Raw genomic sequence first — 57,671 nt, forward strand, 5'->3', positions numbered from 1 at the left:
ATATCATTTAATTAATCATGTAATATCAGCCTAGGCGCAGTTGAAGACGAATTAAAGTTTAGTTTTCATTAGCATTTCGACTGCGCTCAATGCGACAATAAAACTTAATGACAAAAGGCAAATAATTTAACTTTTGTTTGCTAATTGTCCGCAAGCAGCATCAATATCTTTTCCTCGACTTCGTCTAACAGTAACCGTTATATTATTTTTTTCTAAAACATCTACATACATATCTAATGCTTTAGATTGGGCTTGCTGAAACTCGCCATCATCAATAGGATTATACTCAATAAGATTCACTTTACTTGGTGCAAATTTGCAGAATTCCACTAAGGCGTCTACATCTTTTCTTTGGTCGTTAATACCATCCCAAACAACATACTCGTAAGTAATTCTATTCTTAGTTTTTGCATACCAATATTGCAAGGCTTCTCTTAAATCGTTTAATGGAAACGTGGCATTAAAAGGCATTATAGACGTTCTAACCTCATCAATAGCCGAGTGTAATGAGACTGCTAATTTAAACTTGACATCATCATCTGCCATTTTTTTTATCATCTTAGGAACGCCTGAGGTTGATACAACAATACGCTTAGGCGACATCCCTAAACCTTCTGGTGAAGTTATCTTATCGATGGCCTTTATAACATTATTATAATTCATCAGCGGTTCTCCCATTCCCATAAAAACGATATTACTTAGCGGGCGATTATGATACAACTTACTTTCCTTATCAATGGTTACTACTTGGTCGTAAATTTCATCGGGATTTAAATTACGCATACGTTTTAAACGCGCCGTAGCACAAAAACGACAATCTAAACTACATCCTACTTGACTAGACACACAGGCAGTAGTTCTCGTTTTTGTTGGTATTAAAACCGATTCTACTATTAAACCATCATGTAACCTTACTGCATTTTTAACCGTACCATCGCTACTACGCTGCATATTATCGACTTTGATATGATTGATGACAAAGTTATCTTCTAACATCTGTCGTGTTTCTTTAGACAGATTGGTCATGTCCTCGAAGCTATGTGCTGCTTTTTGCCACAACCATTCATAAACCTGATTGCCACGAAAAGCTTTATCATTTTGTTTTACAAAGAAGTCTCGAAGTTGTTCTTTGGTTAATGCTCGTATGTCTTTTTTCTTGATGTCCATTGAAATGCAAAAATAGGAAAAAAAGCCTCCTTAATCTTCCAAAGGAGGAAACTCTTATCTTAATAGATTTACTTCTAAATTCTTTATTTATGAATTTTAAATTGAAGCTATGATTTGTATTAGCGATTGAGGTATTGTTGAAGCTCTTTTTGTGTTGTTGCACCTATGCAACACAAAAAAGCGACTATCTAAAGCGCAACCCTTTTTGGTAATACCCTAAAATAGTAGCAATAAAAAAAGCCTTGAATTAACAAGGCTTATTAAATTTATATAATTAACATGGCATCACCGTAACTGTAAAATTTGTAACCTTCTTTTACAGCTTCATCATAAGCTCGTTTTATAAAATCGTGACCAGCAAATGCCGAAACCATCATTAGCAATGTAGATTTTGGTGTGTGAAAATTTGTAATCATGCAGTTAGCAATACTAAAATCGTACGGAGGAAAAATAAATTTATTAGTCCATCCATCAATTTCATTTAATTTACCGTTAGATGATACAGCACTTTCTATAGCTCGCATTGCAGTTGTACCTACAGCACAAACCCGTCTTTTTTCTGCAAGACCTTTATTTACAATTTCTACAGCTTTTCCATCAATTTTCAGCTCTTCGCTATCCATTTTATGTTTAGATAAATCTTCAACCTCAACAGGATTAAAAGTACCTAAACCTACGTGTAAAGTTACCTCTGCAAAATGAACACCTTTAATCTCTAAACGTTTTAACAGGTGTCTTGAAAAGTGAAGTCCAGCAGTTGGAGCTGCTACAGCACCTTCGTTTTTAGCGAAAATAGTTTGGTAACGCTCTTCATCTTCTGGCTCTACTTCTCTTTTTATATATTTTGGAAGTGGTGTTTCTCCTAGTTCGTTTAGTTTTTTACGAAACTCTGTATAAGAGCCATCATATAAAAAACGTAATGTACGTCCTCTTGAAGTTGTATTATCAATAACCTCTGCTACTAAGGTATCATCATCTCCAAAATATAGTTTATTACCTATTCTTATTTTTCGAGCAGGATCGACCAAAACATCCCAAAGACGTTGTTCTTCATTTAATTCACGTAATAAAAACACCTCTATTCTAGCTCCTGTTTTTTCTTTATTACCATATAATCTAGCAGGAAATACTTTGGTATTATTAAGTATTAAAACATCATCTTCATTAAAATATTCAATAATATCTTTAAACATTTTATGCTCTATGGTTTGCTCTTTTCTGTTTAAAACCATTAAGCGAGACTCATCTCTGTTTTCAGCTGGATGTTCTGCTAATAATTCATCTGGTAAATTAAAGCCAAAGTGTGATAATTTCATTTATGAGTATTTAGTTATTTTTAGAAAAGTACAAATATACAATCTGCAGATAGGGGTTGTCAAGTAAAAGGGGGATTATTATTCTATATACCTAATAAATCACAAAATAATCAATTAAATTCGTTTCTATTTCCTTTATATATCAATATAAAATAGAGCCGTAACTAAGGCTATGCTTATATTTTCTATCTTATTTAAAGAAAATATAATTTAAATTTATTATCAATCATTTTAAGACTGATTAGGTATGATTTGAAAACCAATAGATTTTAGGTCGTCCCAAAATGTTGGATACGACTTAGAAACAACAGCCGCATCTTCAATAATAATTGGTGTTTTAAGTGCTAAAGGCGCAAATGCCATTGCCATTCTATGGTCGTTATAAGTTGCTATAGAAACTAATTCTTTGATGTTTTCTGAGGCAGAGAGATGCAATGATTTATCTGTAATAGCAACTGTTCCTCCAAGTTTTTCAATCTCTGTTTTTAATGCAACGAGTCTATCAGTTTCTTTAATTTTTAAGGTATGCAAACCTATTAAATCGCAAGAAATACCCAATGCAAAACAAGTAACAGCAATAGTTTGCGCTATATCTGGAGCATTTTTTAAGTCTAGTTTTAAAGGAGATAATATAGAAGCTTCTTTTTTAAGAATTACAGAATTATCATTAAAAACAGTTGTAACCCCAAAATGTTTATAGATGTCTACCAAAACAGAATCGCCTTGTAAAGAGTTTTCTTTATAAGAACTTAAAGTGATTTCTGTCCCTACTTCACTTAATGCTGCAATACTAAAATAGTAAGATGCCGAGGACCAATCTGATTCGACAGTAAGCGTTTTAGATTTTAATTGCTTAGTATTAGGTTTTACTGTAATAACATTACCTATAAATGAAGACTCTACACCTATTTCATCTAATAAACTCAAAGTCATATTTATATATGGCACCGATGTAATCTCACCTTCTAAAGTTAATTCTAAACCATTTTCTAGTTTTGAAGCTATTAATAACAAAGCAGAAATATACTGACTACTTACATTCGCTTTTAAAGTAACCTGATGCTTAGTTAACTTTTTGCCTTTAATTTTTATAGGTGGAAAACCTTCATTTTCAACATAACTAATATCTGCTCCTAAATCTTGAAGTGCTTCTGCTAAAATTTTAATAGGGCGCTCTTTCATTCGTTTAGACCCTGTAAGAACAGTATCTCTCCCTTCTTGAATAGAAAAATAAGCAGTTAAAAAACGCATAGCGGTTCCTGCGTGATGAATATCGACTACCTCAGACGACGATGCCAAAGCATCTGTCATTAAACAACTATCATCTGAATTTGAAACGTTTGCAAGTTCAAACTCTGGATAAAGCGCTTGTAATAATAATAATCTATTAGATTCGCTTTTAGAACCTGTAATTTCGACTGAAGATTGCTTTGCAATTTTAGATTTTTGAAGTGTAATATGCATCTAGTTTGTAAATCTATATTTAAACAAGCTGCAAATTTACTTTAATTTTTCGTTATTATGATGTCTATCGTGATCGCGCTTGGATTTTAAATCCAATTTTTTATCAAATGAAGCCTGTAAATCTATTCCTGTTTGATTGGCTAAACACAATACAACAAACATAACATCTGCAAGTTCTTCTCCTAAGTCTTTATTTTTATCGCTTTCTTTTTCGCTTTGCTCTCCATAACGACGCGCTATAATGCGAGCCACTTCACCAACCTCTTCGGTAAGTTGCGCCATGTTAGTAAGCTCGTTAAAATAACGAACACCATGTTCTTTAATCCAATCGTCTACTTCTTTTTGTGCGTTTTGAATGTTCATTCTACTTTAGTTAAAACAATTTGTTCTGATTCTTTTTTTAATAAGCTACTAAAATAAGCTTTTAAAGCTTCATAATAAATAGGTGATATTCTAGATTGGTTTATTTCTGTATCAATGGACAACTGAATCGTGTTTTGTTTAATTGATATATTATATTTATAAGAGCCTAAATTATCTGGAAGTACTAACTGAACTGGCTCTGGAGTCGATTCTACTTTATATCCTGATGGTATATTAATAGTTAGATATATGATGTTGATGAAGGATATCCAAAATCGACTGGAAACTCGCGTTTTTCTAGTTTAAAAGGGTTTTCTTTTGTTTTCAGGAAAAATAATGGTGAAAAATATATTTTATCATCAATAACATCGGCTTGATTTTCTATTGAAAATTTATAAGATTCAGAAATAGGTTTAGATTTTACATTTGGATACAAACTTATTGTTGAAGACGTTTTATCTTTTCTTACGATTCTTCTTTTGATACTTTTCAAAATTTGTAATCTTGTGCAAATGCCGAAATGCAAAAGCATAAGCTTAATAAAATTGTAGTGGTTTTCATTTATAGTTGGTTTTATACTTAATTCTTTATTAAGGCTACTTTTGCATTATCCATTTTTGAAACTTCTTTGTAAAAATTCCTAAAACCGGTATAATCTTCTTTAGGAAATTCACCATCGTTAATAACAAATTTTCTTTTATAAATTAGTGTGTTTTCGTCTTTAACTTCAACATCTGCTTTATAGCTTCCAAATTTATTTTCGACCAACATGCCTTTAGGCATAGATTCCACTTTATAGTTGGTTGGCAACTTAATTTCAACTTCATCAATATCTATAAAGCCTCTTTTTATTTTTAATGGCTGCTTTCTAGTTCTATATCTATCAGGAACATGAGTGTTTCTGTTTAATGCATTTAATGTAAGAAGCATTCTATTTCCAACAATTTTAGAATAATTAGATGCACTAAAAACAACATCTTCTTTAAACTCAACATCATTTTTATTATTTTCAATATTCATATGGCTAACAGAAATACTATTAATATATTTCCATCGTGTTTTATAATGAATATCTAAATCTCTTTCTGTTTCGGTTTCTAACCAATATTTATCATCGTACTGAATACCTTTAGAATTCACATTTACTTTAGCGTCAATAGCTCCACCATTTGAAATACTATATTCTCCTTTTATTTTTTGGATATTTTCTTCAACACTATACTTTTTGGTGTGTGCTATTTTACCTCCTTCGGGGGTAATAACCAATACATCTCTATCATCGGTAAAATCGCCAATAAAACCAAATGGAAGTTTTTGACTGGTGCATTCTAGCCATATATTTTCTTCATTTTCTTGTGGAATATTTAAAATAACATGGTTTCCTTGCATTGCAGCAAAATCACCTTCAATACTTCTTTGAGATTTCCCTGCGTAAACAACACTATAATTAGAATCTACACCTACAGCTTGTAAAAGTGATCGTGTATAATTTGTTAAGGCTTTACAATCACCATACCCCAATTTATCAACTTCTGATGCGTTAAAAGGTTCCCACCCTCCAATCCCTACTTGCACACTAATGTATCTCACTTTATCCTGAACATATTGATATATTTTTCTTGCTTTATCAATATCATTCTGTTCATCTTTTACAAGATTTTGAATCATTCTTATGGTACTTTCTGGTAAATCATAAGTATCCTTTATTAAATCATGGTACATCCAATTTCCAAAACTATTCCAATCATCTACTTCGGCGTAAACACCTTCAAGTGTAAACTGTTTTAAAGTTAACAATACTTTAGGTGCGATATCAAAAAACGCAGGACTATAAGTTTCTGGTTTAATAGCTTCTATACTTTTTACTTTATATTTAATACTATATGATAACGTTTCTTTATTTAATTCAAAACTTTCAAAATTCTTTTCCTTAGTTCTAACAGTAATTGTTTCAGGATAATTAATCGTGTATTTGCTAGTTTCTAATCCAACAAAATAATCATCAACTGGAATAAACGAAGGAATAAACGCCGTATTACTTGTAACAGTTTCACAAATAAACTCAATAGTATACGGATAAGTAATTGGTGTATATTCTAAATATTTAACTCTCGAATCTGAATACAATGTTCCGCCATCAACAGCACTAACATCTTTAAAATCTTTCTTTCTAACTTTTTTTATAAGTGCCCCATATTGATTATAAACTAAAACTTGTAGTTCATTAATTTTAACATTATTATCATAATGTACATAAGCATCAATATTATCGTTTCCTTCTTTATTCAATACGGTAACAATTCTCTTTTTTGCGATATACATTTCATTAGCAGATTTTATTGAAATATTCATATCATTAAACCTAATAACAGCATTAGCATTTTGCCTAAGATTATCTGGAATTGTTAAACTTGTATATAAATTTTCTTGAGAAAAAATAGTTAATGCTGTGAGTAATATTAACGTATTAAGAATGTTCTTAAAAAACATAAAAAAGGAATAAGTTTTAAATATATTATTTTAAAACTCATTATAACATGAGAAAAATCATATTTTGTTATAATGCGTATCTTTTAGCTTATAAACTAAAAATCTTACAGCCAATATAAGAAAACAAGGGGTAACTACATACTTAAATTCACTAAAAATTACTTTTAAGCCCCAATTAGAAAAAAACTTTTGGATTCCTATAGGCGATACTTTTATGCCTCTAAATGGAAAGAAAAAACGATTATTATTAAAGGGAATTAAAAATCCAACACCTTTTCCTCCAGATGTCATAGCATCTAACAAACCATGAGAAAGGGTAGATAAAAAAATAACAACAAACCAAATAAGTTTGTTTTTTCTACCTAGAGTAAGCATTAAAACAAGTGCCCATAATAAGGCAAAAAGGATAGAATGTGAAAACCCACGATGCCCTAGAGGATGTCCATAATCAATCCCAAAATTAAAAGTAATAACATCAAAATCTGGAAGAATGGTTGAAAAAATAGCTACGATTAATAACCACTTAGCATTTTTATAATCACATACTTTTGCTAATGTATAACCAACCATGCTATGTCCAAAAATGGACGCCATTATTCTTTGTTTTTAGAATCTATAATTATAGTTACCGGACCATTATTAAGCAGCTCTACATTCATATCGGCACCAAATTGTCCAGTCTGTACAGATTTTCCAAAATCAAGTTCTATTTGTTTCACAAAACCTTCATAAAGCGGAATTGCAATATTTGGTTTAGCTGCTTTTATATAACTTGGGCGGTTCCCTTTTTTTGTTGAAGCATGTAAGGTAAACTGGCTAACAACAATAACATCACCATCTACATCTATAAGCGACTTGTTCATAACGTCATTTTCGTCTCCAAAAATACGCAGATTTATAATTTTATTTGAAAGCCATTTAATATCTTCTTCTGCATCTTCATTTACAATTCCTAAAAGAATTAAAAGACCGTTAGAAATAGAGGCTACTTTTTCTCCTTCAATAGTGACACTTGCTTTTGAAACTCTTTGTATTACAGCTTTCATTCTTTTTCCCAAGTATCGGTTCTATAATGCTCACCTTCACCTTCAATAATTTGCAAATAACTACGGTATCTTGAAAATTCTATATCGCCATTATCTAAAGCTTCTTTTACAGCACACTTTGGTTCTTTTATATGCAAACAGTTATTAAACTTACAGTTTTGTTTTAAAGCAAAAAACTCTGGGAAATAATCTCCCACTTCCTCTTTTTCCATATCTACAACACCAAAACCCTTAATTCCTGGTGTATCAATAATGGTGGCATCAAAACTTAAATCGAACATTTCTGCAAAGGTTGTTGTATGTTGCCCTTGCATATGTTGCGTAGAAATTTCTTTTGTTTTTATATTTAGTGTTGGTTCTATAGCATTTACAAGTGTAGACTTCCCAACGCCAGAATGCCCGGAAAACATACTCACTTTACCATGCATTAAAGCCTTTACCTTATCTACATTTTTACCAGTTTTTGCTGAAACCCCAATGCATTCGTAACCTATTTTGCGATACACATGTGCTAAATATTTTACTTCATTAAGTGTATCTTCATCATAAGTATCTATCTTATTAAACAACAAAACGGTTTTAATAGAATAGGCATTAGCCGTTACCAAAAACCGATCGATAAAACTAGTTAAGGTTGGCGGGTTATTAATGGTAATCATTAAAAAAACCAGATCGATATTTGCAGATATAATATGGGTTTGCTTGGATAGATTTACCGACTTTCGTACAATATAATTTGTTCTATCATGGATATTATGAATGATACCAGAAACTTGATTATTATCGGTTTCTAACTCGAAGTCTACAATGTCTCCAACCGCAATAGGATTTGTACTTTTAATACCTTTAATACGAAATTTACCTTTTATACGGCACTCGTAAGTCTCACCCAATTGAGTTTTTACGGTGTACCAACTTCCTGTAGATTTATAAACGCGTCCTGTCATTACAACAAAGATGAAAATAAATATCATAGCATACAAAAAAGGCCTGCATATTAATGCAGACCTTTTTTATAATGATAACAATTCCTTATTATAAATTCAATTTCTCTAAATGCAAGTCTAAAGTTTTTTCTTTTTTATTATATTCAAGAAGCATGATATGACCTAATTTTGCTGGTAAAACTCTAAACTTTATTTTACCACTATCTTTTTGAAGATAAATTTTATCCTCAGATAATTTTCCTTCGTCATACATTATAGTTTTAAAGGCCAATTTATTTGACTCTCCTTTTAATCTTTCATAGTCAATAAAGTTTGCATAAAAACGATCTCTATCTGTATCTATTTGAGTAAATTGATAATCAAATGCTCCAAAAGCCTTAAGCGCATGTGCATTTAATTGTGGACTTCCTACATCTATTAAACTAGGAGCTCTAGACTTTCCTTTTTTAAAGACTTTAATGTCTTTTAAATCAAAACCATTATCAAATTCAAACATTACAGCATCAGTAATTGTTAATTGAGTTACTGATCCTCCTCCCCCTAAAGCTGCAGCTGCTATCCCTAAACCACTAGCTGTTTTTCTGTATTTTTCACCGATACAAAAATAAGATCCATTTTGATTACGTATTATATCGTGAAAATAAACATACCCTCTTTTCGGATTTTTTCCATCAGATTCAACTGGCATCATTTTGTTTATTTTATTCTCCCAACTCACTTTATTATCAGACAATACAGTTCCTGTGAAATCATTTATTTGTGCGAACAAACCCAAACTCTTAGATTTAATTACATTATCTCCTTTTTCGAAATACTCTCCTAAAAGCACTACTTTTTTGTCATCTGTTAAAAATGAATTAGTTATTAATCTCGGGTTGTTATCTCTATCAAACTCTTTTTCAAATAATAATTTACCCGTTTTTATATCAATAACAATAACTTTAAATTTGATTGTCTGACTCATTATTGATTTTTTAGATGATTGAAGTGCCACTATCACATCTTCATTTACTTCTATCGGATTTATAGACATAATCTCTTTAATATCTTCAGGTGAGTTATAATCCCAAGACGTGCCTCCATCAGTTGCTATATACTTCAAACCATAACCTAACTTCTTATTATCTCTTATATAATTAAATACAAAACCCTTATTATCAACTGGAAAAAGCATATTAAAGTTTCCAGCTTTTAACATATAACCTAGCCATTTCATTTCTTTTTTATTAACAGGAATTATAACATCATCTCCCTGATTTCCTTGTCTATCAAAAGTCACAAGTTTATATTGCTCTTCCTTAGTATTAATCATAGCAAACATTAAAGCCTGATTGTTAAACTTACTGTCTGCTAAAACTATATTCTTATTATCTATATAAGATTTTGTTGCAATATCATTCAAGTTATTATCTAGTATTTTAATGGCATACTCTCTCATGCCTTTTTTAAGCTTATCAATTTGATAATAAAAATAATAACCATCGACATCATTATTTTTATCCATCATAGATCCAGAGTTCCTTAGCCTAAAAGAAGTGATTTCATTTAAAGATTTTTCTTGAGCGTTTAAGGCTATACAAAACAAAAGTAGGCAAGCCAAGGTTAAAAGTTTTTTCATTTTTTTTTTGTTGAAGATTATTTATTGATTGGTTTAAAAAATTCTATTATTTTATTCAAATTGTCACTTTCTATATTCTTGCCTTCGATTGATTTATAAAAAGCTGACCACATCTTAGCTATTTCGTTAAGTTCTAAATTGTGTATAAAAAGTCTAATTATATTTAATTGCTTTTCATCTGAAAAGCTATTCTTTTGAGGCACATACTTACCCAACTCATGAGACTTTTTTGCTTTATACACTAGATATAGCACTTCAGCTATTTTAGAATAATAATAATCTGCTGTTATTTCTTTATTATCGTACTTTTCTATCAATTGATACAATACCAAGTCTAAAAATTTTAAATCGAAAGCAAACTGAATGCTTTTCATATTAGAGATTTCTCTTAAGTTTTTATAATGGTATTCTGCCGCTTTTAAGTCATTTACATCCTTTACTATGTTAAAATCTGAAATTAACTTATTCACTCTAAATTCAATTTCAGGATGCGTTTTCAATGTATCTGAAACTAAACTAAAATCATTTATTTTTTCACTTGTATCAAAAAGTGATGTTGTTTCCTTTAGCCAGTAATCTTTAAATGGGTAACTTTTAAAATTAAATACACTATCTATTTTAACATCATGATACAAGACCATTTCATCTACTCTTCTTAATTTTTCTAATGCTTTAAGTGCTAAAGGTTTTGAATACTTGGTTTTAGAAAACAAAACAAAACCTAAAGAATCTGCTTCTGCTTCTACTTCCTTAGAATAATCTAAAATATCAATACTTAATTCATCTATTAAAGAAAGTGCAGCTCTAGTCTGACCGTATTTATTTCTCTTAATTTGTTTTACCTTTTCTTTTGTTTCTTCTGAATTAATGGAACGAATTCTTTTAGTAATTCCTTTTATTGAATGATTTAATAATTTATGTGCTATTTCATGACAGATAATAAAAGCTAATTCATCATTTGATTCTAATTTAGTTAGTAATCCTAAATTAATCTCAAACATACCATCTCCATAACAAGCAGCGTTTGGAATTATTGAGTTTTTAATAAAAAAATTAAAATCTGTCGTATTAATTTCTGGATTGGATTTGTATATATGTTGAAGTATCTGATCTAAATCCTCCTTTATTTTAGAATTAAAAACATAAGTACTATCTTCAATAGCTTCTCTAATTTTTTCATCTCTATCCTTAAATACTTTTTTTATTTTAGATGAAAACTCTCCGCTAATTTTATTTATCTGATTCTGATTAATCCGCTTAAGAAAAGACTCTATAGCATCAATATTAGGTGGAATATATTCATTATTAATTGCTTGAGAAAACAAAAAATTAGAAAATAAGAAAATACAAATACAAAATATACGCATTGACTGACTTTAATAACAGTTTTTAATGCTAGTAAATATATGTATATTTTTCAGGTAAACTATTGTCTCAAAGAAAAAACATAAAAAAAAGGCTCGCAATTGCGAGCCTTTTTTGTTTCTAAAATAATAACTATTAACTATTAACTATTAATAATCTTTTCTTGATGATTAATAGACTCTTGGTGAATAGCTTTAAACATTTTTAAAATAAACTCTTCACTTAATCCGTGATCTTGTCCTTCTAAAACCATTTTTCCTAAAATCTCATTCCAACGTTTAGATTGTAAAACCGCTACGTTTTTTTGCTTTTTAAGGGCTCCAATACCATCAGCAGCTTTCATTCGTTTTCCTAACAAATCGATAATTTGATTATCAACAACATCAATTTGTGCTCTTAAATTATCTAGTGATTTATTATACTCAGCTTCAGAATCTGACTCTTTTCTAATTTTTAAATCTTTCATAATTTGAACCAAGGTAGACGGTGTTACTTGTTGTGCAGCATCACTCCAAGCATTTTCTGGATCGTAATGAGTTTCAATCATTAATCCATCAAAATTTAAATCTAAAGCCGCTTGAGACACATCAAAAATCATATCACGTTTTCCAGTAATATGCGACGGATCGTTAATTAAAGGAATATCTGGATATTTATTTTGAAACTCGATAGCTAATTGCCATTCTGGAGTGTTACGGTACTTTGTTTTTTCATACGTTGAAAACCCTCTATGTATGGCACCTATATTTTTAACACCTGCTTTGTAAATTCTTTCTATACCACCTAACCATAAAGCTAAATCTGGATTTACAGGGTTTTTAATTAATACAGGTTTATCAGTACCTTCTAAAGCATCTGCAATTTCTTGCATAATAAATGGGCTTACTGTAGAACGTGCTCCAATCCATAATAAATCAACATCATGCTCTAAGGCTAATTTTACGTGTGCTGCATTGGCAACTTCGGTACAAATTTTCATACCTGTTTCTGCTTTTACTTTTTGTAACCATTTTAAACCTAAAGCACCAACACCTTCAAACATACCTGGACGTGTTCTTGGTTTCCAAATACCAGCTCTAAAATAACTAACATCAGTATCTTTTAACTCATGCGCAATTTTTAAAACTTGTTCTTCTGTTTCAGCACTGCAAGGTCCTGCAATTACCAATGGATGATCTAAATTTAAATCATCTAACCAGGTTCTCATTTCTCTTTTGTTTTCCATAATTTCACTACTTAACTAATTCCGTTTAAAATATCTTTTATATGATTGGTGTTTTTCATCTCATTAAAAATAGCATCAAAATCATCTGATTTCATAAGCTCTTTAAAATGAGTGAGATTACTAATATACTCTTCTAGAGTTTCTATTACGTTTGTTTTGTTCTGTTTAAAAATAGGCGTCCACATTTCTGGTGAGCTCTTTGCCAACCTAACAGTTGAGGCAAACCCACTGCCTGCCATATCAAAAATATCGCGTTCATTTCGCTCTTTATCTATAACTGTTTTACCCAACATAAATGCACTTATATGAGACAAATGTGACACATAAGCAATATGTTTATCATGAGCTTCAGGGTTCATATAACGTATACGCATACCTATATCTGAAAACAATTTCAATGCTTTTTCTTGAAGTTTAAAGGTTGTTTTTTCAACTTCACAAACAATATTTGTTTTCCCTTGGAACAAGCCACTAATAGCCGCACTAGGTCCTGAATGTTCTGTACCTGCAATAGGATGCATCGCTAAAAAATTTCTGCGTTTAGGATGATTTTCTACTGCTTTACAAATATCTAATTTAGTTGATCCTGCATCTACAACTAATCCATTATCTGATATCTTATCTAAAATAGTAGGTAATAATTTAACAGTAGCATCAACAGGAATAGACACAATTACTAAATCGGCATTACCAAGATCATCTAAAGTTGCTTTTTTATCAATTAAATTAAGAGATAATGCTTCGTCAAGGGTAGATTGTTTTCTACTAATACCATGAATAATTACATCTGGATTATTCTTTTTAATATCAATAGCAAGACTACCACCAATTAAACCAATACCTATTGCGTATATATTTTTCATTTTACTCTTGCTATTGCTTCTTCTAAATCTTCTGTTTGTGCACATAAAGAAAAACGAATATATCCTTCTCCTTGACTACCAAAAATAGTTCCTGGTGTTATAAATATATGGTTCTCTTTAAGTATTAAATCTATATACGCTTCTGCTTTTATGTGTGGCGGTAATTTAGCCCAAACAAAAAGTCCTGTCGCATTTTTATCATAAGTACAATTTAGTGCTTCGGCTAATTTCCAAACTAAATCACGACGCTTCTTATAAACACTATTTAAAGTAACAAACCACATTTCTGAACACTTCAATGCTTCGATGGCTCCTTTTTGTATGCCGTAAAACATCCCAGAATCCATATTACTTTTCACCTTTAAAATATTATTAATAAGTGTATTGTTTCCAACTACCATTCCTACTCTCCAGCCCGACATATTAAAGGTTTTACTTAAAGAATTTAATTCTAAACAAACATCTTTCGCGCCTTCTACACTTAAAATACTGGTTGGGTTTTCATTTAAAACAAAACTATACGGATTATCGTTTACTATTAAAATATTATGCTTTTTGCCAAAAGCTACTAACTCTTCAAATAAATATTGGCTTGGTTGTGCTCCTGTAGGCATGTGTGGATAGTTTACCCACATAAGCTTCACTTTACTTAAGTCTAATTTTTCTAAAGCTTTAAAATCTGGCAACCAATTATTAGCTTCATCAAGATTATAAAAAACAGGCGTTGCTTCCAATAATTTTGTAACCGACTGATAAGTTGGATACCCCGGATTTGGTATTAAAACTTCATCACCCTTATTTAAAAACGCCATAGAAATGTGCATAATACCTTCTTTACTTCCCATTAAAGGCAGCACTTCTGTATTCGGACTTAAATTCACATTATAATGCGCTTTATAAAATCCTGCTATGGCTTGCCTTAATTCTGGCAACCCTTGGTAACTTTGATACTTATGCGCATTTGGGTTTAGCAAACCTTCAGTCAAAGCATCTATAACTTTTTGTGGTGGTTGCATATCTGGACTACCTATTCCTAAATTAATAACAGACTTTCCGCTAGCTATTAACAAATTAACTTCTCTCAATTTCTTTGAGAAGTAGTATTCTTCAACTGTATTTAATCTATCTGCTACTTCAATCATAACTTTGCATTTTTATATTCGCCCAATATTTTAAAATTAATAGCCATAATGTCTATAATAGACTTTGCCTTTTTAAAATCGGCGTATGTTTCAAAAGTAACATCCACAAAAAAAGCATATTTCCAAGGTGTTTCAATAATAGGCATCGATTGAATTTTTGTTAAATTCAATTTACAATCGCTCATAACATTTAAAATTGTTGCTAAGCTTCCGCGTTTATGGTCTGCTTCAAATTTTATTGATGCTTTCGTAATATCTTCTTCTGGCACTTCAGAATTTTTACGCTTTACAATTACAAAGCGCGTTTCGTTGTGTTTAATTGTTTGAATACTTTTTGCTAAAATATCTAATTCAAATATTTCGGCTGCCATAACACTTGCTATTGCTGCAATGCCTTTTAACTGTTGTTCTTGTATACGCTGTGCTACTTCAGCAGTATCCTTATCTTCCACTAATTTAATATGAGGATATCCTCTAAAAAATTCTTTACATTGTAACAATGCCATAGGATGCGAGTACACTTCTTGAATATCTTTTATATCCTGATCTGGCAATGCCATTAAATTATGCTGAATATCTAAATAATGCTCTCCAACAATATGCAAATTGTGCTTATCTATTAAAGCATAATTAGGAATAATTGAACCCGCAATAGAGTTTTCTAAAGCCATAATAGCTGCATCACTTTCTTTAGTAATTACAGAATCAACAGTCCTATCGAATGTTAAACATTCAATAACATCAACAGATTTTTCAAAAAATTGTTTGGACACAATATGATGAAAAGACCCTTTTACTCCTTGTATGGCTACTGTTTTAATCAAAATTTGATATTATTTAAAATATTTAATTCTTATATTACTTTTATCAATTCTTAAACAAAAAAAAGTCTCGATTTTCATCGAGACTCATATTTTAATTTATATTTATAAATTATACATACAACGCCTCGTTTCTTTTGCTAAAAAAGAAATAGTTGTTAAAATATGTATAATATACTGTTGTTGTCATAATTACGGCGCTAAAGTAATTCTTTTTTTAAGAAATAAAAATACAATAAAACCTTTTTTATATTTTTATTAAAAATTTTAAAGATTTTACAGCAAAACTATCATTACAATAGATAATCATTATTTTTGAACAAAAAATTTACAAATATGTCTATCGAGGTTACAGGTATCACAAAACTTTACGGAAACCAAAAAGCTTTAAATAATGTTTCTTTTAAAGTAAACAAACCAGAAATAGTTGGATTTTTAGGACCAAATGGTGCTGGAAAATCTACTATGATGAAAATTTTAACCACTTATATTAATGCTAGTGAAGGTAAAGCCAAAGTAAACGGATACGATATTAATGATGCTTCCCAAAATGTGCAACAGAGTGTAGGGTACTTACCAGAGCACAATCCGTTATATTTAGATATGTACGTTAAAGAATATTTAAGTTTTAATTCTAAAATCTACAAGGTTTCTAATAAACGCATTGACGATGTTATTAAACTTACTGGATTAGCTCCTGAATCTCATAAAAAAATAGGGCAATTATCTAAAGGCTATCGTCAACGTGTTGGTTTAGCCAATGCCTTATTGCATGACCCCGACGTATTAATCTTAGACGAACCTACCACTGGATTAGATCCTAATCAATTAGTAGATATAAGAAACCTAATAAGAACTATTGGCGAAACTAAAACCGTATTTCTTTCAACCCATATTATGCAGGAAGTTGAAGCCATGTGCGATCGCGTGATTATTATTAATAAAGGTGAAATTGTTGCCGATAAAAAACTAAAAGACATACAAGAAGGTAAAGAACAAACCGTTATTGTAGAATTTGATTATCGAGTTGAAGATGCTTTTTTATTAAAACTACCTAAAGTTAAAAGCGTTGTAAACACCTATGATTTTGTTTATGAAATCACTTTTAAAACATCAGAAGATATGAGATCTTATGTTTTTGATTTTGCACATGATAACCAATTAAAAATCCTTCAACTAAATCAAAAAAACACAAGTTTAGAAACACTATTTAGAGATTTAACATCTAATTAATTATTTTTATTCTTAAATCTCAATTAAAATCAGGTATTTAGAAAACGTTTTCCTAGGATATGACAAATATCATCTTTACCAATGTATGAAGATGCTAATTTTGCCCCATCAGATGCAATTTCAATTACTAAAAAACCTAAATTAATTGTTTTTTTTTAATGAAATGCAATCGATTAACTTTGTTACACTACAAAAAAAAATAAAATGAGTAAAGGAATTTACGTTGCTACAATAGAACCTAACAGTGGTAAATCTATTGTTGTACTAGGATTAATGCGTATGCTTTTAGGTAAAATAGCTAAAGTTGGATATTTTAGACCTATTATAGAAGATACCGAAACTGGTGAAATGGATAACCATATAAACACGGTTATTTCGCATTTCGAAATAGATATTAATTACAAAAAAACCTTTGCTTATACCAGAAGTGAAGTTCTTGATTTATATAATAAAGGAAAATCTGGAGAGGTTATTGACGAAATCATCAAAAAATACAAATATCTCGAAGAACGCTTTGATTTTGTTTTAGTTGAAGGCACCGATTTTTCACATGAAAACTCTAGTTTAGAATTGGATATTAATATTTTAATATCTAAAAATTTAGGATTACCTGTTATTATTGTTTCTCAAGGAGATGGTAAAAAACTACCAGACATTATTGAAAGTGTGCAGTTAGCTCATGACACCTTTAAAGAAGAAGTAGATGTTTTATCTATTATGACCAACAAAATTAAAGAGGAAGATGTTTCAACCATAAAATCTCTTTTAAAAGAACGTGTAAATACTGATACAGATATTACTGTTATTCCGAAAATTAGAAGTTTAACAAGTCCAACCATCAAAGAAATTGTAAAAACATTAGATGGTAACATCCTTTTTGGGAAAGATTTAATTAATAACCTATCTGAAAACTTTAGTGTTGGCGCCATGCAATTGCGCAACTATTTAACGCATTTAAAAGAAAACTCATTAGTTATTACGCCAGGAGATAGAGCAGACATTATTTTAGGGGCACTACAAGCTAATATTTCTAAAAATTATCCGAAAGTTGCTGGTATTATTTTAACTGGCGGATTAATTCCTGAAGATTCTATTTTAAAACTAATAGAAGGACTCTCTAGTGTTGTTCCAATCATTAGCGTAAAAGGAGGTACCTTTTCAATTACCAATTCTATAGGTAAAATAAAATCAAGAATATATGCTGAAAATACTGAAAAAATTCAAACTTCTATTTCAACATTTGAAAAGCATGCTGATACTGAAAAATTATCCAATAAATTAATCACATTTGAGTCTGAAATATTCACTCCAAGAATGTTTCAATACAACTTATTACAACGTGCTTTAAAAAACAAAAAACATATTGTGCTTCCAGAAGGTTATGATGAACGCGTTTTGCGAGCAGCAGCTAAACTAATTGATGCACGTGTGGTTGAATTAACATTAATTGGTGAAGAAGCAAAAATAAAAGAACGTATTGAAAAATACGATATTGCTTTAGATATTAAGGCTATAAACATAGTATCACCTGTTAAATCGCCTCATTTCGAAGATTATACAAATACATTTTTCGAATTGAGAAAACATAAAAATATTACTCTTGAAATGGCAAGAGACACCATGATGGATGTTTCATATTTTGCTACCATGATGATTTATAAAGGTCATGCAGATGGTATGGTTTCAGGTGCTGTACATACTACACAACACACATTACGCCCTGCTTTACAATTTATAAAAACCAAACCAGGTGTTAATATTGTATCCTCGGTATTCTTTATGTGCTTAGAAGATAGAGTTTCTATTTTTGGAGACTGCGCTATAAATCCAAACCCAAATGCAGAGCAATTAGCAGAAATTGCTATTTCATCAGCAAAAACAGCTCAAGATTTTGGAATAGATCCTAAAGTTGCCATGTTATCATATTCATCTGGAGCGTCTGGTAAAGGTGCTGATGTTGATAAAGTAAGAGAAGCTACAAATCTAGTTAAAGCACAAGTACCTACTTTAAAAATAGAAGGTCCAATTCAATATGATGCTGCTGTAGATATGCGTATTGGCAAAAGTAAATTGCCAGATTCTGAAGTTGCTGGACAAGCAAGTGTTTTAATTTTCCCAGATTTAAATACAGGAAACAATACTTACAAAGCTGTGCAACGTGAAACTGGTGCCCTAGCAATTGGTCCTATGTTACAAGGATTAAACAAACCCGTAAACGATTTAAGTAGAGGCTGTACTGCAGATGATATATACAGTACCGTTATTATAACAGCTATTCAAGCCCAAGAATTATAAATTATGCAAGTATTAGTTTTAAACTCAGGAAGTTCTTCTTTAAAATTTCAATTATTTTCAATGCCAAATGAAACCATACTTTGTTCTGGTTTAATTGAACGCATTGGTTTTAAAGACTCAATATTTAAATTTAAAACCGAAAAACTAACGGTTGAATTTGAATCTGAAATATTAAACCATAAAGCTGGATTAAAATTATTAGCTAAACAGCTTTTAGATAAAAATTCAGGTATTATAAAATCTGCCGATGATATTACTATTGTTGGACATAGGGTGGTTCACGGTGGAAAACATTTTAGTGAAACTACACAAATCACAAAAGCCGTAAAAGAAAAAATAAAAGCTTTATCATCTTTGGCACCTCTTCATAATCCAGCAAATTTAGAAGGTATTGAAGTCGCTGAAGACATTTTTCCAAAAGCAAAACAAGTTGCTGTTTTTGATACGGCATTTCATCAATCAATACCTAAACATGCTTATAAATACGCTATTCCTAGTGAATTTTTAGACAAACACCATATCCGTTTGTATGGATTTCATGGCACTAGTCATAAATATGTTTCAGAAAAAGCTATTCAATTTTTAGAAAAACCAGCATCTAAAATTATTACAATTCACTTAGGAAATGGTTGTAGTATGACTGCCATAAAAGATGGAAAAAGTATAGATCATAGTTTAGGTTTCTCACCAGTTAGCGGATTAATTATGGGAACACGTTCTGGTGACATAGACCCATCTATTATTTTTCATTTAGCAGAAAAATTAGGATATAGCTTAAAAGATATAAACACCATACTTCAGAAAAAAAGCGGCATGTTAGGTCTTACGGGATATAGCGATTTACGAGACATTCAAAGTGAAGCATCAAAAGGCAATAAAGAATGTCAATTAGCTTTGCAGATGAATACTTATAGAATTAAAAAATATATTGGTAGCTATGCAGCTATTTTAAACGGACTAGATGCCATTGTATTTACTGCTGGTATTGGAGAAAACTCTCAATACATGAGAGAACATATTTGTGAAGATTTAGATTTTTTAGGTATAGAATTAGACGCTAAAAAGAACGAAATAAAATCTAATAACATTAGAGCTATTAATAAAGAGGATTCTAAAGTTAAAATCTTAGTAATCCCTACAAATGAAGAACTAGAAATAGCAAAACAAGCAATAGATTTATTTAAAAATTAATCGCCCTTTATAAACTTCTTCAACGTGAATAATATCTGGTTTGGTTAAAGAAATAACATTACCAACACCAGATATTTTTCCTTTTATTGATAATTGAGGGTTTACAACAATATCGTTAGAACTTCTATTCCATAATTGAACGTTTTGGGCAATTAAATCTTGCCCTTCAAACCTAGATGTTCCAGATGCTAATGTAATATTTAGATTATTAGTTTCGCCTGATATGTAACAGTTTGATAAATTATTAAAAACCAAGCTAAAAGAGTTGTTATCAATCTCTAAAACAAAATTACCACTTGTAATACTTTTAGGGAGACTATAATCTTCTGCTAAAATTGTAAGTGTAGGATAGGTTAAAACACCATCCGACTGAACATCATATTGAGTAGAGCTTCTTATTTCTTTTATATTTGGCGATGTTATATATACTTTGGTTACACCGTAACTACGTAGATAATTACACGTATTATTATCGGTGAGTGTTAATTTCCCATCAACAACCACAGCTTCAACGTCATTTAATAAATTCTCTCCCGTTTCAATTACCACTTTTTGTTCAGCCCCTTCTTTAATAATTAATTTAATATCACGATTAACAAGTATTTTATCAAAAGTAGAAAGACTCACTTCTTCTTTAATAATACTGCCTGTTTTTTGAAAACAATCTCCAGCATTTTCATTATCGCAAGCAAATACTATAATTAAGATTAATATGTAAATTAATTTCTTCATGTTTTATAATCGAACTCCAATACCAAATTCAACGGCTTCAGCTTTTGCTCCATGTGTTTTAAGTGTTAAAGCCCCAAACCATTTATTTGTAAAATAACGTTTTAAACCAACTCTAAAATAAGTACGTCCCTCAAAATCAAACGGATAATACACATAATACCCTAATTGGGTAATTAAAGAAGTTTTATTAATAAATAACTCATGACCTGCAAAAACTCCAATACGTTTATAATCTTCTTCTCCTGTCACATTTTCTTCTGGAAAAGCGACACTTTTATAATAAATAAGTTCCTTTAAAAAGTTTGAAAAGAACACATCTGTTCCAAACTGAAATGCACTCTTAATATTTATACGTTTATCAGCATAAGCTGATATAATATAAAACGGAAACTGCCCACTACCAACTACATCACTTTCATTAATACCACCTCTAAAAACAAGATTGTACTTTAAGGGTTGGGTAAATTTTTCTTTTACGCCTTGTAAAGTAGTAATATACTCTGGTATTTCATCATCTAAGCTATAGGTCACTCCAACATTAAAGGCGAGCGTATTTGTACTCGCATTGGGTGATTTCATATTTGCATTAGAATAATGAATGAGTGAAAATCCAGCTTGCAGACCAAACCTATCAATAATTCGCTCTTTTTTATAATTAAGCATTATAAGTGTAGTACTTAAAAAACTAGAACCAAAAGCATAATTCCTATAATTTTCAACTTTATCATAAGGATGCGTTGCATAAGCAAGTCCTTGCGCAATACGAAACATTAAATTTCGCTTTAAAAAATAGAAATTGTAATGAGCATATAATGAATAACTGTTCCCTAAGATATCGTTCTTAAAATTCTGAGAAGTAAATGTCACACCATAATCGGGATAATTATAACGCTGTTCCCAATCATTTAAACCATACGTTTTTGTATTCCAACTTAAAATAACACCTTCTGGATGTCCTATTATTAAATGAAGAATATCTGTATTATGTACTGCAATATTACCTCTATAATAATTAACATCTATATACGATGTAAGCTGTTTTTCTTGAGAAAAAACAAAAAAGGATATTAATAGTAAAACGCAGGTTAAAGATACCTTCATTAACAAATCTTCATATTTATCAAATGTATTAGAATCTTAAAACAATTCTGACGCAATCGCCTTAATATTATCACTTTTCCCCATTGAGTAATAATGCAAAAACGGAACTCCCGCAGCCTTTAACTCTTTAGATTGTTGAATAGCAAATTCAATTCCCACCTGTCTTACAGCCTTGTTGTCTTTACAACTTTCTACGGCATTTATAAGATCTTCTGGTAAGTCAATTTTAAAAACTTGCGGCAGTATTTGTAAATGGCGTTTTACAGCAATCGGTTTTATCCCTGGGATAATTGGCACATTAATCCCAGCCTCTTTTGCTTTTTTAACAAATTCAAAATACTTATTATTATCAAAAAACATTTGTGTTACCACATAATCGGCTCCAGCATCTACTTTTTCTTTTAAACGTCTCAAATCAGTCATCAAAGAAGGTGCTTCCATATGTTTTTCAGGATAACCAGCCACACCAATACAAAAATCTGATTTATGCTCTACTAAAACATCGTCATGCAAGTATTTCCCTTGGTTTAAGTTTGATATTTGTTGCACCAATTCACTTGCATAAGCATTCCCTCCTTCAACAGGTTTAAAATAGGGTTCATCTTTCATAGAATCACCGCGTAAGGCCATCACATTATCTAAACCCAGATAATGACAATCTACCAAAACATATTCAGTTTCTTCTTTTGTAAAACCACCACAAAGAATATGTGGAATGGCATCAATACCATATTTATGCATAATAGACGCGCAAATACCAACCGTGCCAGGGCGCATACGCGTAATACGCTTATCTAAAAGCCCGTTACCTTTATCAATATATACATACTCTTCCCTAGACGTTGTAACGTCAATAAATGGTGGATTAAACTCCATTAACGGATCTATATTATTATATAAATCTTGAATGTTTTTTCCCTTTTGAGGTGGTATCACTTCAAAAGAAAATAATGTTTTTCCGTTAGCTTTTTTTATGTGATCTGTTACTTTCATTACTTATTTTTTGTCATTCTCGCGAAGGCGGGAATCTCATCAATATTATTATATTTTTGGACGTTACCACAAGGGTCGCGCTTTACGTTACAAGTCCTCGCTTGTACCTCGCTGTGGGCTTTACTCTGCAATCGCTAACGCAAACTAAACCAACATATTTTTAACAGTCTCGTAATCTTCATTATATTCCCAATATATCCATCGCCCATCAACATAATCAGTTAAAATGTATTTTTCACTAACCGACTTAATTCTAGAAATAGGCACAATTTTCTTAGAAAATTTATCAGAAGGAACATGCTCCATCATTTCCTTATTCTTACTATTGTAACCATGAGAAATAATATAACTACCTAATGTTAATTCTATAAATTTATCTTTCATTTTTTCCTCCCCTAACCCCTCCAAAGGAGGGGGATTTTTAAATTAAAATTCTATATCCGCAACAGTTCCTCCCCTTTGGGGAGGCTAGGTGGGGCTTATTATTCATCTGCAATCGCGGGATGCAACCATTTTCTAGCTTTATCCTTTGCTATGCCCTTCCTAACAGCATAATCGGTTACTTGGTCGTCTGTAATTTTACCTAAACCAAAATATTTAGCTTCTGGATTTCCAAAATAATATCCAGAAACAGCTGCCGCTGGCCACATAGCTAAACTTTCGGTTAAAGTAACACCTATTATTTTTTCGACCTCTAACAAGTCCCAAATAGTTTCCTTTTCTAAATGATCTGGACAAGCAGGATATCCTGGTGCTGGACGAATACCTTTATAACTTTCTTTTATTAAATCGGCATTACTTAAAGTTTCATCTGCTGCATATCCCCAATGTTTTGTACGCACTTGTTTATGCAAGTATTCGGCTAACGCTTCTGCAAATCTATCGGCAATAGCTTGCGCCATGATTGCATTATAATCGTCTTCTTTTGCTTTATAACTATCGGCTAATTCTTGTGCTCCAAAAATAGCCACACAAAACGCTCCCATATAATCTGTTTTTCCAGTTTCTTTTGGTGCAATAAAATCGGACAAAGCTATATTAGGGATTCCAGCTCTTTTACTTAATTGCTGGCGTAAGGTTCTAAATACAGCAATTTCTTTACCTTTTTTCTGAACAGAAATATCGTCTTCATTAATAGTATTAGCTTCAAATAGACCAAAAACAGCTCGCGGTTTTAATAATTGCTTCGCTATAATTTCTTTTATCATGGCTTGCGCTTCATTATACATAATGGTAGCTTGCTCGCCAACAACTTTATCAGTTAAAATATCAGGAAACTTCCCATGTAAATCCCAACTTCTAAAAAACGGACTCCAGTCTATAAAAGGCTCTAATTCTTTTAAACTTAATTGCTTCAACATTTGGACACCTAACTCTTTAGGTTTAACAATCTCAGACGTTTCCCAATCTATTTTAAACTTTTTTCGTCTTGCTTCTGCTATTGAAATATATGATTTCTCTTTACCTCGTTTTAAAAACTTAATACGAAATTCGTCGTAATCTTTTTTCATTTTAGCAACATACTCATGCGAAGTCTTTTTATTCAACAAATCGCCTACAACAGTTACAGCTCTTGATGCATCATTAACATGAACTACAGCGTTTTTATATTGTGTATCAATTTTAACAGCTGTATGCGCTTTTGATGTAGTGGCACCTCCAATAAGCAAAGGCACTTCAAAATTCTGGCGCTGCATTTCTTTTGCTAAATACACCATCTCATCAAGTGACGGTGTAATTAAGCCCGATAAACCAATAGCATCCACACGTTCTTTAATAGCTGTTTCAATAATCTTTTCTGGTGGTACCATAACCCCTAAATCAACTATTTCATAATTGTTACAAGCTAATACGACGCTTACAATATTTTTACCAATATCATGTACATCACCTTTTACAGTTGCCATTAAAACCTTACCTACTGGTTCTTGTTTATCTCCTTTTTCAGCTTCAATAAACGGATTTAAATAACCCACAGCCTTTTTCATCACACGTGCTGATTTTACCACTTGTGGCAAAAACATTTTTCCTGCACCAAACAAATCGCCTACAACATTCATTCCTATCATTAAATGACCTTCAATAACATCAATAGGTTTTTCAGCTTCTATTCGAGCTTGCTCAACATCTTCAATGATAAAAGCATCAATACCTTTTACTAAAGCATGTGTTATACGCTCTTGAATAGGATTTTCTCTCCAAGATAAATCTAAACCTTTTTCAACTTTTGAGCCTTTGACAGTTTCAGCAAAATCAAGTAATCTCTCGGTTGCATCATCACGTCTATCTAAAATAACATCTTCAACATGTTCTAATAAATCTTTTGGAATATCATCATAAACTTCTAAAAGTGCTGGGTTTACAATACCCATATTCATACCTGCTTGAATCGCATAATATAAGAACACGGAATGCATTGCTTCTCGAACACCATCATTCCCTCTAAATGAAAATGACACATTACTTACACCGCCACTAACACTAACATTCGGTAAATTTTCACGAACCCAACGCGTTGCTTCAATAAAATCGATCGCATTTCTTCTGTGCTCTTCCATTCCTGTTGCAACAGGAAAGATGTTTAAGTCGAAAATAATATCTTCCGATGGAAAACCTACTTTATCTACTAAAACACGGTACGAACGCTCTGCTATTTCAATACGTCTTTCGTAATTATCGGCTTGCCCAACCTCATCAAAAGCCATCACAATTACAGCTGCACCGTAACGCTTAATTTGCTTAGCTTCCCAAATAAATTTTTCTTCACCTTCTTTTAAGGAAATAGAGTTTACCACACTTTTTCCTTGTACCACTTGTAATCCTGCCTCAATAATTTCCCATTTAGAACTATCAATCATGATAGGCACTCTAGAAATATCTGGTTCGGCAGCTATTAAATTTAGAAAACGCACCATCGACTCTTTTCCGTCTATAAGGCCGTCGTCCATATTAATATCGATAATCTGAGCTCCACCATCAACCTGATGACGTGCTACATCTAAAGCTTCATCAAATCGCTCTTCTTTAATGAGTCTTAAAAACTTTCTTGACCCTGCTACATTAGTACGTTCACCTATATTTATGAAATTACTATTTTCATTAAGGACTAGTGGTTCTAGTCCAGATAAATGCATGTACTTTGTTTGTTTAATTTTCATTGATTAAAGTGCTGCTGTTTCAACTACTTTTCTTGGCTTGTATTTTGCTGCTAATTTTGCAATAACTTCAATATGCTCTGGAGTAGTTCCACAGCATCCACCAATTATATTTATTAAATTCTTCTTTAAATATTCTTCTATCTGTTCGCCCATTTCTTCTGGAGTTTCGTCATATTCTCCAAAAGCATTTGGCAGTCCTGCATTAGGATGCGCTGAAATAGCAAACTCTGTTTTATTTGCAATCGCCTCTAAATGCGGTTGTAATAAATTAGCACCTAAGGCACAGTTAAATCCAATTGACAACAATGGAATATGAGATACCGATATTAAAAATGCTTCAGCAGTTTGTCCAGAAAGTGTACGTCCACTAGCATCTGTAATCGTACCACTTAGCATTACTGGAATATCTATATTACGTTCTTCTTTAACTTCTTCAATCGCAAATAATGCTGCTTTAGCATTTAGGGTATCAAAAACAGTCTCGACTAATAATAAATCGGCACCACCATCCATTAAAGCTTCAACCTGCTGCTTGTAAGCAATACGTAATTCATCAAAAGTTACCGCTCTATATCCTGGATCATTTACATCTGGCGACATACTAGCAGTACGGTTTGTTGGCCCTATAGAACCAGCTACAAAACGTGGCTTATTTGGTTCTTTTTTTGTGAATTCATCAGCTACTTCTTTTGCTATTTTAGCCGATTGAAAATTAAGTTCGTACACCAAATCTTCCATCTGATAATCTGCCATTGCAATAGTCGTTCCCGAAAAGGTATTGGTTTCAACAATATCTGCTCCAGCTTCAAAATATTTGGCGTGAACTTCTTTTATTGCTTTAGGCTGAGTAATAGATAGTAAATCATTATTACCTTGTAAGGGTGTTGGGTAATCTTTAAAACGCTCTCCTCTAAAATCTTCTTCTGTAAATTTATAACGCTGTAACATGGTACCCATAGCACCATCTAGCACTAAAATACGATCCTGTAAAGCTTGTTGTATGTTTGACATTTTGATAATTTATATTTTAGAATTCGTTTAAACGAATTCTGTATGTCATCAAGAAAAGTAAAAGTAGTACTCTTCGTTATCTTTCTAATATTCCTTAAAAATACTAGTAGAACGTAGCACCTTCTTTACAAGATAAAGGGTTGCCAAGGTTTCAACGGGTCTAGTCCCTCTACCTTTCTTGATAACATTATTAATACGTTTATGAACTAGCGAACAAAAATACTAACTATATTTTTGTTTTCCTTATGCTTCAAGGTCTTTTTTTAAATTGCACCTTATTCGTTTAATACCAAAAGGTTTTTGAAACCTTGTAGGACATTTGTCTATTCTATTAAAATCTATTCAAATAAAGTTGAAGACAAATACCTATCGCCTCTATCACAAATAACAGCAACTATAATACCTTTATCTATTGACTTTGCTATTTGTAATGCACAAAACACTGAACCACCGCTACTCATACCAGCAAAAACACCTTCTTCTTTTGCTAAACGTTGTGTTGTAATTCTAGCATCTTCTTCACTTACATCAACTACAATATCTACTCTAGAACGATCAAAAAACTTAGGCACGTAATCTGGCGACCATTTTCTAATACCTGGAATTCTAGCTCCATCAGCAGGTTGCGCTCCAACAATAGTGATATCTTTATTTTTTTCTTTTAAAAACTTTGACGTTCCCATAATAGTTCCTGTTGTTCCCATAGCAGAAACAAAATGCGTTACTTCGCCTTCAGTATCTCTCCAAATTTCCGGACCAGTAGTTTTGTAATGTGCTTTCCAGTTATCATCATTTTCAAACTGATTTAAAAGCATATAGCCTTTTTCATCTCGCAATTTAAAAGCAACATCCCTAGATCCCTCAATACCAATATCGGCAGGCGTTAAAATAACCTCAGCACCATAAGCTCTCATGGTTTTTACACGTTCTTCAGTAGAATTCTCTGGCATTATAAGCACCATATTCAACCCTAATAATTGCGCTATAAAAGCCAAAGCAATACCCGTATTCCCACTGGTAGCCTCAACCAAAGTGCCTCCTTTTTTAATTTCACCACGCTTTAAAGCTTCATTAATCATATTAAAAGCAGCACGGTCTTTTACACTACCTCCAGGGTTGTCTCCTTCGAGTTTCAAAAATAACCGAATACCTTTTTTATTTATAATATGACTTGCCTCAACTATAGGTGTATTGCCTATTTGATCAAGGATAGTTTTACCGTATGCCATTCTTTTTGGGTCTAATTTTAATTTCAGTTTGATAAGTAACTAATGAGTTTTCGGGTACCGATTGGGTAATCCAAACATTGGCTCCAATAGTGCTATTAGCTCCAATAATAATATCGCCTCCTAAAATAGTTGCATTCGCATAAATACAAACATTGTCCTCAATAGTAGGGTGTCTTTTAACTTTAGCTAAATCTTTACTAACTTGAATTCCACCTAATGTAACTCCCTGATAAATCTTAACATTATTTTTTATAATGGATGTTTCACCAATTACAATTCCTGTTCCATGATCTATATAAAATGACTCGCCAATAGTTGCTCCTGGATGAATATCGATACCTGTTATACCATGAATATATTCACTCATCATTCTAGGTAAAATAAACACATCTAAATTATAAAGTGCATGACTTAATCTATAAATTGAAATAGCATGAAACCCAGGATATGCCATATAAATTTCTTCTAAACTATGCGAAGCAGGATCGTTGTTTTCAAAGGCAATAGCATCTAAATCTAACTGTCTCCTAATTTCAGGAAGAATAGTTTTAAATTTCTTCCAAATCTCTTCACCATTTTTTATGTCTAATTTTGTAACGATTTTTACAAAGGTTTCCTCCAAATACTCACTGTTTGCTTCCTCTTGCTCACAATCAAACAAAGAATAAAATAACTTTTTAGTAAATATTTTAACGGTATCTTTTAAACAAACATTATAACTTTTCATGCATTTATACTTATTGTTTTTTTAAATTAAGTGAAAAACGGATCCAATCTTTATTGAGTGTTTAGATTTCATCTTAACTAACAGTTCTGAAATTTGATTCATAAAAGTAAAACTTATCCTTTTAAATTCCTCTTTTATTAAATATTAAATCCTACAAGGTTATAAAACCTTGCAGGATTGCACTTCTTTAGTCGTTTATTTTTGTTAAAACTTAATTAATAGCTTGAACAACTGCTTTAGGCGCTTCTTTACGAGTACCATCAAAACCATCAATCCCACTAACTGTTGTATATTTTAAAACGTATTTTTTTCCTGGGTTAATAATTTTATAAGCTGCCTGACACATTATAGTAGCTTCATGAAAACCACAAAGAATTAACTTTAATTTACCAGGATAAAAATTACCATCTCCAATTGCAAATATCCCAGGAATATTTGTTTGATAATCTAATGCATTATCTACCTTAATAGCATTTTTTTCAATTTCTAAACCCCAATCAGCAATAGGTCCTAATTTAGGAGACAGCCCAAATAATGGAATAAAATGATCTGTTTTTAAAACAATAGGATCTTCATCTTTTTTCTTGATTTCTATAGCTTCAACCTTACCATCACCTAAAATATCTGTAACTTCAGCAGGCGTAATTAAATTAATTTTACCTGCCTTTGTTAATTCTCCAACCTTTTCTACAGAATCTAAATGTCCTCTAAATTCATTACGTCTATGGATAAGTGTAACACTTTTGGCAACGTCTGATAAAAAGATACTCCAATCTAATGCCGAATCGCCACCACCAGCAATCACAACATCTTTATCACGATATATTTCTGGTTCTTTTATCATATATTCAACCCCATTATCCTCATATTTAGCAAGGTTTTCAAGTTGTGGCTTTCTAGGCTCAAAACTTCCTAAACCACTAGCAATAGCAACCACAGGCGCTTGATGCTGTGTACCCTTATTTGTTGTCACAATAAAAGTACCATCTTCTTGTTTTTCAACAGTTTCCGCACGTTCACCCAACGTAAATCCAGGCTCAAACTGCTTACCTTGCTCTAACAAATTCTTAGTTAAATCGCCTGCTAAAATTTCTGGAAACCCAGGAATATCATAAATAGGTTTTTTAGGATATAACTCTGAACATTGTCCACCAGGTTGTGGCAATGCATCAATTAAATGGCATTTAAGCTTTAATAATCCTGCTTCAAAAACCGTGAATAATCCAGTTGGTCCCGCGCCTATTATAATTATATCTGTTTTAATCATTTCTGCTATTCTTTTAATACCTTATTTTTTTTCAATTAATCCTTTGGTGAATTCATTTAGTGTTTCCACTTTTTGTTCAAAATCACCTTTTATTGTTTTTCTATATTCATTTAAATTTTTAACCAAATCGTCTACATTTTCTGGAATAACATCCTCGAAAAACTGACGTAATCGTTTGGCTGTTGTTGGCGACTTTCCGTTTGTACTAATAGCCACTTTCACATTACCTTTTGTAACAATACCGCCCATATAAAAATCGCAATATGGTGGATTATCAGCAACATTTACTAAAATGCTTCTTTTACGACAATGTTTATGAACTTTAACATTTACTTCTGGAACATCTGTTGTTGCTACAACAATATGCTTTCCTTTTAAAAAACGCTTTTTATATTTCTTTTTAACAAGTTTTACATGTCCTGTTTCAGCCAAAGTAACAGTTCCTACTCTAAACATTGGAGACACCATTGTTACATTAGCATCTGGACTCGACTTTAATAAAAAGGTCAACTTCTCTTCAGCCACATGTCCTCCACCAACAATAAGTACATTTAAGCTTTTAGTTTTTAAAAAAATGGGGTATAAATTATTTCTTTCAAGCCCATCAGCACCTAAAGAGGTAGCAAACTCACTCGAGCCTTTAATTTTTTTATTCTCTTTCGTCATAATTCCCTTCAACTTCTTTAAAAATACTGCTTAAAACAGCCCGTTCTTTCACCACATCACCAATAACAATAATGGCTGGATTAGATAATTGTTTTTCTTCTACAATACTTTTAATAGAAGCTATAGTTCCAATACCGACATTTTCATTATCTCTAGTACCATTTTGAATAACAGCAACGGCAACATCTTGTTTATTTTCCTCTGAAAAAATGGCAACTATTTCATCTAGTTTACTCATTCCCATTAATATAACAACGGTTGCTGTCGACTTAGCCGCTAAAGCTACATCACCAGACAATTGATGCTTTTTAGTGGTTCCTGTAATCACCCAAAAACTTTCTGAAGCGCCACGTTTTGTTAGCGGGATACCCTGATAAGCAGGAACCGCCATAGACGATGAAATCCCAGGAACAACATACGTTTCTAAACCAAATTGTCTAACATAATCAATCTCTTCTGCACCTCTTCCAAAAATAAAAGGATCGCCACCTTTTAAGCGTACAACATGCCCTTTCTCCCTAGCCTTAGAAACAATAAGACTGTTAATTTGCTCTTGTTGAAATGCATAACATCCTTTTCGTTTACCTACAAATATTAACTCTGCTTCTTTAGATGCATACTCTAATAAGTCTTCATTAATAAGCGCATCATACAGTATCACATTTGCAGACTTTATCGCTTTAATAGCTTTAAGCGTAATTAAATCGACATCTCCAGGTCCTGCACCTACTACTGTTAACATTGGGATTTTCAAACTCATTTCTTTTAACTCGCTTATGCTAGTTTACTTTGTTCTGCTTCTCTATAAGTTCTCACTGCTGCCAAAAATTTATTTGCACTATCAATATAATTCATAGCGAAATCTTTAGTTGGTGCATTTTTATTAATTTGATAAATCAATTCTGAGAATGAAGTCCCTAAATTAATTTTCCCTCCTTCAATAAAAAATTCATCAAACTGACTTACAATACCAGCATGTGTATTTGTCTTTTTATTCTCTGCTAATAATAACGCTTTCGCGGAATTAACCAAAGATTGATAAGCATAATAAATGGCACTTGAATACACTCCATCTTCAAAAGAAGATTTAGCATTTTCAATTTTCTCTTCACTTTCAAAGAATAAGGTTGCAATTAAATCGATAACAACACCTGCACATTCTCCAATTCCTATTTCTTTAACATATTTCTCTTCTTCTCCCCAATCAATAAAATCACCTTGAGTTAAATTAGTAACGTCTTGCAAATCATTTAAGAAATCGTAAAAATACTTTTCTCCTTTTTCTTTATAATATTCTACAAATGGTTTCCCATTAGCATTCGCTTCAAAATCGTTTAAAATAAGTCTTAATGCTTCAGGACCTCTTTTACTAGGCACTTTTACTACTTTATCAGCAAAAGCTGCATTTCCATCTCCTAAATTTCCACCACCTAATAAAACTTGTAACGCTGGCGCTACTAATTTTTCTGGTGTTCTAACAGTCATGCCTTGAAAACCAATGTTGGCCATATTATGCTGTCCACAAGCATTCATACAACCACTAATCTTAATGACAAGGTCCTCATTTTTTAAATATTGTGGATATTCTGATTTTATGACACGCTCCAACTCATCTGCAATACCTGTACTACTTGCAATACCTAAGTTACAAGTATCTGTACCTGGACATGCTGTAATATCGACTGCTTTATTATAACCAGCTTCAACAAATCCTAATTTCTCTAATTCTGTATAGAAAAGCGGTACTAAATCTTCCTTTACAAAAGGAATTACTATATTTTGACGTAATGTTAAACGCACTTCACCAGCTGCATATTTATCAACTAAATCAGCTAATAAACGTGCTTTATCTGTATAAAAGTCACCTAACAATACTTTAATTCCAATGGCAACATACCCCTCTTGCTTTTGAGGAATGATGTTAGTTGATTTCCATAAATCAAAAGCTACTTGATCTTTAATCTCTACTTCTGGAGCTTCAACCGAAACTGGTTTTGAAGCCACATAAGCATCTGCATCAATTACAACAGTTTTTAATTCAATGGCTTTTTGTTCTTCAGCTATTAAAGCTTTAAAAGCATCTAATCCAATGTCTTTTAAAAGAAATTTCATTCTCGCTTTAGCACGACTTTTACGTTCACCATAACGATCGAAAACTCTTAAAACACCTTCCATAATTGGAATAATTTTGTCTGTTTCAACAAAATCGAACAACACATCTGCATGACGCGGCTGAGACCCAAGTCCACCAGCGACCATGACTTTAAAACCACGAACACCGTTTTCTATTTTGGCTATATAACCAATATCATGTAAGTAAGATAATCCAGTATCTTCATCTGTAGATGAGAATGATACTTTAAATTTACGTCCCATTTCTTGACAGATAGGGTTACGTAAAAAGAATTTATATAAAGCATCTGCATAAGGAGACACATCGAAAGGTTCGTTTACATCAATCCCTGCGGTTTCAGAAGCTGTTACGTTTCTTACTACATTACCACAAGCTTCACGCAAGGTAACATCATCTTTCTCTAACTCAGACCAAAGTTCTGGCGTTCTATCTAAATCGACATAGTGAATTTGAATATCTTGACGCGTAGTAATATGTAAACGACCACGAGAATATTCATCAGATACTTCAGATATTCTACGTAATTGATTACTCTTTAGTTTTCCGTAAGGTATTTTAATACGAATCATTTGTACGCCTTCTTGACGCTGACCGTAAACACCACGAGCTAAACGAAGACTTCTAAATTTTTCTTCATCAATTTTACCATTATGAAATAGCTCAATTTTATTTGCTAATTCTATGATATCCTTTTCTACTATTGGATTTTCTATTTCTGTTCTAAAACTTTGCATATAACAGCCCCTCCTAACCTCCCCAGAGGGAAGGAATCCTTACTTGGGTGAAGTAAGAATATTGTTATTAAATTATTTTTTAACCTACAAGGTTTTAAAACCATGCAGTAGCACAAAACCACAAACTAGCTAATTCCCTTTCGAGAGCTAGGAAGTTTTTACTGAATAAAACCTACTCCAACCGTATTATTTGATTGTGGATCTATTAAAATGAAAGAACCGTTAGTTCTATGATTTTTAAATTGATCGTAAAAAATAGGTTTATTTAACTTGAAAGACACTGATGCAATATCATTAACACCTAATGAGGTTGCTTCAGAATCTATACCAGAATAATCTGGATGAATTTTATGATTAATTTTATCAACTTTTGCCAACACTTTATTAATACCGTGTTGCACCACATATTTACCACCAACCGTTAAATTCTCTGAATCCATCCAACATACATTCGCCGTAAATTGCTTATCGATAGTTGGTAAATCGCCTTCTTTAACAATCATGTCTCCTCGACTTACATTAATATCATTTTCTAAAGTGATAGTAACAGATGAACGTCTAGATGCCGTTTCATACTTTTCATCATAGAAAAAGATATCTTTAATTTTAGATCTGGTTTTTGATGGTAACACCATAATATCATCACCAACACTTAAGTTCCCACCATAAACTTTTCCAGCATATCCTCTAAAATCATGAAAATCTTCAGTTTTTGGACGAATAACATATTGTACTGGAAAACGTGGTGTACCTACATTAAAAATATCAGCTTTATCTAATTGCTCTAAATGCTCTAATAAAGCTTGTCCTTTATACCAAGGCATTTTATCTGTTTTATTAACAACATTATCACCTTTTAAAGCACTTACCGGAATGAATGTTATTTTTTGATCTTGATAATCTCTCTTGCTCATTAATTCAGAAAAATCAGCCTTAATTTTATTATAAGTCTCTTCTGAATAATCAACTAAATCCATTTTATTTATAGCGACTACAACATCTTTAATTCTCAATAAATTATTGATAAAAAAGTGACGATTGGTTTGCTCGATAACACCTTTTCTAGCATCAATTAAAATAATAGACGCTTGCGATGTTGAAGCCCCTGTTACCATGTTGCGCGTATATTCTACGTGACCTGGTGTATCTGCAATAATGTAACTTTTCTTTTTTGTTGAAAAATAAATATGCGCTACATCAATAGTAATGCCTTGTTCTCTTTCGGCAACCAACCCATCTGTAGCTAATGAGAAATCTAAGTAATCGTATCCACGTTGTTTACTTGTTTTCTCGATAGCTTCTAACTTATCTGTAGTCAATGATTTTGTATCGTAAAGAATACGCCCTATCAACGTACTTTTTCCATCATCTACACTTCCTGCGGTTGCTATTTTTAATACTTCCATAATAAGCCCCTCCTAACCTCCCCGAAAGGGAGGAATTCTTACTCGGGTGAAGCAAGAATATTGTTGTTATTATTTTTACTAATACCTACAGCACATTTTAAATTTTGCAGGTTAGATTAATCATTTTTGTACGCAAACTTACTAATCCCCCTTTGGGGTTAGGGGCTTTTCTAGAAATACCCTTGTTGTTTACGTTTTTCCATGGCTGCCTCAGATCGTTTATCATCAATACGCGCTCCACGCTCTGAAATAGTAGAATCTCTAATTTCTTCTACTACTTTAGAAATTGTTGAAGCATCCGATAAAACAGCTGCCGTACAACTCATATCTCCCACAGTTCTAAAACGAACCATTTCTTCAATTACTTCTTCATTATCATCTCTATAAACAACTTCATCTTCTGCAGACCAAATCATACCATCTCTTAAAAACACTTTACGTTTATGAGCGAAATAGATAGAAGGAATTTCTATATTTTCTCTTTCTATATAAGACCAAACATCTAGTTCTGTCCAGTTTGATATAGGAAACACACGTACATTTTGTCCGTGCTCTATATCGCCATTCAACATATCGAATAACTCTGGACGTTGGTTTTTCTCATCCCATTGACCAAAATCATCACGAACAGAAAAAATACGTTCTTTTGCTCTTGCTTTTTCTTCATCACGACGAGCACCACCAATACAAGCATCAAATTTAAACTCTTCAATAGCATCTAAAAGTGTCGTTGTTTGCAACATATTTCTACTTGCATAACGACCAGATTCTTCTTTAACTTTTCCTTCATCAATAGAATCTTGAACATTTCTAACAATCAATTCTAAACCTAATTCTTTACATAAACGATCTCTGAATTCGATGGTCTCAGGAAAGTTATGCCCTGTATCTATATGCATTAAAGGAAACGGTACTTTTGCTGGATAAAATGCTTTAACAGCTAATCTTACCAAAGTAATAGAATCTTTTCCTCCTGAAAATAACAACACTGGTTTTTCAAACTGTGCAGCTACTTCTCTCATAATGTATATAGCTTCGTTTTCTAGCGAATTTATATGCGATGTATCTTTGTTCATAATAAGCCCCTCCTAACCTCCCGAAGGGGAGGAATTCTTACTCGGGTATAGTAAGAATATTGTTGTTTTAATTTTATTTTATAACTACAACGTTTGTGAAACCTTGCAGGACACTTACTTTTTACTTATTTAAGCGTGTAAACCACACTCTCTGTTTTCTAATGCTTTTGTTGGGTCGAAATATTTAAATTCGTTTGGCAACTTATTTTCTTCTAAATACGTATCTAATTTTTCATCAGACCAAAAGTAAAAAGGGCTTACTTTTAAAACCCCATCTTTACTGAGGCTAAAAATACCAATACTATTTCTAAAAGCCGTTTGTCCTTGACGTAAATTTGTGAACCAAACTTTAGGTTTGTGCTCATCCATAGCGCGTTTAAAAGGCTCTAACTTTACTTGTTCTGTAAACAAAGCGTGTTCTGGAGCATCTACACTTGGAATTCCCATAACCACATCTCTATGAGACGCTGTTTGCTTTGGCACATATAAAAACACGTTCAAGTCTAAATCTTTTATAATTTGTTCTGCATGTCTGTAAGTCTGAGGTGTATTATAACCTGTATCACACCAAATTACAGATGTTTTAGCCTTTACAGAATTAACAGCATGTAAAATCGCTGCTTCGTATGGTCTAAAATTTGTTGTTACTACAGCTTCATTACTAAGTTCGAACGCTTTCTGAATAATTTCAGAAGGTGACGCTTTTTCAAAGCTTTTATTTAATACTTCTATTTGATTTTCTGTAAACATCTCTTTCTTATTATTTACCCCATTTAACAACATTCCAAGCGCGCTCATGGAAAAAATACAAAATCAATTTTGTTATAAAATCTACAGAAGCTATAGAGGCAGCGAGTGTAATATCTTGTGCTAAAACAAAAGAAACAGCCAAGGTATCTAAGGTACCTACAACTCTCCAACTAAGTGCTTTCGCTACACTTCTGATTGGTTTCTCACCAACACTATCTTCTTTATATGTAGACTTTTCTTTGTTTTTTAATAACATTTGCGCTATCATTTGTCGTTGTATTATATTAATCCTATCAATTTAGTAGGGAATACAAAATTAAAACTTTTTAGCACATAAAAAAGATAATTAACAACTTTTTTGAATAATGGAACATTTTAAGGGTAAACTGAAGAAAATAAATTAAAAAATCTATTTATTTTAAGAAATTCTCAACTTTTATGTAGCAGATAAATCGGCTAGCGTTGTGTTTCTAAATACTTTAAGTGTACTATCTCTTACTTGTATCATGAGTTTATTAACGCTACATAGATGCTCATTAGGACAATCATCGCACTTTTCATAAAAATTTAAACTCACACAAGGCACCATAGCAATAGGACCTTCAAGTACACGCATCACTTCAGTCATTAAAATTTCTGAAGGCTCTTTTCTTAAATAATAACCACCGTGTTTTCCTTTCTTTGACCCTAAAATTCCTGCTTTTCTTAAGGTAAGTAATATACTTTCTAAAAATTTTTGTGGTATTTGTTCGCTTTTAGCAATTTCGCCAACTTGTACAGGCGAATCTCCTTCACTTCTAGCAATAAATGTAAGTGCTTTTAATCCGTATTTTGTTTTTTTAGATAGCATGGTGCTAATATATAATTATTTTAATTATATCCACTCAATAAGAACTTCAGACATAATGCATCAACCAAATAAAAAGCCTCATGATATCATATACTTAAAGCCTGCTCTAAATCTTGAATGATATCATCTACATGCTCTAACCCAACGGACACTCTAACTAAACCATCAGTAATATTAACTGCCAATCTGCTTTCTTCTCCTAAACTATGGTGTGTTGTAGATGCTGGATGTGTTACAATGGTTCTAGTATCGCCTAAATTAGCTGATAACGAACACATTTTAATGGCATTTAAAAACTTGCGTCCAGCTTCTATGCCTCCTTTTACTTCGAAAGCCACAATATTACCACCTAATTTCATTTGCTTTTTAGCAACTTCATACTGCGGATGTGATTTTAAAAAAGGATATTTTACCCAATTCACATGAGCATGAGATTCTAAAAACTCAGCGACTTTTAAAGCATTTTCACAATGTCTATCAACTCTTACAGATAATGTTTCTAAACTTTTAGATAACGTCCATGCATTAAATGGCGATAATGCTGGCCCTGTATTTCTTGCAAATAAATAAATCTCTCGAATTAAATCTGCACGACCAACGGTAACACCCCCTAAAACACGTCCTTGCCCATCCATTAATTTGGTTGCAGAATGTATGACCAAATGCGCACCATATTTTATAGGTTGTTGTAAATAAGGTGTTGCAAAGCAATTATCTATAATTAAAATTAGATTATGCTTTTTAGCAATGTCTCCTAACAATTCTAAATCGATGATATCGATTGCTGGATTTGTTGGCGACTCGGCATATAAAATTTTTGTTTTTGGGGTAATAAAACTTTCTATGGTTTCTGGTTCGTTAATATCAAAATAACTGGTTGTAATACCCCATTTTGGTAAAAACTTAGTAAACATAGAATGTGTTGAGCCAAAAACTGAACGTGCTGACACAATATGATCGCCACTTTCTAGCAATGCTGCAAATGTTGAAAAAATAGCTGCCATACCAGTTGCAAAGGCATAACCTGCTTCGGCACCTTCCATTTTACAAACCTTTTCTACAAATTCAGAAGTATTAGGATTTGTAAAACGACTATAAATATTACGCTCTTTTTCTTCAGTAAACGAAGCGCGCATGTCTTCGGCATCTTCGAAAATAAAACTCGATGTCAAGTATAAAGGACTTGTATGTTCTAAAGATTCTGTACGCTCTAATTGTGTACGAATGGCTTCTGTTTCAAAATTTCTTTTCTCTTTCATTTTCTTCTTTTTTTAGATCTATCAATTTTCAAAAATCTGATAGTTAAATATTTTATAGATTCCTGCCTTCACAGGAATGACAGTTTCAAAGGAAACCTCAAAATTTTATTTTGAGGAATTCTTTTTTAATTGATGTGTTTAGACAACCTTAAAATATCACCAAAAACACCTCTTGCCGTTACTTCTGATCCTGCTCCTGCACCTTGAATAACAATAGGTTGCTCACCATAGCTTTCTGTAAAAATTTCAAAAATAGCATCACTTCCTTTTACATGTCCTAATGTACTATCTTCTGGTACAGATACTAATTTAACTTCTAAAGTTCCTTTGTCTTTTGATAAATCGCCCGATAAATCGCCAACGTATCTTAACACATGCCCTGCTTCTTGATTATCTTTTATTTTTTGAAAGGCATCATCCAATACATCTAATTGTTTTAAAAATTCTGAAACGGAAATATCTCTATACGCTTCTGGAATTAAATTCTGAACTGATACATCTTCAAATTCATTATGCAAATCTAACTCTCTTGCTAAAATTAACAGCTTTCTAGCGACATCATTTCCTGAAAAATCTTCTCTTGGATCGGGTTCTGTAAACCCTTTATCTATGGTTTCCTGTATAATCGCACTAAATGACTTGTCCTGAACCGAAAAATTATTAAATAAATAACTTAAAGTCCCCGAAAACACACCACGTATTCTAGTAATATTTTCTCCTGATTCATGTAATAATTTAATGGTATCAATTAACGGCAAACCTGCTCCAACAGTAGTTTCATATAAATATTGCTTATTATTTTCTTTTAGTTGTTCACGTAAATCTGTGTAAAATTCATGAGAAACCGTATTCGCTATTTTATTAGACGACACCAAATCGAACCCAGCTTCTACAAACGCTATATAATTATCATGAAAATTAGGACTTGCTGTATTATCAACCGCTATTAAGTTTTCTAAATGATTTGTTTTAGCAAATTCTATTACTGCTTCAACTGAACTTTCAAAAGACGAAGTTTGTATCGCTTTATTCCAATTTTCATCAACTCCCTTTTTATTTAAAAGTAGTTTTTTAGAATTGGCAATAGCGAACACATTTAAATTAACTCCTTTTCGTTTTTCAATATCATCTTTCGATTTTAAAATTTGATTGATAAGCGCTCCTCCAACACCTCCATGTCCAAAAACGGCAATGTTTATCTTTTTTGAAATGCCAAAAATCTCACCATGAATTACATTCATAGCTTTATGAAGTTGACTCTTTTTAACTACCAAACTTACATTTTTACCGGTAATGGTATTATTGAATAACAATGGTGTTATTTGATTTTTAATAAGCGCATTAAATGGTTTATGAAATGAACTTAATTCAATACCAATGATGGAAATAACCGATACATCATCAATCACACCAATTTTATTAACATCTTGTGAATAAAAGTCATTTTCAAACTCGCGTTCTAAAGCAATAACAGCTTGAGTTGCTTGGTTTGCATTAATAATAAGTCCTATACCTCTTTCTGAAGATCCTTGAGAAACAATACTTACACTAATATCTTTACTCGCTAAAGCACCAAAAATTCTAGCATCAACACCACTTTTACCTAATAAACCACGCCCTTCTAAATTTAACAACGCCACATTATCTAAAACAGATAAGGAAGTAACCTCTTTAGCATTTGGTTTCGCGGTAATTAATGTACCTTCATCATCGGCATTAAAGGTATTTAAAATACGAAGATTAATATTTTTTTCAACTAAAGGAATAATGGTTTTGGCATGCAAAATTGTCGTTCCAAAATTTGCTAATTCATTGGCTTCACTAAACGACAATTCTCTTATTTTTTTAGCGTCTTCAACTAAATCTGGATTAGCCGTATAAATACCATTTACATGGGTATAATTCTGTAATTCTTCAGCATCTAAATAATTTGCTAAAAGTGCTGCCGTATAATTACTGCCGTTTCTACCCAAAGTAGTGGTTTCATTTTTAGCATTTGAAGCAATAAAACCTGTTACAACATTTATAGCATCGTTACCTTTTTCTTTATAATATTTTTTGACATTATCTTTTGATACTTGCTGAATAGGTTGCGCGTTACCAAAAGCATCATTTGTTTTTATTAACTCTCTAGAATCAACAGCAAACGCTTTTATATTCAAGTTATTTAATAACGCTGAAATGAGTTTAGCCGAAAGCAGTTCACCTTGTGCTAAAATTTCATCTTTTACTTTACTACTATAATCGCCTAATAAACTAACACCTTCAAACAACTTATTTAAAATTGAAAATTCAGTTGAAAAATCAATCGTTTTTAAAGGTTCTATTTGGTAATCTTTAAATGCTTGTAATTCGTCTTTATACGATTTACCTTTTGAAGCTTTCTCTAAAATAGATTCTAAATCATCGGTCGCAGAACCTCTTGCAGAAACCACAACTGTTATTTTATCTCCTTCATTAATCTTATGTTCAATAATTGAAATTACGGTGTTTAAACCGTTTCCGTTTGCTAAAGATTTCCCTCCAAACTTTAATACTTTCATGCGTCTTTTTTTAGAATTTGGCACAAAAATGCCTTCTATAATTTTTTCTAATTGATCGTACTCCATTAAAAAGGCATCGTGCCCGTGTACCGAATTAATTTCATTATAAGTCACATTCGGATTTGTTACTGCCAATTGTTTATGTGTTTGTCTGTTTTCTTCAGCTGTAAAAAACAAATCAGAGTCGACTCCAATAATATGAATGTTACCATGTATGTTTTCTAAAACATTAAAATCGGTTGGTCTGCTTTTAGTAACATCGATGGTTTTTAAAAGCTGATTCATCAATTTATAGGCCGATAACTGAAACCGTTCCTGTAATTTTTTACCGTGATGCAACAACCAACTTTCGACATTAAAAATTTCTAATTCCTCATTTTTTGATCGTTGAAAGCGTTCGTTAAAAGATTCTGGTGTACGGTAACATAACATAGCGTGCATTCTGGCATCATGTACAGGGTTTCTAGAATTTAGCAAAAATTGCTCTTGTATTTGGCAATTAGCTATAAGCCAATCCGTAGATTTCCAATCGGTTGCTACCAATATTAAATGCTCTGTAATATCTGGACTTAATACAGCCATTTCCCAGGCAATTCCACCACCTAAAGAACCTCCTAAAACAGCAAAAAGTGATTTTATTTTTAATTCTTTTAAACCTATTAAAAATATATTTGCAATGTCTCTAGCTACAAAATCTTTGTAATTATCAATCACAAAACCATCAAAACCATTCCCAGGAATATTAAATGATAAAACAGTATAAATGGAGGTGTCAATAACTTTATCTTTGCCAACAACGTCTTTCCACCAGCCATGTTCACCAGCTACCTCGCTATTTCCTGTTAAGGCATGGTTTACTAATACCACAGGTGCTGTACCTATAGGTCTACCAAACACTTGGTAACTTAACTTTATTTCAGTATTAAGCACGTTACTTTCGGTAACGTAATCTTTAATGATGATATGTTGTAATGGGTATTTCAATTTTTTATTTTTCAATTAACACCTGCAAGATTTTTAAAACCTCGCAGGTCTCAACTATTTAAATTTTACTGAATGCTTCTTTTAAATCGGCTTTCAAATCTTCTATATCTTCTATTCCAACTGATAATCGTATTAAATCTTTTGGAGCACCTGCAGCATCTTGTTCTGCATCTGTTAATTGTTGATGCGTTGTACTTGCAGGGTGAATAATTAGTGATTTTGTATCACCTATATTAGCTAATAAAGAAAATAATTTCGAGTTATCGGCAATAGCTTTTGCTGCGTCAAATCCGCCTTTTGCACCAAAAGTAACAATTCCACTTTGTCCTTTTGGCAAATATTTATCAGCTAAATCTTTATACTTGCTAGATGCTAATCCTGGATAATTAACCCAAGCTACTTCATCTTGTTGTTCTAACCATTTTGCCAACTCTAAAGCGTTTGCACTATGCTGTTTTATTCTTACTGGTAAAGTTTCTAAACCCTGAATAATCTGAAAGGCATTAAACGGACTTAAAGCGCCACCAAAATCTCTTAAACCTTCTAAAATCAACTTAAAAGTATAAGCGGCTGCACCTAAAGCTTCACTATACACTAAACCATGGTAACCCGCTGATGGCTCTGTAAATTCTGAGAATTTACCGTTTGTCCAATCAAAGGTTCCTGCATCAATAATAGCGCCACCAAGAGACGTTCCTTGTCCGCCAATATATTTAGTTAACGAGTGTATTACAATATTTGCACCATGCTCAATAGGATTTAATAATGCTGGAGTTGCCACCGTATTATCTACAATAAAAGGAACACCTGCTGCTTTTGCGTGTACCGAAATAGCTTTTAAATCTAACACATCTAATTTAGGGTTCCCTAAAGATTCTACAAAAAACGCTCTCGTATTATCTTGTACTGCTTTTCCAAAATTTTCCGGATTATCGGCATCTACAAAAGTTGTTGTAATTCCTAATCTTGGAAGCGTCACTTTTAATAAATTATATGTTCCACCGTATAAACTACTAGACGCAACAATATGATCGCCTGCTTTTAACAGGGTTAATAATCCCGTTGAAATAGCTGATGTACCTGAAGCAAAAACTACGGCGCCCACACCACCTTCTAAAGCAGCTAAACGCTCTTGTAAAATTTGATTGGTTGGGTTGTTAAGCCTCGTGTATATAAATCCTAATTCTTGTAATGAAAACAAGTTTGCTGCATGTTCAGAATTATTAAAAACATACGATGATGTTTGATAAATAGGAACAGCTCTTGTTCCTCCTGTTGCAGCCGTATCATGACCTGCATGTAATGCGTTTGTTGCGAATTTTTGTGTACTCATTTTTCTAATTTATTTTAGTTAGATTCCCGTATTTTCGAGAATTACAATTTAAAAAGAAACTTCGACATAAAATATCTTAGACTCTTTTTTCCTATTAAACCAAAAGCCAAATGCATCAAAATTTGATGTACTTAATAGAAAAATGTTAAAAAGAATTTTAAAATTACAGTGAAGTAATTTCTTTTGGTTATCTATCCAAATACCAATAAATGAATTGGTAATTTAAGTAGAATTTAGCACCTTCTTTAATAAATTTAAAGGGTTGCTAAGGTTTCACAGGGTCTAATCCCTCCGCCTTTCTTGATAACATTTCAGTAAGTGTTTGAACTTTGTGAATGCAAATATTCGTTCAGAAAAAGTTAATATCCAAATTTTTTGATAGAAATTTTATATTAACTTCATTATTATCGATTATACTTCATCTCATAAAACTTATTTCTAATAACAAGTCCTATTGGTCTATTCTGAATTTTAGACTCTAACCACGAGATAATATCTAAATACAAAAAGGCGCGACTTTGATAAGGATCGTCCTCGTATGTTTTTAATTTTTTGTGAAGCTTAATAAATTCATTTTTAACTTCATTAGGGTAAATATCCCCCAAGCCTCTCAAAAACTTAATAAATTCTTTTTGCACCTCATACAAATCTTCCATTTTAATTAAAAACTTATACGTGCTTCTAATTAAAACATCTAGATTATAATCCAGTCCCGCTTCATAATGTGCTACCAAATTTAATATTCTTGAAAAACACAATAAATCTTCACGCATTTGCAACGATTTATTACTAATTATTTTTTCTAAATAATATATGCACTTTTTGTTTTCACCAGCACCAAAATACATACTAGCAATCTTATAATAAAACACCATAACGTGATGTTCGTCAATACGATTTTGATAATTTTTTAAACGTTCTAGAACCTCATTAATTAAAGGTAAGCCTTCTTCAAAACTTCCTTCAATAAAATGCAAATTGAATTTATTATTATAAATAAACAAGAATGCTAAACTTTCATTATTATCATCAAGAGGAAACCATTTTTCTTTAGTAACTTCTTCTAATCTATTAAGAGAAAATTTAAACTTTTCATGCTGTTTTAAATAAAATAAAGATTCTAGCAAATAATGATTTCCTCTTAAAAAAAAGACTGGATTTAAAACAATCATATCTCTATTTTCATAAAATAAATCCACCCATTTTGAAGCATACTTATAGCATGACAAAAAATCTACGGTTAAAAAGCTATACCATAATCTGGCTTTATAAAGCCACAATTTTTCTCTAAAGCCTAGTTTATTAATATCGTATTTTGGAAGCCTATCATTAAAATATTTTGTTACAACCTGATGCTCTTCATCATTTTTAATGTAACCTGTTTTTAAAAACAACCCATATAACTGTAATGACAAATTTGAAAGTTTACTGGCTAACACGTTTTGCTGACTTAATTCTTTAGCTTGAATTGAAAGTTCATCTGCTCTAGTACTAAGACTTCTTGTAATATATTGGGATTCAATAACTTTTTCAAGCTCTACTATTTCGTATGCCACATTTTTTTCCTCATTTACAATGGCCAAATTTTTGGCTTTATCCAAAATTTTTAAACTTTGCTTATATAAGCCTTTATGATATAAAATGGTTGCAAAATCTAATTGTTCCCTGATTTGAATTCTGATGGTTTGATGCGAAGGGTTTAATCGTAAACTAATTAAAATCTGTTTATACAGATGTGCTTTTAGATTAGATAATTGTTGTTTTTTTACAATCCCTTTTTTTAAAATAGTGACTTCATCATAAACAGAAAGCTTATCTAGAATATTAAATAACGTTAAAAATTTTGAGTCTTCATTAACGCCTAATCTTCCTACATAAAGCTTAAATTGTCTCTTTTCAGATTTAGACAACGACTTTATTAACACAAACAAATTATCTTTTTGCTCTCTTGTCATAGTTATAAAAACAATGTTAATATATTGATTTTCAAAATATTGAATAAGCTAACTCAAAGTTAAACATCGTAATAATTGCGAGTTGAATTCTCTATTTAAGAAACCAAAATATACATTCGTAATACAATAAGAAAATATATTTTAATAAATGTCTGATAATAAGGTCCAAATTTTTGATACAACACTTCGCGATGGCGAACAAGTCCCAGGTTGTAAACTAAATACTGAACAGAAATTAATTATTGCTGAACAGCTTGATAATTTAGGAGTGGATATTATTGAAGCAGGTTTCCCTGTGTCTAGTCCTGGCGATTTTAAATCGGTTGAAGCCATTTCTAAAATTGTAAAACATGCAACGGTTTGTGGTTTAACACGATCTGTTGAAAATGATATAAAAGTAGCAGCTGAAGCTTTAAAATATGCTAAATTACCAAGAATTCATACTGGTATTGGAACATCTGATTCTCATATAAAATTCAAATTTAAATCGACTCAAGACGATGTATTGGAACGTGCTGTTAAAGCGGTAAGTTACGCCAAATCTTTTGTTGAAGATGTTGAGTTTTATGCAGAAGATGCTGGAAGAACTGATAATGAATATTTAGCTCGTGTTTGCGAAGCTGTTATAAAAGCAGGAGCCACTGTTTTAAACATTCCAGATACTACTGGATACTGTTTGCCTCATGAATATGGTGCAAAAATTAAATATTTAAAAGAAAATGTTAAAGGCATTGATAAAGCTATTTTATCTTGTCACTGTCATAACGATTTAGGATTGGCTACAGCTAACTCTATAGAAGGTGTTATTAACGGCGCTAGACAAATTGAATGTACCATTAATGGTATTGGAGAACGCGCAGGAAATACAGCCTTAGAAGAAGTGGTTATGATTTTAAAACAACATCCTTACCTTAACTTAGATACCGGTATAAAAACTGAAATGCTTTATGGCTTAAGTCAATTAGTATCGGAGAGTATGGGTATTTATACGCAGCCAAATAAAGCCATTGTAGGCGCAAATGCATTTGCACATAGTTCTGGGATTCATCAAGATGGGGTAATTAAAAATCGTGAAACATACGAAATTATAGATCCAAAAGATGTTGGCGTAACAGAATCTGCTATTGTATTAACAGCAAGAAGTGGTAGAGCTGCTTTAGCTTACAGAGCTAAAAATGTAGGATACGAATTAACAAAACTTCAATTAGACGAAATTTATACAAGTTTTTTAGATTTTGCTGATAAGAAAAAAGAAGTCGTTGATTCTGATATCCATATAATAATAGAAAACAGCAGGTTATACAAAGAAATTGTTTCCTCTTAATCGAATAAATTAATAGATTTTCTCAAAAATAACTTTATTTAAATTATATTTCCTTCAAAAGAAGGTTTAAACCATTATAAATGAAATTAAATATTGCCGTTTTACCAGGCGATGGTATAGGTCCAGAAGTTACAGCACAAGCCGTTAAGGTTTTGAAAGCTATAGCTATGGAGTTTAACCACGTATTTACTTTCGATTATGGTTTAGTAGGGGCTTCTGCTATAGACAAAACAGGTATTCCGCTACCAGAAGCAACCATTAGCACTTGTGAAAAGGCTGACGCTGTTTTGTTTGGCGCTATTGGAAATACAAAATACGATATCGACCCGAATACTAAAATAAGACCTGAACAAGGCCTTTTAGGACTTCGAAAAACACTTGATCTTTATACAAATATTAGACCTGTTATAGCTTACGAAGATTTGCTTAACAAATCATCTTTAAAGAAAAGCCAAATTAAAGATACCAACATTCTAATTTACAGAGAATTGACAAGTGGTATTTATTTTGGTGAAAAAAAATTAAGCGAAGATGGTAATACCGCTTCTGATATTTGTCAATATACACGCCATGAAATAGAACGTATTGCTCATTTAGCATTTCAAGCGGCGCAATCAAGAAAACGCAAACTAACCTTAGTTGATAAAGCTAATGTTTTAGAAAGCTCACGTCTTTGGCGTAGAATAGTTCAAGAATTAGCACCTCAATATCCAGATGTTAAAGTAACATACATGTATATTGATAATGCCGCCATGGAACTTATTATTAAACCAAGACAATTTGATGTTATTTTAACAGAAAACATGTTTGGAGATATTTTATCTGAAGAAGCCAGTGTTATTGTAGGCTCTATAGGCTTATTAGCATCGGCATCTATTGGTAAAGATCATGCCATGTTTGAGCCCATTCACGGTGCATATACCAAAGCTGCTAATAAAGGTATTGCAAACCCCATAGCTTCTATTTTATCAGCAGCTATGTTACTAGACCATTTTGGTTTAGACGACGAAGCAGCTTTAATACGAGAAGCTGTAGACAAATCGTTAAAATTACATATTACCACACCAGATTTAAATACTAAATACGATAATATAACAACCACCAAAGTTGGCGATTTTATTGAGGATTTTATTAATAATCCTGATGAGACCAACTTAAACTTTACCAATATACATTTAGGACAGTCCACAATTATTTAATTATTTGAGTTAGTCACCAAAAACAAAATTATTGGGATTCCTTTAAAGCGCATTTTTTCAAATGCGCTTTTTTATTTGGGAGTTACCCCGAAAAGGGGTTGGGACTTGTAATTTATCTTGAGCGAAGTCGAAAGGTTATAATCTTTTTGTTCATACCTCTCAAAAAGTATTTTCATTGCAATCTCTAACGAAGAATGAGGAAATTTCTAAATTTCCTCATAAAAACAAGCAAACTTTTACTCAGGAAACTTATCTCGAATCTTATCTAAGCACAAATTATGAATACTACCAACATGGGTATGGTGTTTTGAAGTATCAGGGACATAAGTACCGTCTTGTACTTGTCCGCCTATTTTTTGGTAAGCTTCTCTAAAACTTTGTCCTTCAACAACCAATGTATTTATGTTATCAACAGTAAATAAATATTTATACAAATCGCTATTTACATCGACATCTTTTACAATGATTTGTTGAATGGAATAATTAAAAATATCTAAAATATCTTTTACCTCCTCAAAAGCAGCAATCATATTTTCTTTCAACAACTGAAAATCTCTGTGATAACCACTTGGTAAATTATTCGTTATTAAAATCATTTCGCTTTGCAAGGCTTGTATTTTATTACATTTCCCACGAATAAGCTCAAACACATCAGGATTTTTTTTGTGTGGCATAATGCTACTTCCCGTTGTTAACTCATCTGGAAAGGAAATAAATCCAAAATTCTGACTCATATACAAACAAGCATCCATAGCAAATCGCGCCATAGTATTACATATACCTCCTAAAGCAGCTGCAATAGTACGCTCGTTTTTACCACGACCCATTTGTGCTGCAACCACATTATATTTTAAGGTTGCAAAATTCATTTCTTTGGTTGTTAATTCTCTATCTATTGGAAATGAACTACCATAACCTGCCGCAGAACCTAATGGGTTTTGATCGACAGTTTTAATAGCGGCATCTAACAAATAAACATCGTCTATCATGAGCTCTGCATACGCAGAAAACCATAACCCGAATGATGATGGCATAGCGACTTGTAAGTGTGTATAACCAGGTAAGACTTTGTCTTTATAGGTATCTGCTAAATCTAAAAGCGTGTTAAAAAACGTTTGAGTTTTACTTTTTACAATATTTAAATTTTCTTTATAATATAAATGAAGCGCCACTAAAACCTGATCGTTTCTAGAACGTGCGGTATGAATTTTTTTCCCAACTTCACCTAAAGACTTTGTTAATTCAAATTCGATTTTAGAATGCACATCCTCAAACTGAGGCTCAATAACAAATGTACCGTTATCAATTTGTGCTTCTAAAACTTTTAATCCGCTTAATAATTCAACTAATTCTTCAACAGATAGAATCCCTATTTTTTGAAGCATTTTAGCATGCGCTCTTGATGCTATAACATCGTATTTAGCAATATGTATATCAATTTCTCTATCGTTTCCAACAGTGAATTGTTCTATTTTTTTATCGATTGATATGCCTTTGTCCCAGAGTTTCATTTCGTCGTTTATATTTTTTCATTTCCGCGAAGGCGGAAATCTTTTTAATTTTCTTGGAAAGCAAAAATCTCTGCTTTCATTTTTAGTTATTATTTTATTTCAAATCTGCAAGGTTTAAAAAACTTTGCAGGTTGTCTACATTTATTATTTCATTTGAAACCCTTCGACTGCGCTCAGGGTAACTTTACGTTTCTATTTATCTAAACGATTACCCGATTTAACAATTCAACATAAATCGTAATACCTTCTTCAATTTCATTTATATATATAAACTCATCTGCAGAATGCGAACGAGTGCTATCTCCTGGTCCTAATTTTAAACTCGGACAAGATAATACTGCTTGATCAGATAATGTTGGAGAGCCATAAGTAGTTCTTCCCATCGCTATTCCAGCCTTAACTAAATCGTGTTCCATTGGAATGGATGAGGAATTTAAGCGTAAACTTCTTGGAGTAATACTTGTAACTGGCGCTTTATCTTGTAAAACCTCAGCAATTTCGGCATTACTATAGGCATCATTTACACGAACATCAATAACCAAATCTACATGACCTGGAACGACATTATGCTGTGAGCCTGCATTTATTTGAGTTACTGTTAACTTAACATCGCCTAAAGCTTTAGAGCCTTTTTCAAACTTAAAATCTTTAAACCATTGTAACGCGTCTATACTTTTATAAATAGCATTATTATCATTTGGATGTGCAGCATGACTTGGTGTGCCTTCAATAATTGCATCAAAAACTACTAAACCTTTTTCGGCAACTGCTAAATTCATTAAAGTAGGTTCTCCAACAATAGCCACATCAACTTTAGGAATTATTGACAACATACTATTTAGCCCATTTGGACCGCTGCTTTCTTCTTCCGCGGAAGCGACAATAACCAAATTATATTTTAAATCTTTATGATTATAAAAATGTGTAAAAGTCGCAATTAACGATACCAAACATCCTCCAGCATCATTACTACCCAAACCAAATAATTTACCATCTTCTACAATGGCTTTTAATGGATCTTTAGTATATGCTGAATTTGGTTTTACCGTATCGTGATGTGAGTTTAACAACAATGTTGGTTTACTTTCATCGAAATATTTATTGATAGCCCAAACATTATTTTGCGTTCTTTTATAGGCAATATCATAATTTTTAAACCACGCTTCAATATGCCTTGCTGTTTGCTCTTCTTCAGATGAAAAAGACTGTGTTTCAATCAACTGCTTTAATAGCGATATGGCTTTATTTGTTAATTCTTGTAACACCATTTATAAAGTTATTGTTGTAAAATTATCATTTTCTTGGGTTAACATCGATGTATTTCCCATGTTTATGCTTTTTACACCATTATTTAATGCGTCAAAACAGTTTTCTAACTTAGGAAGCATACCATCTGCAATAATGCCTTGCTCCAATAATTCTTTATATAATGAAGTATCTATATGTTTTATAACAGAATTTTTATCGTTGATATCTTTTAATACACCATTTAATTCGAAACAATAATATATAGAGGTTTCGTATAAATTGCTCATTCCAACAGCCACCTGTGATGTAATGGTATCGGCATTTGTGTTTAAAAGCTGACCATTGCCATCATGAGTAATCGCGCAAAAAACGGGCGTAAAATCGGCTTTAATTAATTTATCGATAGCATTGTGAGCGACTTGCTTAACATCACCAACAAAACCAAAATCAACTTCTTTTACAGGTCTTTTTTCTGATGTAATACTATTGATATCGGCACCTGTTAATCCAATCGCATTGGTATTTAAAGCTTGTAGTTTCGCGACTACATTTTTATTTACCAAACCACCATAAACCATTGTAATAACTTCTAAGGTTTCGGCATCGGTAATTCGTCTACCATTTACCATTTTTGATGCTATGCCCAATTTTGATGCTATATGTGTAGCACGTTTTCCGCCACCATGCACCAAAATCTTATGTCCTTTTAAATTAGAAAACAGTTTTAAAAACCCAGTTAAAGATGCTTCGTCTTCAATGATGTTTCCTCCTATTTTTACTATGGATAATTTTTCCATTTGAGTTTTTATTTTGAAAGGGTTTCGACTGCGCTCAACCTGACACTATTTTTTATAAATTTTTTAATATCTTTTTAAGTACCAATTGTGCTGCATAGGTTCTATTATTTGCTTGTTCAATTACTAATGAACTATCGCTATCTAAAACTGCATCTTCAACAATTAAATTTCGTCTTACTGGTAAACAATGCATGAATTTAGCATCACCTAATTTTTCTTTGGTTATCATCCAATTAGGATCGGTATTTAGCACTTTTCCGTAATCGTCATAAGAACTCCAGTTTTTCACATAAACAAAGTCGGCATCTTTAAAGGCTTCATTTTGGTCGTGAATGATTGGTGTATCCCCTGTTATTTCTGGACTCAAATTATAACCTTCTGGATTTGCAATAACAAACTCCACATCCATTTTTTGCATGGCTTGCGTAAAACTATTGGCTACTGCATGTGGCAATGCCTTAATATGTGGCGCCCAACTTAATACGACTTTTGGCTTCTTAGTTTTTGCATGCTCTGAAATAGTAATGGCATCTGTTAAGCCTTGTAATGGGTGGCCCGTAGCACTTTCCATGTTTACAACGGGAACTGATGCATGTTTTTTAAAGGCATTCAATACATATTCGCTTTCGTCTTTTACTTTATCAGTAAGCGATGGAAACGCTCTTACCGCTATAATATCACAGTATTGAGACACAACTGCCGCAGCTTCTTTAATATGTTCTGCAGTATTTCCATTCATAACTGTTCCATCTCCAAATTCAATCCCCCATGCATCACCAGAGACATTCATAACAATTGGATTCATCCCTAAATTCAACGCCGCTTTTTGAGTACTTAAGCGTGTTCGTAAACTTGAGTTAAAAAACAATAACCCTAAGGTTTTGTTCTTACCTAACTCAATATCTTTTAATGGACTTTCTTTTAAAGTTTTTGCCTCGGCAATCCAATTATTGATGTTATCTATGTCGTTTATGGAGGTATAATTCTTCATCCTAAATTTATTTTATTTTGGTAAACGGTATCTTATTTTCAAAGGCATTAATAATAAAATCATCTTCTAACCCGTTTACAATCCAAGTTTCAATATTTGCCTTTTTTGTTACTTCGGCTGCTTCAATTTTAGACTGCATACCACCACTACCATGTGATGATTTTGAGTTTACAACTTCATTTATTAACGCATCAAAATCTTCAACGAGTTTTATCGTTTCTGGTTTTCCGCTTTCAATAGATTCTTTAGTATAAATACCATTGGTATTTGTTGCTATAATAAATAAATCAACATCTAAAAGTGACGCTGTTAAAGCTCCTAATTTATCGTTATCACCAAATTTGATTTCATCGGTAGCAACGGTATCATTTTCATTTATAATAGGAATATAATTATTATTAACGAGTACATTAATTGTATTTACAATGTTGGTTTTACTCTGATCCTTTTCAAAATCGGAATAAGACAATAAACACTGCGACGTTAACAAACCATATTCTCTAAAAATTTCTTGATAAATTCTTATAAGATGTGGCTGACCAATAGAAGCTAAAGCTTGTTTTACAAAAAGTTCTTTACGCTGACTTTCTAGTTTCACAAACTGTTTTGCCACAGCAATTGCGCCAGAACTTACTATAATAAACTCGCAAGTATCTTGAAGTTTTGCTATTTGATTTGCTAAATCTTCAATTTTACCTCTAGAAATATTATCGGTTTCTTTAGTAAGGGTATTGGAGCCTATTTTAAGTAATATTCTTTTCTTTTTTTGCATTATTATCTTATTTGTCCATTTCCATGAACATACCATTTATTGGTTACTAAATGCTGTAAGCCTATAGGACCACGTTGGTGTAACTTATCCGTACTAATCGCTAATTCACCACCAAGTCCTAATTGTCCGCCATCTGTAAATCGTGTTGAAGCATTATGATAAACGGCTGCTGTATCTACATTTTCCATAAACACTTTAGCTTCATCTTCATTAGTTGTTACAATAACTGATGAATGCCCGCCAGAATATTTGTTTATCATCGCAATTGTATCTTGGTTAGACTCAATTTCTCCTATTAAGATTTTATAATCTAAAAATTCTTGATACCAAATATCATCCGACGTAATAGCCTCAACTCCATGAGCTTTTGAAATAGTTTCATCTCCTAAAACTTTAATTTTCGAATCACTTAATTTTAAAATTAAAGTGTTTACAAATTCGGTTTTATTTGGAAGATTTTTATCAATTAAAATCTTATCTACAGCATTGCAAGCCGATATTTTTGACTTTCCGTTTATAATTACATCTATCGCTATATCTAAATCGGCTTCTTTATGCACATACACAAAATTATTTCCGCGACCACTAATAATAACAGGGCAGGTAGCATGTTCTTTTACAAAAGCAATTAAACGTTCGCCTCCACGCGGTACAATTAAATCGACTTTTTGAGTTGGCTTTTCTAAAAAGGCTTGTGTTTCTGCTCTGTTAAACTGTAAATACTCTACCCAATCACTAGAAGCACCATGTGCTTTTAATGCTTGATGCCATAATTCAACAATTTTCAAATTCGACTTTAGAGATTCTTTACCGCCTTTAAGTAAAATTTTATTTCCAGATTTAAAGGCAATACCACCAGCTTCCACAGTAACATCTGGTCTTGATTCATAAATAATTAACACCGTTCCAAACGATGCTGTTTTATTATAAACCTGCATACCATTATCATGCTTAAAACTAAAACGCTCCACACCAACAGGGTCTTCTTGAGACGCTAAATGTGTTACCGATTTAATCATCTCGTCAACCTTAAAATCATCAACTTTTAAGCGATCGAACATAGAAATATCGTCGCCTTTATAAGCTTCTAAATCTTCTTTATTAATTTTGATAAGTGTGGTCCTTTCTTCTTCTAAAAGTGATGCCATTTTTAATAATACAGCATTTCGTTTTTCAATAGATAGTAAGGTATTCATTTTTTTATGTTTTTTTTGTTCGTAGGCGATAGAATACAATTTTAAAAATTGAATCCAAACTCCGATTTTATAATTTTATGTTAAACTTCTTTTTAAGGCCTCAAAAAATTGATCGACATGCTCTTTTTTGATTGTTAATGGTGGTAATATTCTTAAAAGCTTTTTGTTTGAAGCACCACCAGTAAAAATATGCTCATCATAAATAAGTTTTTTTCTAAGATCTCCCACTTCGAAATCGAATTCTAAGCCAATCATCAAACCTTTTCCTTTGATGTTTTTTATCTGCGGAATGGTTTTAGCTATCGAAATAAAATATTCAGAAATAGCATTAACATTATCAATTAATTTTTCGTCTTCTATAGTATTTAAAACTGATAAACCAGCAGCACATGCTAAATGATTTCCGCCAAACGTAGTGCCTAGCATACCATATTTAGCTTCGATACTTGGATGAATTAAAATGCCTCCAATAGGAAACCCATTACCCATACCTTTTGCAATAGAAATAACTTCTGGTGTTACCTTATAATACTGAAAGGCAAAGAATTTACCTGAACGTCCATAACCAGATTGAACCTCATCAGCAATAAAATAGGTATTGTTTGCTTTACACAAAACATCAACTTGCTCAAAAAATTCAGCAGTTCCTTGATCTAATCCACCAACACCTTGAATAAACTCAACGATAACAGCACAAACATCACCTTTTTCTAATTCGGTTTTAACACCTTCAATATCGTTTAATTCTAAAATAGTGACTTGTTGTTGTGCATTTATTGGTGCAATAATGTTTTTATTATCCGTTGCTGCAACAGCAGCCGATGTACGTCCGTGAAATCCATTTTTAAAAGCAATAACACGCGATTTCCCTGTTTTAAACGATGCTAATTTTAAAGCATTTTCATTGGCTTCAGCGCCAGAATTACATAAAAACAATTCGTAGTCTTTACAACCTGAAAGTGCTTCAATTTTATCGGCTAATTGAACTTGTAATGGATTTTGAACCGCATTTGAGTAAAAGCCTAGTGCTTCTACTTGTTTTGTAACAGCCTGAACATAATTAGGGTGTGCATGACCAATTGAAATCACTGCATGCCCCCCATAAAGGTCTAGATATTCGGTTCCAGCATCGTCATAAACATGAACATCTTTAGCTGAAACTGGGGTTACATTATATAATGGATAAACGTCAAATAATGGCATTTTAATTAGTTTTAAGTTGATTTATTTTTTCGAAGGAAGCTACAATACCCTGAATTAAGGCAGAACTTAACCCTTGGTGCTCCATCGCATTTAAACCTTCAATAGTGCAACCACTTGGTGTTGTTACACGGTCTATTTCTTGCTCTGGATGTCTCCCTGATTCTATTAGTAAACTAGCCGCACCAAAACAGGTTTGTGTGGCTAACTCATGTGCTTCGTGTGCCTCAAAACCTAATTGAATAGCACCTTGAGTAGTTGCACGCACAAGGCGCATCCAGAACGCTATACCACTAGCACAAATTACGGTTGCTGCTTGAATTAAATCTTCAGGAATGACTAAAGTAGTTCCTAATAAATTAAATATATCCTGAGCCAACGTTACTTTATCTTGAGCCTTTTCATTAGCCGCAATACAGGTCATGGATTTACCAATTGAAATCGCTGTATTTGGCATTACACGAATAATATTTTTATCACTTCCAACAATGTTTTCAATTCTAGGAATCTCAACACCTGCAGCCACCGAAATAATAATGTGTTTATCTGTTATTTTAGAAACAACACTTTCTAAAACCTTATCAATATGTTTAGGTTGCAAAGCAAAAATCACCATATCAGACTGCTCAACGGCTAAAATATTATCGTTTGTAACGGTAATATTATCATCTGTCTTATATTCATCAACATTCGCCGTATTTCTATCGCTTAAATATAAGGTGGTAAATGCTTTATTTTTAATAAGTCCTTTTGCGATAGCACTTCCTAAATTTCCGGTTCCAATAATGGCTATTTTCATGATTCTAATATTTTTTATTATTCCCTCGAAGGAGGAAATCTTTTCATTATTATACTTTAGATTTCCGTTTTCACGGAAATAAAAAACAGTCAATTAGAAATAAGTTGCTTTTAAATTCAACCCAGTTGTTTCTTCTAATCCGAGCATTAAATTCATATTTTGAACGGCTTGTCCAGAAGC

The 57,671-nt window shown here is 32.1% G+C and carries 51 protein-coding genes and 2 riboswitches (1 of these 53 only partly in view); of the genes, 5 read left to right on the plus strand and 46 right to left on the minus strand.

Annotation, left to right across the window (positions count from 1 at the left end; translation table 11 throughout):
- Positions 1-126 precede the first annotated feature (126 nt).
- The 16 genes from rlmN to RHP49_04790 form a co-directional block, all read right to left on the minus strand.
- Positions 127-1,167: a 23S rRNA (adenine(2503)-C(2))-methyltransferase RlmN gene (gene rlmN / locus RHP49_04715; protein ID WNH13559.1), complete on the minus strand. Its 1,041-nt coding sequence runs from the start codon at positions 1,165-1,167 to the stop codon at positions 127-129.
- Between the two features lie 266 nt (positions 1,168-1,433).
- Positions 1,434-2,483, minus strand: coding sequence for a tRNA preQ1(34) S-adenosylmethionine ribosyltransferase-isomerase QueA (gene queA / locus RHP49_04720; GenBank protein WNH13560.1), 1,050 nt, complete (start codon positions 2,481-2,483; stop codon positions 1,434-1,436).
- A 231-nt stretch (positions 2,484-2,714) separates the two neighbouring features.
- Positions 2,715-3,947: a 3-phosphoshikimate 1-carboxyvinyltransferase gene (locus tag RHP49_04725; protein WNH13561.1), complete on the minus strand. Its 1,233-nt coding sequence runs from the start codon at positions 3,945-3,947 to the stop codon at positions 2,715-2,717.
- A 36-nt stretch (positions 3,948-3,983) separates the two neighbouring features.
- Entirely contained in the window at positions 3,984-4,310 is a 327-nt protein-coding gene (locus RHP49_04730; GenBank protein ID WNH13562.1) for a nucleotide pyrophosphohydrolase, read from the minus strand.
- A complete protein-coding gene (locus RHP49_04735) occupies positions 4,307-4,432 on the minus strand; it encodes a hypothetical protein (protein ID WNH13563.1) in 126 nt (41 codons plus the stop codon). Before RHP49_04735 ends, RHP49_04730 begins: the two co-directional genes overlap by 4 nt.
- A gap of 119 nt (positions 4,433-4,551) precedes the next feature.
- Positions 4,552-4,803, minus strand: coding sequence for a hypothetical protein (locus RHP49_04740; GenBank protein WNH13564.1), 252 nt, complete (start codon positions 4,801-4,803; stop codon positions 4,552-4,554).
- A gap of 86 nt (positions 4,804-4,889) precedes the next feature.
- Complete coding sequence (locus tag RHP49_04745) at positions 4,890-6,800, minus strand: DUF3857 domain-containing transglutaminase family protein (protein WNH13565.1); 1,911 nt, start codon at positions 6,798-6,800, stop codon at positions 4,890-4,892.
- Positions 6,801-6,857: 57 nt separating this feature from the next.
- Positions 6,858-7,394: a metal-dependent hydrolase gene (locus RHP49_04750; GenBank protein ID WNH13566.1), complete on the minus strand. Its 537-nt coding sequence runs from the start codon at positions 7,392-7,394 to the stop codon at positions 6,858-6,860.
- Positions 7,394-7,846, minus strand: coding sequence for a D-aminoacyl-tRNA deacylase (dtd, locus tag RHP49_04755; protein ID WNH13567.1), 453 nt, complete (start codon positions 7,844-7,846; stop codon positions 7,394-7,396). The genes RHP49_04750 and dtd overlap by 1 nt, the downstream gene beginning before the upstream one ends.
- Positions 7,843-8,793, minus strand: a complete 951-nt coding sequence (gene rsgA / locus RHP49_04760; protein WNH14379.1) for a ribosome small subunit-dependent GTPase A — start codon at positions 8,791-8,793, stop codon at positions 7,843-7,845. The genes dtd and rsgA overlap by 4 nt, the downstream gene beginning before the upstream one ends.
- 88 nt (positions 8,794-8,881) lie before the next feature.
- Positions 8,882-10,411 (minus strand): hypothetical protein, encoded by a 1,530-nt coding sequence (locus tag RHP49_04765; GenBank protein WNH13568.1) that lies wholly within the window; start codon positions 10,409-10,411, stop codon positions 8,882-8,884.
- Positions 10,412-10,428: 17 nt separating this feature from the next.
- Entirely contained in the window at positions 10,429-11,778 is a 1,350-nt protein-coding gene (locus tag RHP49_04770; protein WNH13569.1) for a M48 family metalloprotease, read from the minus strand.
- Positions 11,779-11,918: 140 nt separating this feature from the next.
- Complete coding sequence (locus tag RHP49_04775; protein WNH13570.1) at positions 11,919-13,001, minus strand: bifunctional 3-deoxy-7-phosphoheptulonate synthase/chorismate mutase type II; 1,083 nt, start codon at positions 12,999-13,001, stop codon at positions 11,919-11,921.
- An 11-nt stretch (positions 13,002-13,012) separates the two neighbouring features.
- Positions 13,013-13,864 (minus strand): prephenate dehydrogenase, encoded by an 852-nt coding sequence (locus tag RHP49_04780; GenBank protein WNH13571.1) that lies wholly within the window; start codon positions 13,862-13,864, stop codon positions 13,013-13,015.
- Positions 13,861-15,006, minus strand: coding sequence for an aminotransferase class I/II-fold pyridoxal phosphate-dependent enzyme (locus RHP49_04785; GenBank protein WNH13572.1), 1,146 nt, complete (start codon positions 15,004-15,006; stop codon positions 13,861-13,863). Before RHP49_04785 ends, RHP49_04780 begins: the two co-directional genes overlap by 4 nt.
- Complete coding sequence (locus RHP49_04790) at positions 15,003-15,830, minus strand: prephenate dehydratase (GenBank protein ID WNH13573.1); 828 nt, start codon at positions 15,828-15,830, stop codon at positions 15,003-15,005. The genes RHP49_04785 and RHP49_04790 overlap by 4 nt, the downstream gene beginning before the upstream one ends.
- A gap of 333 nt (positions 15,831-16,163) precedes the next feature.
- Between RHP49_04790 and gldA the strand changes: the two genes are divergently transcribed.
- The 3 genes from gldA to RHP49_04805 all read left to right on the plus strand — a co-directional run bounded on the left by gldA (position 16,164) and on the right by RHP49_04805 (position 20,546).
- Complete coding sequence (gene gldA / locus RHP49_04795; GenBank protein ID WNH13574.1) at positions 16,164-17,060, plus strand: gliding motility-associated ABC transporter ATP-binding subunit GldA; 897 nt, start codon at positions 16,164-16,166, stop codon at positions 17,058-17,060.
- A 204-nt stretch (positions 17,061-17,264) separates the two neighbouring features.
- A complete protein-coding gene (gene pta, locus RHP49_04800; protein ID WNH13575.1) occupies positions 17,265-19,355 on the plus strand; it encodes a phosphate acetyltransferase in 2,091 nt (696 codons plus the stop codon).
- A 3-nt stretch (positions 19,356-19,358) separates the two neighbouring features.
- On the plus strand, positions 19,359-20,546 hold the full coding sequence (locus tag RHP49_04805) for an acetate kinase (GenBank protein WNH13576.1): 1,188 nt from the start codon (positions 19,359-19,361) through the stop codon (positions 20,544-20,546).
- Here RHP49_04805 and RHP49_04810 read toward each other — a convergent pair.
- The 21 genes from RHP49_04810 to RHP49_04910 all read right to left on the minus strand — a co-directional run bounded on the left by RHP49_04810 (position 20,532) and on the right by RHP49_04910 (position 46,454).
- On the minus strand, positions 20,532-21,278 hold the full coding sequence (locus RHP49_04810; protein ID WNH13577.1) for a head GIN domain-containing protein: 747 nt from the start codon (positions 21,276-21,278) through the stop codon (positions 20,532-20,534). The genes RHP49_04805 and RHP49_04810 overlap by 15 nt on opposite strands.
- Before the next feature lie 3 nt (positions 21,279-21,281).
- Positions 21,282-22,379: an acyloxyacyl hydrolase gene (locus RHP49_04815; protein ID WNH13578.1), complete on the minus strand. Its 1,098-nt coding sequence runs from the start codon at positions 22,377-22,379 to the stop codon at positions 21,282-21,284.
- A 36-nt stretch (positions 22,380-22,415) separates the two neighbouring features.
- Positions 22,416-23,372: a methylenetetrahydrofolate reductase [NAD(P)H] gene (metF, locus tag RHP49_04820; GenBank protein ID WNH13579.1), complete on the minus strand. Its 957-nt coding sequence runs from the start codon at positions 23,370-23,372 to the stop codon at positions 22,416-22,418.
- Between the two features lie 144 nt (positions 23,373-23,516).
- A complete protein-coding gene (locus RHP49_04825) occupies positions 23,517-23,756 on the minus strand; it encodes a hypothetical protein (protein ID WNH13580.1) in 240 nt (79 codons plus the stop codon).
- A gap of 98 nt (positions 23,757-23,854) precedes the next feature.
- On the minus strand, positions 23,855-26,530 hold the full coding sequence (gene metH, locus RHP49_04830) for a methionine synthase (GenBank protein WNH13581.1): 2,676 nt from the start codon (positions 26,528-26,530) through the stop codon (positions 23,855-23,857).
- 3 nt (positions 26,531-26,533) lie between these two features.
- Positions 26,534-27,541, minus strand: coding sequence for a homocysteine S-methyltransferase family protein (locus RHP49_04835; protein ID WNH13582.1), 1,008 nt, complete (start codon positions 27,539-27,541; stop codon positions 26,534-26,536).
- A gap of 73 nt (positions 27,542-27,614) precedes the next feature.
- Positions 27,615-27,729, minus strand: a riboswitch (SAM riboswitch).
- Between the two features lie 150 nt (positions 27,730-27,879).
- Complete coding sequence (gene cysM / locus RHP49_04840; protein ID WNH13583.1) at positions 27,880-28,770, minus strand: cysteine synthase CysM; 891 nt, start codon at positions 28,768-28,770, stop codon at positions 27,880-27,882.
- Entirely contained in the window at positions 28,757-29,497 is a 741-nt protein-coding gene (gene epsC / locus RHP49_04845; protein ID WNH13584.1) for a serine O-acetyltransferase EpsC, read from the minus strand. The genes cysM and epsC overlap by 14 nt, the downstream gene beginning before the upstream one ends.
- Before the next feature lie 211 nt (positions 29,498-29,708).
- Entirely contained in the window at positions 29,709-30,764 is a 1,056-nt protein-coding gene (locus RHP49_04850; GenBank protein ID WNH13585.1) for an NAD(P)/FAD-dependent oxidoreductase, read from the minus strand.
- Positions 30,765-30,785: 21 nt separating this feature from the next.
- Positions 30,786-31,430 (minus strand): bifunctional precorrin-2 dehydrogenase/sirohydrochlorin ferrochelatase, encoded by a 645-nt coding sequence (locus RHP49_04855; GenBank protein ID WNH13586.1) that lies wholly within the window; start codon positions 31,428-31,430, stop codon positions 30,786-30,788.
- Positions 31,414-32,190: a uroporphyrinogen-III C-methyltransferase gene (gene cobA / locus RHP49_04860; GenBank protein WNH13587.1), complete on the minus strand. Its 777-nt coding sequence runs from the start codon at positions 32,188-32,190 to the stop codon at positions 31,414-31,416. The genes RHP49_04855 and cobA overlap by 17 nt, the downstream gene beginning before the upstream one ends.
- 14 nt (positions 32,191-32,204) lie before the next feature.
- Entirely contained in the window at positions 32,205-34,298 is a 2,094-nt protein-coding gene (locus RHP49_04865) for a HEPN domain-containing protein (GenBank protein ID WNH13588.1), read from the minus strand.
- Between the two features lie 158 nt (positions 34,299-34,456).
- Entirely contained in the window at positions 34,457-35,704 is a 1,248-nt protein-coding gene (locus tag RHP49_04870) for a GTP-binding protein (GenBank protein ID WNH13589.1), read from the minus strand.
- A gap of 170 nt (positions 35,705-35,874) precedes the next feature.
- A complete protein-coding gene (gene cysD, locus RHP49_04875) occupies positions 35,875-36,780 on the minus strand; it encodes a sulfate adenylyltransferase subunit CysD (GenBank protein ID WNH13590.1) in 906 nt (301 codons plus the stop codon).
- Between the two features lie 129 nt (positions 36,781-36,909).
- Positions 36,910-37,530 (minus strand): phosphoadenosine phosphosulfate reductase family protein, encoded by a 621-nt coding sequence (locus tag RHP49_04880; GenBank protein ID WNH13591.1) that lies wholly within the window; start codon positions 37,528-37,530, stop codon positions 36,910-36,912.
- Positions 37,531-37,540: 10 nt separating this feature from the next.
- Positions 37,541-37,798, minus strand: coding sequence for a DUF2061 domain-containing protein (locus RHP49_04885; GenBank protein WNH13592.1), 258 nt, complete (start codon positions 37,796-37,798; stop codon positions 37,541-37,543).
- A gap of 168 nt (positions 37,799-37,966) precedes the next feature.
- Positions 37,967-38,380, minus strand: a complete 414-nt coding sequence (locus tag RHP49_04890) for an Rrf2 family transcriptional regulator (protein ID WNH13593.1) — start codon at positions 38,378-38,380, stop codon at positions 37,967-37,969.
- A gap of 86 nt (positions 38,381-38,466) precedes the next feature.
- Entirely contained in the window at positions 38,467-39,639 is a 1,173-nt protein-coding gene (locus RHP49_04895; GenBank protein WNH13594.1) for an aminotransferase class I/II-fold pyridoxal phosphate-dependent enzyme, read from the minus strand.
- Positions 39,640-39,764: 125 nt separating this feature from the next.
- Entirely contained in the window at positions 39,765-43,166 is a 3,402-nt protein-coding gene (gene thrA / locus RHP49_04900) for a bifunctional aspartate kinase/homoserine dehydrogenase I (protein WNH14380.1), read from the minus strand.
- Positions 43,167-43,224: 58 nt separating this feature from the next.
- Complete coding sequence (locus RHP49_04905) at positions 43,225-44,499, minus strand: O-acetylhomoserine aminocarboxypropyltransferase/cysteine synthase (GenBank protein ID WNH13595.1); 1,275 nt, start codon at positions 44,497-44,499, stop codon at positions 43,225-43,227.
- Between the two features lie 184 nt (positions 44,500-44,683).
- Positions 44,684-44,809: riboswitch (SAM riboswitch) on the minus strand.
- A 94-nt stretch (positions 44,810-44,903) separates the two neighbouring features.
- Positions 44,904-46,454: a hypothetical protein gene (locus tag RHP49_04910; GenBank protein ID WNH13596.1), complete on the minus strand. Its 1,551-nt coding sequence runs from the start codon at positions 46,452-46,454 to the stop codon at positions 44,904-44,906.
- A 148-nt stretch (positions 46,455-46,602) separates the two neighbouring features.
- Between RHP49_04910 and RHP49_04915 the strand changes: the two genes are divergently transcribed.
- Together RHP49_04915 and leuB are read left to right on the plus strand one after the other, a co-directional pair.
- Positions 46,603-47,778, plus strand: coding sequence for a 2-isopropylmalate synthase (locus RHP49_04915; GenBank protein WNH13597.1), 1,176 nt, complete (start codon positions 46,603-46,605; stop codon positions 47,776-47,778).
- 80 nt (positions 47,779-47,858) lie between these two features.
- The gene (gene leuB, locus RHP49_04920; GenBank protein WNH13598.1) at positions 47,859-48,977 is read left to right on the plus strand and encodes a 3-isopropylmalate dehydrogenase; all 1,119 of its coding nucleotides are present in this window, start codon (positions 47,859-47,861) and stop codon (positions 48,975-48,977) included.
- 236 nt (positions 48,978-49,213) lie between these two features.
- Here leuB and argH read toward each other — a convergent pair whose 3' ends face one another.
- The 9 genes from argH to argC form a co-directional block, all read right to left on the minus strand.
- Complete coding sequence (gene argH / locus RHP49_04925; GenBank protein WNH13599.1) at positions 49,214-50,488, minus strand: argininosuccinate lyase; 1,275 nt, start codon at positions 50,486-50,488, stop codon at positions 49,214-49,216.
- Positions 50,489-50,688: 200 nt separating this feature from the next.
- Positions 50,689-51,756: a M20 family metallo-hydrolase gene (locus RHP49_04930; GenBank protein WNH13600.1), complete on the minus strand. Its 1,068-nt coding sequence runs from the start codon at positions 51,754-51,756 to the stop codon at positions 50,689-50,691.
- On the minus strand, positions 51,757-52,533 hold the full coding sequence (gene argB / locus RHP49_04935) for an acetylglutamate kinase (GenBank protein ID WNH13601.1): 777 nt from the start codon (positions 52,531-52,533) through the stop codon (positions 51,757-51,759).
- Between the two features lie 52 nt (positions 52,534-52,585).
- On the minus strand, positions 52,586-53,524 hold the full coding sequence (locus tag RHP49_04940; GenBank protein ID WNH13602.1) for an N-acetylornithine carbamoyltransferase: 939 nt from the start codon (positions 53,522-53,524) through the stop codon (positions 52,586-52,588).
- A 7-nt stretch (positions 53,525-53,531) separates the two neighbouring features.
- Positions 53,532-54,296: a glutamate 5-kinase gene (gene proB / locus RHP49_04945; GenBank protein ID WNH13603.1), complete on the minus strand. Its 765-nt coding sequence runs from the start codon at positions 54,294-54,296 to the stop codon at positions 53,532-53,534.
- A gap of 2 nt (positions 54,297-54,298) precedes the next feature.
- Positions 54,299-55,522, minus strand: coding sequence for a glutamate-5-semialdehyde dehydrogenase (locus RHP49_04950; GenBank protein ID WNH14381.1), 1,224 nt, complete (start codon positions 55,520-55,522; stop codon positions 54,299-54,301).
- A gap of 45 nt (positions 55,523-55,567) precedes the next feature.
- Positions 55,568-56,695, minus strand: a complete 1,128-nt coding sequence (locus tag RHP49_04955; protein ID WNH13604.1) for an aminotransferase class III-fold pyridoxal phosphate-dependent enzyme — start codon at positions 56,693-56,695, stop codon at positions 55,568-55,570.
- A gap of 1 nt (position 56,696) precedes the next feature.
- Positions 56,697-57,491 (minus strand): pyrroline-5-carboxylate reductase, encoded by a 795-nt coding sequence (proC, locus tag RHP49_04960; GenBank protein ID WNH13605.1) that lies wholly within the window; start codon positions 57,489-57,491, stop codon positions 56,697-56,699.
- Between the two features lie 93 nt (positions 57,492-57,584).
- Positions 57,585-57,671: the end of an N-acetyl-gamma-glutamyl-phosphate reductase gene (argC, locus tag RHP49_04965; protein WNH13606.1), read on the minus strand. It continues 897 nt past the right edge of the window; 87 of the gene's 984 nt are visible here — the last part of the coding sequence; its start codon lies off the right edge, out of view; it ends in the stop codon at positions 57,585-57,587.

The organism is Flavobacteriaceae bacterium HL-DH10 (assembly GCA_031826515.1).
Lineage (GTDB): Bacteria > Bacteroidota > Bacteroidia > Flavobacteriales > Flavobacteriaceae > Thalassobellus > Thalassobellus suaedae.

What these genes read in the sequence shown, in the direction of transcription:
- gldA (WNH13574.1), top strand. Translation starts at nt 16,164, where the DNA reads ATGTCTATCGAGGTTACAGGTATCACAAAACTTTACGGAAACCAAAAA.
- RHP49_04870 (WNH13589.1), bottom strand. Translation starts at nt 35,704, where the DNA reads ATGGAAGTATTAAAAATAGCAACCGCAGGAAGTGTAGATGATGGAAAA.
- RHP49_04750 (WNH13566.1), bottom strand. Translation starts at nt 7,394, where the DNA reads ATGGCGTCCATTTTTGGACATAGCATGGTTGGTTATACATTAGCAAAA.
- RHP49_04895 (WNH13594.1), bottom strand. Translation starts at nt 39,639, where the DNA reads ATGAAAGAGAAAAGAAATTTTGAAACAGAAGCCATTCGTACACAATTA.
- RHP49_04780 (WNH13571.1), bottom strand. Translation starts at nt 13,864, where the DNA reads ATGAAAAATATATACGCAATAGGTATTGGTTTAATTGGTGGTAGTCTT.
- RHP49_04880 (WNH13591.1), bottom strand. Translation starts at nt 37,530, where the DNA reads ATGTTTACAGAAAATCAAATAGAAGTATTAAATAAAAGCTTTGAAAAA.
- pta (WNH13575.1), top strand. Translation starts at nt 17,265, where the DNA reads ATGAGTAAAGGAATTTACGTTGCTACAATAGAACCTAACAGTGGTAAA.
- leuB (WNH13598.1), top strand. Translation starts at nt 47,859, where the DNA reads ATGAAATTAAATATTGCCGTTTTACCAGGCGATGGTATAGGTCCAGAA.
- RHP49_04775 (WNH13570.1), bottom strand. Translation starts at nt 13,001, where the DNA reads ATGGAAAACAAAAGAGAAATGAGAACCTGGTTAGATGATTTAAATTTA.
- metH (WNH13581.1), bottom strand. Translation starts at nt 26,530, where the DNA reads ATGAAAATTAAACAAACAAAGTACATGCATTTATCTGGACTAGAACCA.
- RHP49_04810 (WNH13577.1), bottom strand. Translation starts at nt 21,278, where the DNA reads ATGAAGAAATTAATTTACATATTAATCTTAATTATAGTATTTGCTTGC.
- RHP49_04930 (WNH13600.1), bottom strand. Translation starts at nt 51,756, where the DNA reads ATGGTGTTACAAGAATTAACAAATAAAGCCATATCGCTATTAAAGCAG.
- RHP49_04885 (WNH13592.1), bottom strand. Translation starts at nt 37,798, where the DNA reads ATGATAGCGCAAATGTTATTAAAAAACAAAGAAAAGTCTACATATAAA.
- RHP49_04865 (WNH13588.1), bottom strand. Translation starts at nt 34,298, where the DNA reads ATGCAAAGTTTTAGAACAGAAATAGAAAATCCAATAGTAGAAAAGGAT.
- RHP49_04770 (WNH13569.1), bottom strand. Translation starts at nt 11,778, where the DNA reads ATGCGTATATTTTGTATTTGTATTTTCTTATTTTCTAATTTTTTGTTT.
- RHP49_04910 (WNH13596.1), bottom strand. Translation starts at nt 46,454, where the DNA reads ATGACAAGAGAGCAAAAAGATAATTTGTTTGTGTTAATAAAGTCGTTG.
- RHP49_04805 (WNH13576.1), top strand. Translation starts at nt 19,359, where the DNA reads ATGCAAGTATTAGTTTTAAACTCAGGAAGTTCTTCTTTAAAATTTCAA.
- RHP49_04730 (WNH13562.1), bottom strand. Translation starts at nt 4,310, where the DNA reads ATGAACATTCAAAACGCACAAAAAGAAGTAGACGATTGGATTAAAGAA.
- proC (WNH13605.1), bottom strand. Translation starts at nt 57,491, where the DNA reads ATGAAAATAGCCATTATTGGAACCGGAAATTTAGGAAGTGCTATCGCA.
- RHP49_04855 (WNH13586.1), bottom strand. Translation starts at nt 31,430, where the DNA reads ATGACGAAAGAGAATAAAAAAATTAAAGGCTCGAGTGAGTTTGCTACC.
- RHP49_04835 (WNH13582.1), bottom strand. Translation starts at nt 27,541, where the DNA reads ATGTCAAACATACAACAAGCTTTACAGGATCGTATTTTAGTGCTAGAT.
- RHP49_04825 (WNH13580.1), bottom strand. Translation starts at nt 23,756, where the DNA reads ATGAAAGATAAATTTATAGAATTAACATTAGGTAGTTATATTATTTCT.
- rsgA (WNH14379.1), bottom strand. Translation starts at nt 8,793, where the DNA reads ATGACAGGACGCGTTTATAAATCTACAGGAAGTTGGTACACCGTAAAA.
- cysD (WNH13590.1), bottom strand. Translation starts at nt 36,780, where the DNA reads ATGAACAAAGATACATCGCATATAAATTCGCTAGAAAACGAAGCTATA.
- RHP49_04785 (WNH13572.1), bottom strand. Translation starts at nt 15,006, where the DNA reads ATGATTGAAGTAGCAGATAGATTAAATACAGTTGAAGAATACTACTTC.
- RHP49_04850 (WNH13585.1), bottom strand. Translation starts at nt 30,764, where the DNA reads ATGATTAAAACAGATATAATTATAATAGGCGCGGGACCAACTGGATTA.
- RHP49_04745 (WNH13565.1), bottom strand. Translation starts at nt 6,800, where the DNA reads ATGTTTTTTAAGAACATTCTTAATACGTTAATATTACTCACAGCATTA.
- RHP49_04905 (WNH13595.1), bottom strand. Translation starts at nt 44,499, where the DNA reads ATGAGTACACAAAAATTCGCAACAAACGCATTACATGCAGGTCATGAT.
- cysM (WNH13583.1), bottom strand. Translation starts at nt 28,770, where the DNA reads ATGGCATACGGTAAAACTATCCTTGATCAAATAGGCAATACACCTATA.
- argH (WNH13599.1), bottom strand. Translation starts at nt 50,488, where the DNA reads ATGAAACTCTGGGACAAAGGCATATCAATCGATAAAAAAATAGAACAA.
- RHP49_04915 (WNH13597.1), top strand. Translation starts at nt 46,603, where the DNA reads ATGTCTGATAATAAGGTCCAAATTTTTGATACAACACTTCGCGATGGC.
- epsC (WNH13584.1), bottom strand. Translation starts at nt 29,497, where the DNA reads ATGAAAAGTTATAATGTTTGTTTAAAAGATACCGTTAAAATATTTACT.
- argB (WNH13601.1), bottom strand. Translation starts at nt 52,533, where the DNA reads ATGGAAAAATTATCCATAGTAAAAATAGGAGGAAACATCATTGAAGAC.
- cobA (WNH13587.1), bottom strand. Translation starts at nt 32,190, where the DNA reads ATGAGTTTGAAAATCCCAATGTTAACAGTAGTAGGTGCAGGACCTGGA.
- metF (WNH13579.1), bottom strand. Translation starts at nt 23,372, where the DNA reads ATGAAAGTAACAGATCACATAAAAAAAGCTAACGGAAAAACATTATTT.
- rlmN (WNH13559.1), bottom strand. Translation starts at nt 1,167, where the DNA reads ATGGACATCAAGAAAAAAGACATACGAGCATTAACCAAAGAACAACTT.
- proB (WNH13603.1), bottom strand. Translation starts at nt 54,296, where the DNA reads ATGCAAAAAAAGAAAAGAATATTACTTAAAATAGGCTCCAATACCCTT.
- RHP49_04955 (WNH13604.1), bottom strand. Translation starts at nt 56,695, where the DNA reads ATGCCATTATTTGACGTTTATCCATTATATAATGTAACCCCAGTTTCA.
- RHP49_04890 (WNH13593.1), bottom strand. Translation starts at nt 38,380, where the DNA reads ATGCTATCTAAAAAAACAAAATACGGATTAAAAGCACTTACATTTATT.
- RHP49_04940 (WNH13602.1), bottom strand. Translation starts at nt 53,524, where the DNA reads ATGAAGAATTATACCTCCATAAACGACATAGATAACATCAATAATTGG.
- queA (WNH13560.1), bottom strand. Translation starts at nt 2,483, where the DNA reads ATGAAATTATCACACTTTGGCTTTAATTTACCAGATGAATTATTAGCA.
- RHP49_04765 (WNH13568.1), bottom strand. Translation starts at nt 10,411, where the DNA reads ATGAAAAAACTTTTAACCTTGGCTTGCCTACTTTTGTTTTGTATAGCC.
- RHP49_04815 (WNH13578.1), bottom strand. Translation starts at nt 22,379, where the DNA reads ATGAAGGTATCTTTAACCTGCGTTTTACTATTAATATCCTTTTTTGTT.
- RHP49_04725 (WNH13561.1), bottom strand. Translation starts at nt 3,947, where the DNA reads ATGCATATTACACTTCAAAAATCTAAAATTGCAAAGCAATCTTCAGTC.
- dtd (WNH13567.1), bottom strand. Translation starts at nt 7,846, where the DNA reads ATGAAAGCTGTAATACAAAGAGTTTCAAAAGCAAGTGTCACTATTGAA.